The 55837-nt window shown below is 68.4% G+C and carries 49 protein-coding genes, 2 tRNA genes and 1 other RNA gene (2 of these 52 running past the window's edge); 28 read left to right on the plus strand and 24 right to left on the minus strand.

From position 1 onward, the window contains the following. Positions 1 to 30 carry the 3' end of an RluA family pseudouridine synthase gene (locus ACFCQI_RS15855; protein WP_395121382.1) on the plus strand. Its footprint begins 969 nt before the window's first position, so only the last 30 of its 999 coding nucleotides appear in the window; the start codon falls outside the window, past its left edge; it ends in the stop codon at positions 28 to 30. Positions 31 to 230: 200 nt separating this feature from the next. Here the strand turns inward: ACFCQI_RS15855 and ACFCQI_RS15860 are convergent, their stop codons facing one another. Then, positions 231 to 572, minus strand: a complete 342-nt coding sequence (locus ACFCQI_RS15860) for a 4a-hydroxytetrahydrobiopterin dehydratase (RefSeq protein ID WP_395118305.1) — start codon at positions 570 to 572, stop codon at positions 231 to 233. Between the two features lie 167 nt (positions 573 to 739). Here ACFCQI_RS15860 and ACFCQI_RS15865 point away from each other — a divergent pair, with 167 nt between their 5' ends. Next, complete coding sequence (locus ACFCQI_RS15865) at positions 740 to 1348, plus strand: NfuA family Fe-S biogenesis protein (RefSeq protein ID WP_395118307.1); 609 nt, start codon at positions 740 to 742, stop codon at positions 1346 to 1348. 73 nt (positions 1349 to 1421) lie between these two features. On the opposite strand, the gene ACFCQI_RS15870 is transcribed toward ACFCQI_RS15865, so the two are convergent. Continuing rightward, the gene (locus tag ACFCQI_RS15870; RefSeq protein WP_395118309.1) at positions 1422 to 1775 is read right to left on the minus strand and encodes a c-type cytochrome; all 354 of its coding nucleotides are present in this window, start codon (positions 1773 to 1775) and stop codon (positions 1422 to 1424) included. Between the two features lie 18 nt (positions 1776 to 1793). Next, positions 1794 to 2117, minus strand: a complete 324-nt coding sequence (locus ACFCQI_RS15875; RefSeq protein ID WP_395118311.1) for a c-type cytochrome — start codon at positions 2115 to 2117, stop codon at positions 1794 to 1796. A 267-nt stretch (positions 2118 to 2384) separates the two neighbouring features. Here ACFCQI_RS15875 and ssrA point away from each other — a divergent pair. Further along, positions 2385 to 2739: a transfer-messenger RNA gene (gene ssrA, locus ACFCQI_RS15880) on the plus strand. Positions 2740 to 3019: 280 nt separating this feature from the next. Then, positions 3020 to 3949: an alpha/beta hydrolase gene (locus ACFCQI_RS15885; protein WP_395118313.1), complete on the plus strand. Its 930-nt coding sequence runs from the start codon at positions 3020 to 3022 to the stop codon at positions 3947 to 3949. 15 nt (positions 3950 to 3964) lie between these two features. On the opposite strand, the gene ACFCQI_RS15890 is transcribed toward ACFCQI_RS15885, so the two are convergent. The 4 genes from ACFCQI_RS15890 to ACFCQI_RS15905 all read right to left on the minus strand — a co-directional run bounded on the left by ACFCQI_RS15890 (position 3965) and on the right by ACFCQI_RS15905 (position 9150). After that, entirely contained in the window at positions 3965 to 5404 is a 1440-nt protein-coding gene (locus ACFCQI_RS15890; RefSeq protein ID WP_395118315.1) for a hypothetical protein, read from the minus strand. A 155-nt stretch (positions 5405 to 5559) separates the two neighbouring features. Next, complete coding sequence (locus tag ACFCQI_RS15895) at positions 5560 to 8355, minus strand: protein kinase (protein ID WP_395118317.1); 2796 nt, start codon at positions 8353 to 8355, stop codon at positions 5560 to 5562. A 70-nt stretch (positions 8356 to 8425) separates the two neighbouring features. After that, positions 8426 to 8956, minus strand: a complete 531-nt coding sequence (locus ACFCQI_RS15900; protein WP_395118319.1) for an ECF-type sigma factor — start codon at positions 8954 to 8956, stop codon at positions 8426 to 8428. A 118-nt stretch (positions 8957 to 9074) separates the two neighbouring features. Further along, positions 9075 to 9150: transfer RNA gene (locus ACFCQI_RS15905), tRNA-Ala, on the minus strand. A 187-nt stretch (positions 9151 to 9337) separates the two neighbouring features. On the opposite strand from ACFCQI_RS15905, the gene hisS reads away from it, so the two are divergent. From hisS to ACFCQI_RS15920, 3 genes are read left to right on the plus strand one after another with little or no spacing between them, the layout of a single operon-like run. Then, positions 9338 to 10717 (plus strand): histidine--tRNA ligase, encoded by a 1380-nt coding sequence (gene hisS / locus ACFCQI_RS15910; protein WP_395118321.1) that lies wholly within the window; start codon positions 9338 to 9340, stop codon positions 10715 to 10717. Between the two features lie 43 nt (positions 10718 to 10760). Next, the gene (gene hutH / locus ACFCQI_RS15915; protein ID WP_395118323.1) at positions 10761 to 12680 is read left to right on the plus strand and encodes a histidine ammonia-lyase; all 1920 of its coding nucleotides are present in this window, start codon (positions 10761 to 10763) and stop codon (positions 12678 to 12680) included. 23 nt (positions 12681 to 12703) lie between these two features. Next, the gene (locus tag ACFCQI_RS15920) at positions 12704 to 13102 is read left to right on the plus strand and encodes a DUF6165 family protein (protein WP_395118325.1); all 399 of its coding nucleotides are present in this window, start codon (positions 12704 to 12706) and stop codon (positions 13100 to 13102) included. 72 nt (positions 13103 to 13174) lie between these two features. Here ACFCQI_RS15920 and pilH read toward each other — a convergent pair whose 3' ends face one another. The 9 genes from pilH to ACFCQI_RS15965 form a co-directional block, all read right to left on the minus strand. Beyond that, positions 13175 to 13540: a twitching motility response regulator PilH gene (gene pilH, locus ACFCQI_RS15925; RefSeq protein ID WP_136258582.1), complete on the minus strand. Its 366-nt coding sequence runs from the start codon at positions 13538 to 13540 to the stop codon at positions 13175 to 13177. A gap of 69 nt (positions 13541 to 13609) precedes the next feature. Beyond that, complete coding sequence (locus ACFCQI_RS15930) at positions 13610 to 14608, minus strand: YhdH/YhfP family quinone oxidoreductase (protein WP_395118326.1); 999 nt, start codon at positions 14606 to 14608, stop codon at positions 13610 to 13612. 17 nt (positions 14609 to 14625) lie between these two features. Continuing rightward, positions 14626 to 15222 (minus strand): TIGR00730 family Rossman fold protein, encoded by a 597-nt coding sequence (locus ACFCQI_RS15935; RefSeq protein WP_395118328.1) that lies wholly within the window; start codon positions 15220 to 15222, stop codon positions 14626 to 14628. 149 nt (positions 15223 to 15371) lie between these two features. Beyond that, positions 15372 to 16796: a dihydrolipoyl dehydrogenase gene (gene lpdA, locus ACFCQI_RS15940; RefSeq protein WP_395118330.1), complete on the minus strand. Its 1425-nt coding sequence runs from the start codon at positions 16794 to 16796 to the stop codon at positions 15372 to 15374. Between the two features lie 142 nt (positions 16797 to 16938). Next, positions 16939 to 18126 (minus strand): 2-oxoglutarate dehydrogenase complex dihydrolipoyllysine-residue succinyltransferase, encoded by a 1188-nt coding sequence (odhB, locus tag ACFCQI_RS15945; RefSeq protein WP_395118332.1) that lies wholly within the window; start codon positions 18124 to 18126, stop codon positions 16939 to 16941. Between the two features lie 81 nt (positions 18127 to 18207). Then, positions 18208 to 21048 (minus strand): 2-oxoglutarate dehydrogenase E1 component, encoded by a 2841-nt coding sequence (locus ACFCQI_RS15950; RefSeq protein ID WP_395118334.1) that lies wholly within the window; start codon positions 21046 to 21048, stop codon positions 18208 to 18210. 303 nt (positions 21049 to 21351) lie between these two features. Further along, positions 21352 to 22305 carry a GNAT family N-acetyltransferase gene (locus ACFCQI_RS15955; RefSeq protein ID WP_395118336.1) on the minus strand — a complete coding sequence of 318 codons (954 nt, stop codon included), beginning with the start codon at positions 22303 to 22305 and terminating at the stop codon, positions 21352 to 21354. Next, positions 22302 to 23498 (minus strand): JmjC domain-containing protein, encoded by a 1197-nt coding sequence (locus tag ACFCQI_RS15960; RefSeq protein ID WP_395118338.1) that lies wholly within the window; start codon positions 23496 to 23498, stop codon positions 22302 to 22304. The genes ACFCQI_RS15955 and ACFCQI_RS15960 overlap by 4 nt, the downstream gene beginning before the upstream one ends. A gap of 21 nt (positions 23499 to 23519) precedes the next feature. Further along, positions 23520 to 24260 (minus strand): sulfite exporter TauE/SafE family protein, encoded by a 741-nt coding sequence (locus ACFCQI_RS15965; protein ID WP_395118340.1) that lies wholly within the window; start codon positions 24258 to 24260, stop codon positions 23520 to 23522. A 158-nt stretch (positions 24261 to 24418) separates the two neighbouring features. Here ACFCQI_RS15965 and ACFCQI_RS15970 point away from each other — a divergent pair, with 158 nt between their 5' ends. From ACFCQI_RS15970 to ACFCQI_RS15980, 3 genes are all read left to right on the plus strand, one after another. Beyond that, positions 24419 to 26293: an assimilatory sulfite reductase (NADPH) flavoprotein subunit gene (locus tag ACFCQI_RS15970; protein WP_395118342.1), complete on the plus strand. Its 1875-nt coding sequence runs from the start codon at positions 24419 to 24421 to the stop codon at positions 26291 to 26293. Between the two features lie 83 nt (positions 26294 to 26376). Then, entirely contained in the window at positions 26377 to 28071 is a 1695-nt protein-coding gene (cysI, locus tag ACFCQI_RS15975; RefSeq protein WP_395118344.1) for an assimilatory sulfite reductase (NADPH) hemoprotein subunit, read from the plus strand. Between the two features lie 5 nt (positions 28072 to 28076). Further along, positions 28077 to 28787 carry a phosphoadenylyl-sulfate reductase gene (locus ACFCQI_RS15980; protein WP_395121383.1) on the plus strand — a complete coding sequence of 237 codons (711 nt, stop codon included), beginning with the start codon at positions 28077 to 28079 and terminating at the stop codon, positions 28785 to 28787. 82 nt (positions 28788 to 28869) lie between these two features. Here ACFCQI_RS15980 and ACFCQI_RS15985 read toward each other — a convergent pair whose 3' ends face one another. Further along, entirely contained in the window at positions 28870 to 29811 is a 942-nt protein-coding gene (locus ACFCQI_RS15985; protein WP_395118346.1) for a peptidylprolyl isomerase, read from the minus strand. 148 nt (positions 29812 to 29959) lie between these two features. On the opposite strand from ACFCQI_RS15985, the gene ACFCQI_RS15990 reads away from it, so the two are divergent. Genes ACFCQI_RS15990 through ACFCQI_RS16000 form a run of 3 tightly spaced genes read left to right on the plus strand, consistent with a single transcriptional unit; the run spans position 29960 to position 31694 of the window. Further along, positions 29960 to 30322 carry a PadR family transcriptional regulator gene (locus tag ACFCQI_RS15990; RefSeq protein ID WP_395118348.1) on the plus strand — a complete coding sequence of 121 codons (363 nt, stop codon included), beginning with the start codon at positions 29960 to 29962 and terminating at the stop codon, positions 30320 to 30322. Next, positions 30319 to 31251, plus strand: coding sequence for a sensor domain-containing protein (locus ACFCQI_RS15995; protein ID WP_395118350.1), 933 nt, complete (start codon positions 30319 to 30321; stop codon positions 31249 to 31251). The genes ACFCQI_RS15990 and ACFCQI_RS15995 overlap by 4 nt, the downstream gene beginning before the upstream one ends. Beyond that, positions 31251 to 31694 carry a DUF1579 family protein gene (locus ACFCQI_RS16000; RefSeq protein WP_395118352.1) on the plus strand — a complete coding sequence of 148 codons (444 nt, stop codon included), beginning with the start codon at positions 31251 to 31253 and terminating at the stop codon, positions 31692 to 31694. The genes ACFCQI_RS15995 and ACFCQI_RS16000 overlap by 1 nt, the downstream gene beginning before the upstream one ends. A gap of 37 nt (positions 31695 to 31731) precedes the next feature. On the opposite strand, the gene ACFCQI_RS16005 is transcribed toward ACFCQI_RS16000, so the two are convergent. Beyond that, positions 31732 to 32019 carry a hypothetical protein gene (locus tag ACFCQI_RS16005; RefSeq protein WP_395118354.1) on the minus strand — a complete coding sequence of 96 codons (288 nt, stop codon included), beginning with the start codon at positions 32017 to 32019 and terminating at the stop codon, positions 31732 to 31734. A gap of 127 nt (positions 32020 to 32146) precedes the next feature. On the opposite strand from ACFCQI_RS16005, the gene ACFCQI_RS16010 reads away from it, so the two are divergent. The 6 genes from ACFCQI_RS16010 (at position 32147) to ACFCQI_RS16035 (ending at position 40149) form a co-directional block, all read left to right on the plus strand. After that, complete coding sequence (locus tag ACFCQI_RS16010; RefSeq protein ID WP_395118356.1) at positions 32147 to 32755, plus strand: class I SAM-dependent DNA methyltransferase; 609 nt, start codon at positions 32147 to 32149, stop codon at positions 32753 to 32755. Between the two features lie 74 nt (positions 32756 to 32829). After that, a complete protein-coding gene (locus tag ACFCQI_RS16015) occupies positions 32830 to 34821 on the plus strand; it encodes an OPT family oligopeptide transporter (protein ID WP_395118358.1) in 1992 nt (663 codons plus the stop codon). Positions 34822 to 34981: 160 nt separating this feature from the next. After that, on the plus strand, positions 34982 to 37513 hold the full coding sequence (mprF, locus tag ACFCQI_RS16020; RefSeq protein ID WP_395118360.1) for a bifunctional lysylphosphatidylglycerol flippase/synthetase MprF: 2532 nt from the start codon (positions 34982 to 34984) through the stop codon (positions 37511 to 37513). Beyond that, a complete protein-coding gene (locus ACFCQI_RS16025) occupies positions 37510 to 38313 on the plus strand; it encodes an AcvB/VirJ family lysyl-phosphatidylglycerol hydrolase (protein ID WP_395118362.1) in 804 nt (267 codons plus the stop codon). Before mprF ends, ACFCQI_RS16025 begins: the two co-directional genes overlap by 4 nt. A gap of 79 nt (positions 38314 to 38392) precedes the next feature. Then, the gene (locus ACFCQI_RS16030) at positions 38393 to 39454 is read left to right on the plus strand and encodes a class I SAM-dependent methyltransferase (RefSeq protein ID WP_395118364.1); all 1062 of its coding nucleotides are present in this window, start codon (positions 38393 to 38395) and stop codon (positions 39452 to 39454) included. Continuing rightward, positions 39451 to 40149: a pseudouridine synthase gene (locus ACFCQI_RS16035; protein WP_395118366.1), complete on the plus strand. Its 699-nt coding sequence runs from the start codon at positions 39451 to 39453 to the stop codon at positions 40147 to 40149. Before ACFCQI_RS16030 ends, ACFCQI_RS16035 begins: the two co-directional genes overlap by 4 nt. Positions 40150 to 40192: 43 nt before the next feature. Here ACFCQI_RS16035 and ACFCQI_RS16040 read toward each other — a convergent pair whose 3' ends face one another. Beyond that, positions 40193 to 40537: a YkgJ family cysteine cluster protein gene (locus ACFCQI_RS16040; RefSeq protein ID WP_395118367.1), complete on the minus strand. Its 345-nt coding sequence runs from the start codon at positions 40535 to 40537 to the stop codon at positions 40193 to 40195. A 47-nt stretch (positions 40538 to 40584) separates the two neighbouring features. Continuing rightward, complete coding sequence (locus ACFCQI_RS16045; protein ID WP_395118370.1) at positions 40585 to 41172, minus strand: DUF1415 domain-containing protein; 588 nt, start codon at positions 41170 to 41172, stop codon at positions 40585 to 40587. Between the two features lie 183 nt (positions 41173 to 41355). Here ACFCQI_RS16045 and ACFCQI_RS16050 point away from each other — a divergent pair, with 183 nt between their 5' ends. After that, positions 41356 to 42915, plus strand: coding sequence for a YdiU family protein (locus ACFCQI_RS16050; RefSeq protein WP_395118372.1), 1560 nt, complete (start codon positions 41356 to 41358; stop codon positions 42913 to 42915). Positions 42916 to 42959: 44 nt separating this feature from the next. Here ACFCQI_RS16050 and ACFCQI_RS16055 read toward each other — a convergent pair. Beyond that, positions 42960 to 43036, minus strand: a tRNA-Arg gene (locus ACFCQI_RS16055). A 224-nt stretch (positions 43037 to 43260) separates the two neighbouring features. Here ACFCQI_RS16055 and ACFCQI_RS16060 point away from each other — a divergent pair. The 6 genes from ACFCQI_RS16060 (at position 43261) to ACFCQI_RS16085 (ending at position 48963) form a co-directional block, all read left to right on the plus strand. Then, entirely contained in the window at positions 43261 to 44796 is a 1536-nt protein-coding gene (locus ACFCQI_RS16060; protein WP_395118374.1) for an aldehyde dehydrogenase family protein, read from the plus strand. A 94-nt stretch (positions 44797 to 44890) separates the two neighbouring features. Next, positions 44891 to 45199 (plus strand): DUF4190 domain-containing protein, encoded by a 309-nt coding sequence (locus ACFCQI_RS16065; RefSeq protein ID WP_395118375.1) that lies wholly within the window; start codon positions 44891 to 44893, stop codon positions 45197 to 45199. Beyond that, positions 45193 to 45963: an SDR family NAD(P)-dependent oxidoreductase gene (locus ACFCQI_RS16070; protein ID WP_395118377.1), complete on the plus strand. Its 771-nt coding sequence runs from the start codon at positions 45193 to 45195 to the stop codon at positions 45961 to 45963. Before ACFCQI_RS16065 ends, ACFCQI_RS16070 begins: the two co-directional genes overlap by 7 nt. 77 nt (positions 45964 to 46040) lie before the next feature. After that, positions 46041 to 47087, plus strand: coding sequence for a quinone-dependent dihydroorotate dehydrogenase (locus ACFCQI_RS16075; protein WP_395118379.1), 1047 nt, complete (start codon positions 46041 to 46043; stop codon positions 47085 to 47087). A gap of 10 nt (positions 47088 to 47097) precedes the next feature. Continuing rightward, complete coding sequence (gene murB / locus ACFCQI_RS16080) at positions 47098 to 48126, plus strand: UDP-N-acetylmuramate dehydrogenase (protein WP_395121384.1); 1029 nt, start codon at positions 47098 to 47100, stop codon at positions 48124 to 48126. A 312-nt stretch (positions 48127 to 48438) separates the two neighbouring features. Beyond that, on the plus strand, positions 48439 to 48963 hold the full coding sequence (locus ACFCQI_RS16085) for an energy transducer TonB (protein ID WP_395118381.1): 525 nt from the start codon (positions 48439 to 48441) through the stop codon (positions 48961 to 48963). Between the two features lie 46 nt (positions 48964 to 49009). Here ACFCQI_RS16085 and ACFCQI_RS16090 read toward each other — a convergent pair whose 3' ends face one another. The 3 genes from ACFCQI_RS16090 to ACFCQI_RS16100 all read right to left on the minus strand — a co-directional run bounded on the left by ACFCQI_RS16090 (position 49010) and on the right by ACFCQI_RS16100 (position 53424). Further along, positions 49010 to 49882 carry a ribonuclease H-like domain-containing protein gene (locus ACFCQI_RS16090; RefSeq protein WP_395118383.1) on the minus strand — a complete coding sequence of 291 codons (873 nt, stop codon included), beginning with the start codon at positions 49880 to 49882 and terminating at the stop codon, positions 49010 to 49012. A gap of 2 nt (positions 49883 to 49884) precedes the next feature. Then, positions 49885 to 52308: a DEAD/DEAH box helicase gene (locus tag ACFCQI_RS16095; protein WP_395118385.1), complete on the minus strand. Its 2424-nt coding sequence runs from the start codon at positions 52306 to 52308 to the stop codon at positions 49885 to 49887. 120 nt (positions 52309 to 52428) lie between these two features. Then, complete coding sequence (locus ACFCQI_RS16100; protein ID WP_395118387.1) at positions 52429 to 53424, minus strand: LysR substrate-binding domain-containing protein; 996 nt, start codon at positions 53422 to 53424, stop codon at positions 52429 to 52431. Positions 53425 to 53715: 291 nt separating this feature from the next. Here ACFCQI_RS16100 and cysG point away from each other — a divergent pair, with 291 nt between their 5' ends. After that, on the plus strand, positions 53716 to 55182 hold the full coding sequence (gene cysG, locus ACFCQI_RS16105) for a siroheme synthase CysG (RefSeq protein ID WP_395121385.1): 1467 nt from the start codon (positions 53716 to 53718) through the stop codon (positions 55180 to 55182). A 76-nt stretch (positions 55183 to 55258) separates the two neighbouring features. Then, on the plus strand, positions 55259 to 55837 hold the 5' portion of the coding sequence (gene cysK / locus ACFCQI_RS16110; protein ID WP_395118389.1) for a cysteine synthase A. Its footprint extends 360 nt past the window's final position; only the first 579 of its 939 coding nucleotides appear in the window; the start codon lies at positions 55259 to 55261; its stop codon lies off the right edge, out of view.

Here is a 55837-nt window from a genome sequence, read left to right on the forward strand (position 1 = left end):
ACCCGCGAGAAGTCGCGTACCGACTTCTGATCAGCACTTGTGAAGACAACCACTTCCTGTGGTTTTCTTCTATCGCGAGCCCGGTACATGCCCGGACTCGCTCACGCGAATCAGACACTGGCGGGCCTGCTCCGCGTCCGGCGATCGGCCGACCGCTCCATGCGTTGCCTCAACTCGGGCATCCATGCCCTCGCCCTGGCCGGACTTCGAGGTTGAAAAGTCACAACCTTTCAGCGCGCCAGCAGGGCATCGACCCGCGCGGCGCAGATGAAGTCGTTCATCGACAGCCCGCCCACGTCGTGGGTCGACCACAACAGCTGGCAATGGCCGTAGCCTGCTTCGATGTCCGGGTGGTGATCCTCGTGGTTGGCCATGAAGCCCACGGCATTGATGAAGCCCAGGGTGCGGTGGAAATCCTCGAACTTGAAATCCTTGACGATGGCCTTGCCGTCCTCGCGCAGTTGCCAGCCCGGCAATGCGCGCAGGAGCTTGGCGGCTTCCTCGGCAGCGAGCGCGTGCTGCTTGCCCTTGCGCGGTTGGCAGTGCTGGTTCGACAGTTCGGTGGCGTTCATCGCAAGGCTCCATGCAGGTTTGAAGTGAGAAGGGAAGGGTCGAAGCTGGCACGCGAAAAGTCAAAGCGCATGGCGACGCCAGCCATTGGACTCGAAACTGGACTAAAATGGTGCTGATTCACCGGTGAGGGCTTGCCGCCCTCGGTCCATGAACAGCGGAGCCAGGCATGATCGACATTTCCCCGCGGGCGCAGCAGCACTTCCTGCGCCTGCTTGACCAGCAAGGCATCGAGGGGCTGGGCATTCGCCTGCGGGTCACGGCGCCGGGCACGCCGGCGGCCAACTGCGAGCTGGAGTTCTGCGAGCCTGCCGATCTGGCAGGTGGCGAATGGACGATCGAGTGCGCCGGTTTCGAGTTCCATGTCGATGGCGACAGCGCCAGCTGGCTGGACCAGGCCAGCATCGACTTCGAGCCCAACGCCACCGGCGGCCAACTCAACATCCGCGCGCCGAAGATCAAGGGGCACGTGCCCGGCGTGGATGCCGGCGTGATCGAGCGCGTGCGCTACGTGATCGAGGCGGAGATCAATCCGCGGCTGGCGTCGCATGGCGGGCGGGTGACCTTGCTGGAAGTCGATGCCGATGGCGCGGTGGTGCTGCAGTTCGGCGGCGGCTGCCATGGCTGCGGCATGGTCGATGTCACCTTGAAGCAAGGTGTGGAAAAGACCTTGCGCGAGCAGGTCCCCGAAGTCACCGCGGTGCGCGACGCCACCGATCACTCCGGCGGCGAGAAACCGTACTACAGCCGGCACGAGGGCAAGTCGGCGATGGCCTGAATCCGGGCCCGCCTATCCCGCAGTCAACAAAAAGGCCCGCATGGCGGGCCTCTTGTTGCCACGTCGGCGAGCTTCAGTTGTCGCCGCCGATATGACCTTTCAGCGTGTCCAGCTTGCCGGGCAGGCTGGAGAAGTAGGCCGAGATGTCTTCGATGTCCTGGTCGGACAGCGTGGCCACCATGCCCTTCATGATCGGATTGTCGCGCTGGCCGCTCTTGTACTCGTGCAGGACCTGCTGCAGATAAAGGTTGTACTGGCCGGCCAGCCGCGGGTATTGCGGATCGACCGAGTTGCCGTCCGTGCCGTGGCAGGCGAAACAGGTGGCGGCCTTCGTCTTGCCGTTGGCGGCATTGCCGTTGGCGAGCGCTGCGGTGGAAGCGAATGCCAGCACGGCGCCGAAGGAGATCAGGGTAAGCACACGGTTCATGCGGAAGATCCTTGGCGATTACTTGGCGAGGCTGGAAAGATAGGCGGCGATGTCCTGGATGTCCGTGTCGGACAGGCTCTGCGCCTGCGCATCCATGGTCGGATGCTTGCGGTCGCCACTCTGGTAGCCATGCAGCGCGTTGACGATGTATTGCTCGTTCTGGCCGGCGATCTTCGGCACCGGGTATTGCGGATAGGCATTGGTGTAGCCGGGCACGCCATGGCAGCCGGCGCAGGTATACACCAGCTTGCGACCGGCGGCCTTGTCGCCTTCGGCATGGGCGCTGGTTGCAGCGAAAAGAGCCGTGGCCGCAACGAGGCCAAGCATGTGCAATCGAGTCATCGAGTTCATTCCCACTGGTACGGCGACTTGGGTGATGCAACCGCGCAAGTATAGACGTTGCCCTCGCGCCTGAACAACACTCCGCCGAATCGGACCTGCCATGGGAGCGAGGTTCGCGCTTCGAAATGGCCCACGGCAAGGCGCTTGCCGATGCGTCCCCGTCAAGACCGCGCGGCCGGACATGAACGGATCGCGCGAACGGCGCCAGCCTCGATTGCGGTTGCCGGCGACGGACCCATATACTTCGCGCGAGTCACCATTTTCCCCGGGGGTGTTCTGGCTTCGACGGGGGCAGTGAGATGGCTTGGTGCATGCCGAGGGGGCAGCTTTCCTCGTTAATCCAGCAGCAAACTCATAGTTGCCAACGACGACAACTACGCTCTCGCCGCTTAAGGCGTAAGCCCCGAACCCACTTGTGCTCATGCTCGTCGGTGTAGGGTCATTATCATGAGATCGCTGAAGACTGTCGCCTGGCGGTCGTAGGCAAGATCAATCAGGCTGGTTTCGCGGTGCGCTTTGCCCGCCGTGCTTGTCGCGAAACGAGATCGAACGGTGAGCTAAGCATGTAGATCCGGGCATTGAACGCCTTCGGACGCGGGTTCGACTCCCGCCACCTCCACCAATGCAAACCCATCAGGCGAGTGATTCGCCTGATGGGTTTTTTGTATGCGGGCACTGGTCCTTGGCCCGCCCGCATCGGATGCCGATTGCAGCGACGGCCCCGTCTGCCCGGGAACGGGACTGAAGGGCCGTGCCGCGTGCGGCGAGTCAACCCGGGTGCTCGCGATCCGTTGAAGGCGGGCGACGTGCGCCGGCGTGGCGCGCGAGAGTTTTGGCTTCGTGGCTTCCGGGAGAGGATGATGGGTCGCAACTTTCGTTTGGCGTTCCAATCGTTCGCATGGATGAGCCTGGCGCTGTTGCCGTTGGTGGCGACGGCGCAATCCGGTGCGTTGCGCGAGCGGCTGTTGCAGCGGCATGGTGCAACGGCGCAGCACGAATCGCGCGGGCCGGTGAACTTGCCGCCGGGCGCACGGTTGGTGCAGGACGTGGCCTACGGCAGCGATCCGCGCCAGCGTTTCGATGTGTATCTGCCGGCGCATGCCAGCGCAGCACCGGTGATCTTCATGGTGCACGGTGGCGGTTGGCGGCGTGGCGACAAGGCGGCGCGTGGCGTGGCCCAGAACAAGGTCGATCGCTGGTTGCCGCGCGGCTTCGTGGTCATTTCGGCGAACTACCGGTTGCTGCCGGATGCAACGCCGCTGCAGCAGGCGCAGGATGTGGCCCGCGCGCTGGCACTGGCGCAACGCAAGGCACAGAGCTGGGGAGCCGATCCTCGCGCGTTCATCCTGATGGGGCATTCGGCCGGCGCGCATCTGGTGGCCCTGCTGAGTGCCGAACCGGCGCTGGCGCGCGAGCAGGGCGCGCAGCCCTGGCTGGGCACGGTCTCGCTGGACAGCGCCGCGCTGGATGTCGTGCAGATCATGCAGGGCCGGCACCCGCGCCTGTACGACGATGCCTTCGGTTCGCAGCCCGCCGATTGGCTGGCGGCATCGCCGTACCAGCAGATGCGTGGCCGCATGGCGCCGTTTCTGGCGGTGTGCTCCAGCGAGCGGCGGGAGTCCTGCCCGCGTGCGCACGATTTCGTGCGCAAGGCGAAGTCTTTCGATGGAGAGGCTCGCGTGCTGGAGGAAGGCCTCTCGCATGGGCAGATCAATGCCGAGCTCGGCTTGCCTACGGATTACACCGATGCCGTCGAACGCTTCATGCGCGGCCTCAGTCCCGCCGTCGAACAACGACTTGGCTCGGCGCAGCCCGCGACGTCGAGCCGCTGAGTTGCCGGCCGGCTCTCACAACGCCGAAAGGAATGCCACCAGATCGCTTTTCTGCCCGGCGCTCATGCCGATGTTGAAGCGGCTGTCGTAGAAATCGACCACGTCCATCAACGTCGCCGCCGAACCGTTGTGGAAGTAGGGCGCGCGGGCGGCCAGGCCGCGCAGGATCGGTCCCTTGAACTTGCCGATGTCGGCCCACTTGCCGGTCAGCATGGCCAGGCCCGGGTCGGTGGTGCGCACCACTTCGCCGGTGCTGTAGCGGGTCAGCGTGTACAGCGGCAGATCCGGCGTGCGCCGGCTGGCGTCGGCAATGCCGATATTTACCGGCAATGCCACCGAGTGGTTGCCGATGTTCGGCGCGTTGTGGCAACTGCTGCAGCTGCCGTGGATGACCGGCACGCCGGTGACGTCGTTGAGGCCGGCCACGCCGCTGATGTCGATCGGCATGTGGTTGAACAACTGCTCGCCGCGGGCGATCGCGGCGCGTGCGCGATCGCGCGGGTCGCGGCTCAGTGACGCGCGCGGATCGTTCCAGCTGTCGAACAGGCGCATGGCGCGCGGGTCGAACGGTTCGCCGGTGGGATCGTTGTCGAAAGTGTCGTTGATGCCGACCCAGAAGCGCTGTTGGCCCAGGATGCTGGCCCCGCCCATGCCGCCGTCGTCGTTGAGGCGCCCGGCCTGCCGGTCGATCGACTGCGCGGTGAACAGGTGCGATTCGAACTCGACGATCCGGTCGATGACGGCGGCATCCGGCACGCTGCCCGCCTGCTCGTGGCCGAGGATGGCATCGCGCGCCTGCGAGGCCAGGCTGGCGTCGATGTCGCCGATGTCGATGCCGGCATCCATCGGCGGCTTGAACGGGGCAAAGGTCTCGCGTCCGTCCCACATCACTGCGGTGTCCCAGATGAGATTGGTGGCTGGCAGCGGGCGGCGGAACAGCGACAACTCGCGCGCGCTGGCGTAGCCGTAGGGATCGTCCACGGCAGTGAGTCTGAACTCGGCGTGCGCCGGCATCGGCATGCCGATGCGCAGCACGCCGCGCTTGAGCAGCATGGCGTAGGCGATGCGCCGCGCGTAGACGCTGGAAACGTCCGCCAGCGGCGAAACTGCGCCGTCGACCAGGGCGAAGATCGGGTCGGTGCCGTTGCTCTGCCGGAAGCGTTCACGCACCTCGGCGGCGGAGATCGTCCAGCCCTCCGCCTGGCGATGGCAGGAGTCGCACGAGCGCCCGTTGCTGCCGAGGCTGGCGAAGAACGGGTTGTCGATGTCGATGCGGCCGCTGGGCGTGCTGGTCTGCAGCCAGCCGGACGGGTCGGCGGTGACGGCGTTGTCTGCTGATGCCGGCACCGGGCGGCCGTCCTGGGCCGACGCCATGCCGGCAAACGCGAGCAGCAAGAGTGCAGCCACGGCAGCCAGCTGCCGCGCGGCCGCATGGATCGCGTGATGATGAAACATGGTGGTCGACCTCCCTGGTAGCTCGTGCGCACGCGCGCCCCTTGCGCGGGTGGACACTGCGCAGAACACCGACGCGGCGGCAATTGCGACATGCGCCAGACCAGGCGCGTGAACCATGTGGACAGCGGGTTGCCGAGGAGGTGACGGGTTTCCCGTCAGTTCGGCAAGGCGACGCAGGTGGCGATGGGTTGACGCAGCATCGCCTGCGGGCCGGCGAGCCCGGGATGGGCGGCAAGCCGGTTCGCTTCGATGATCGTGCTGGCCGCTCGTGCCCTGGCCGATGCCGCGGCGCAATCGCCCGTGCGCGCCGTTGCAATGGCCAGCCACAGCTGCGCGGCAAGCTGGCGTGGATGGGCCGGTGGCAATTCGCGGGCGGCGTTGGCGATCGCGGTGGCCAGCTCGGTCCTGGCCAGCTCCGGTTCGCCGCGCAGCAGTTCGACCCGGGCGCGCAGCGTATGCACCCACAGCAGCTGCGGGTCGTGGCGCGAAGCGGCGGCAGCCACGTCGCGATCGACGCTGGCCTGGAGATCGTCGGGACACCCCGCGCCGGGAGCCTCGGTGCAGGCGAGCAGCAAGCGCGCCTCGGCGATCAGCGGAGGCATCGGCCAGGAACGCGTGCGCAGGCCGACGATCGCCGCCGGCAGCAGTGTGCGTGCCTGTTCGGGATGGCCCTCCAGCAGGTCGATGCCGGCCAGTTCGCTGTCGATGCGGCCGACCCGCATGCGATTGGCCGGGCTGTCGCCGTAGCGTTGGCGCGCGGCGGCAAACAATTCGCGCGCACCGGCCAGATCGCCGGCTTCCTCCAGGCCGAACGCGGTGGCTTCGAGCGAATCGCCATGCAGCGCACTGGTTTCTCCGAAACCGTCCGCCGACCATGCTTGCGCCTGGCGGCAACGCGCCTGCGCAGCGGCACGATCGGCGCGCAACCCTTCCAGCACGCACGCCTTCTGCGCCGCGTACACCTGGGTGAGTTGCGGCTGGCCGCCATGGCGCGTGTACAGCGCCAGCGCTTGCGTGAAATGCCGGTGCGCCTGCGCCCAGTCGCCGGCGCGATATTCGGACGAGGCCAGGCCGGCCAGCGCCAGCGTGGACTCGTTGCTGGACGGGCCGAAATGCGCGAGTTCGAACTGCAGGGTCTTGCGCCACATCGGGATCGCCTCGTCGTAGCGCGCCAGGCCTTCCAGCGCGGAGGCGACGTCGTTGTAGCCGATGCCGACGCGGGCGTCGTCCGGTCCCCAGGTGGCGATCCGCTCCGACAGCGCTTCGCGGGAGAGTTGCAGCGCGGCGTCGGCATGCCCTTCGCTGTTCTCGACCGCGGCCAGCGGGCCGAGCAGGCGGATCAGGTCCTCGCCATGGATGCCTTGCGCGCGCATGCGCCGGCGGGCCAGGCGCAGGTCGGCGCCGCCGGCCGCGAAATCCTCCGTGCGCACCTCGGCGTAACCGCGTGCGGTGAGCGCGCGGATCGCCTCGATGTCGGTGGGCGCCAGCGCTCGCGCGGACAGGGCAACGGCCCGGTCTGCGAGCCTGCGCGACTGCGCGGGTTCGCCGAGGTTCTCGTACAGGCGCGAGAACATCGCCAGCAGGTCCACGCGACCGGCGTCGTCCAGTTGCGGCGAGTGGTCGAGCTTTGCCACGCCGCGCGCCAGCAGCTCGCCGAGGCTGGGCTGTTTCGCGGGGGCAACGCCGTACTGGATCGGTGCGAACAGGTCCTCGACGAAGTCGCGCATCATGGTCGCGCGGATGGCTTGCTGGCGCGCAACGTACGCCTGCCACAGCGCGGTGGAGAGCGAGACGAGCACGGCGAGCACGAGCACCGTCATGATCGCCACGCCGCCGCGATGGCGGTCGATGAACTTGCCGGCCCGATACCAGGGCGAGGGCGGATGCGCCAGCACCGGCAGGTGATCGAGGTGGCGTTCGATGTCGTCCGCGAGCGTGCCGGCCGAGGCATAGCGGCGCTCTGCGTCGGTGGCGGTGGCCATCCGCACGATGTTGTCGAGGTCGCCACGCAACTGGCGCCGCCATGCTCGCGCGGTGCGCGAGTTGCTCCTGCGCGAGACGGCGTCCGAACGCGTGGACGGCGGGCCGGTCTCGCCGGCAGTCCGTCGCCGGCCCGACAGCAGTTCGTCGAGCAGGACGCCGAGCGCATAGACATCCGTGGCCGTGGTCACTGGCTCGCGGGAGAACTGCTCCGGCGCGGCATAGGCCGGCGTGAGCGCGCGGTGCTGGGTGCGGGTGGCGTCATCGGTGCGGTCGTCGAGCAGCTTGGCGATGCCGAAGTCGAGCAGCTTCACCTCGCCGTCGGTGGTGACCAGCACGTTGGAAGGCTTCAGGTCGCGATGCACGATCAGCGCGCGATGTGCTGCGGCCACCGCGCGGCACACCTTCAGGAACAGCAGCAGACGCGGGCGCAGTGGCAGGCGGCGATCGCGCGCGTAGTCGGTGATCGGCACGCCATCGACCAGTTCCAGCACGATATAGGCCAGCCCCTGTTCGGTGATGCCGCCCTCGATCAGCCGCGCGATGCCCGGATGGCGCAGCCGCGCCAGCGCCTCGCGCTCGCGCCGGAACTGGTCGCGCGCAGCCGGCGTGTAAAGGCCACGCGCCAGCAGCTTGAGGGCGACCTCCTGGCGCACGCCGGCTTCCTGGCGCGCGGCGCGGAATACGGTGGAGGAGCCGCCTTCACCCAGCACCTCGATCAGTTCGAACGCGTTGATCCGGCTGCCCGGCGGCATCGCCGCGGCGACACCGGCCTCGCCGATCACGCGCGCCGCGTCGACGGCGTCGCCGGGCAGCCAGTCGTCGTCGGCGGTGTCGGCGCTGAGCATGCGTTCGATCTCTTCACGCTGTTGCGGGTCGAGGCAGTGCGCGGCCAGCCAGTCCATGCGCGCGGCGCCGCTCAACTGCAGCGCCGTTTCGAACAACTCGCGCAATGTCGGTGTGGAGTCCACGTGGAGCGCCCTTGCCGAATGACCTGCCTGCGTTTAACCCCGCTGCGCGCCCGATTGCGACGTGACCGGCTCAGTCCATGTGCGCCTTGAGGAAGGCCCGGGCGAAGCGCCAGTCGCGGTCGATCGTGCGCCGCGCCAGGCCGAGGGTGTCGGCGATCTGCTGCAGGCCCAGCCCGGCGAAATAGTGCAGCTCCACCACTCGGGCGGCGCGCGCATCGGTCTGTTCCAGCGCGTTCAGCGCGGCATCCAGCGTCAGCGCCTGGGCGGCCGTATCCAGCGCGAGCCGGACATCGTCCTCGTCCAAGGTGACCTTCATCCATTGACCGCCGGCGCGCAGGCGCAGCCGGTCGCGGGCGCGGTTGGTCAGCAGGTGGCGCATGGCGCGCGCGGCGTAACTGAAGAACTGCGCCGGGTGTTCGAAGTGCAGTGCCTCGTTCTGGCCGATGCGCAGGTACAGCTCGTGCACCAGCTCGGTGGTGTCCAGCGTGGCGCCCTGGCGTCGATTCAGTTGCCGGGCGGCCATCGCCTTGAGGCGCGCGTAGACTTCGGCGAACAGGGCGTCCGTCGAACCTTCGGCAAAGGATGATCCGGTCCCCGTCATGCTCTTGCGTGCACCGCCCCGACGCGGAGCTGGTCGGGGCCGATGGTACGCCTGTGCGGGCCGGACAGGAAAAAGGCCGGCGCCCTCGGTTGCGGACGATCCGGCCTCTTGCATGACGTGGTGGAGCGGATGGGGATCGAACCCACGACCTTCGCATTGCGAACGCGACGCTCTCCCAGCTGAGCTACCGCCCCACGTGAGCGGCGCATCTTAGCAGCGTGCGAGGCGGTTCGCCAAGTGTTGGTTGCGGCGGGAAGGTGGCCCCGGCTGCGTCGTTACCGCCGCGTGCCCGCGGGGGAAATCGCCTCGTTCTGCTAATCTTGACGGCTGCCGTCGCTGTCGCTCGCACGGCGACCCGTCCCATCGTCAGCAGAGGATTCCATGGCGCTTACCCCGGCCCGCACCATGCCCGGCGTGCTCGAGCTGTTGCCGCTCGACCAGATCGCGTTCCAGCGCATGCTCGACGTGATCCGTCGCAATTACGAGCGTTTCGGCTTTCTCGCCATCGAGACGCCGGTGATCGAATACTCCGACGTGCTGCTGACCAAGAGCGGCGGGGAGACCGAGCGGCAGGTGTACTTCGTGCAGTCCACCGGCGCGCTGGGCAAGGCCGATGAGGGCATGCCCGAACTGGCGCTGCGCTTCGACCTCACCGTGCCGCTGGCGCGCTACGTGGCCGAGCACGAGCGCGACCTCAGCTTCCCGTTCCGCCGCTACCAGATGCAGAAGGTGTACCGCGGCGAACGCGCGCAGCGCGGGCGCTTCCGCGAGTTCTACCAGTGCGACATCGACGTGATCGGCAAGGACTCATTGTCGGTGCGCTACGACGCCGAGATCCCGGCGGTGATCTACAGCGTGTTCCGCGAACTGGCGATCGGCCCGTTCACCATCCAGCTCAACAACCGCAAGCTGATGCGCGGCTACTTCGAGAGCCTGGGCATCGTCGACGGCGAGCAGCAGATGCTGGTGCTGCGCGAGGTGGACAAGCTGGACAAGCGCGGCGCCGACTACGTGCGCGACACGCTGACCGGCGAAGCGTTCGGCTTGAGCACCGAGGTTGCCACCAGCATCCTCGCCTTCGTACAGGTGCGCTCGACCTCGCTGCAGGACGCGTTAGACAAGCTCGATGCGCTGGGCGCCGGCCCGGAAGCGATGGAGCAGGGCCGCAACGAGCTGAAGGAAGTGCTCGGTCTGATCCACGCGTTCGGCGTGCCGGAAACACATTACGCGCTGAACCTGTCGATCGCCCGCGGCCTCGACTACTACACCGGCACCGTCTACGAGACCACGCTGAACGACCACCCGCAGATCGGCTCGATCTGCTCCGGCGGCCGCTACGAGAACCTGGCCGGCCAGTACACCAAGTCGCACCTGCCCGGCGTCGGCATCTCGATCGGTCTGACCCGGCTCTACTGGCAGCTGCGCGACGCCGGCCTGATCGACACGGCGAAGAGCACCGTCGAGGTGCTGGTGACCCAGATGGACGAGGCGCAGCTGCCGGCCTATCTCGCGCTGGCCGGCGAGCTGCGCGGCGCCGGCATCGCCACCGAGGTGGTGCTGGAAGGCGGCAAGCTGGGCAAGCAGTTCAAGTACGCCGACCGCGCCGGCATCCGCTTCGTGGTGGTGCTGGGCGAGGACGAGCTCGCCCGCGGCGTGGTGACGGTGAAGGACCTGCGCCGCGAGGACCAGTTCGAGGTGGCGCGCGGCGAACTGGTCAAGACGCTGCGGGTGGAGCTGGAGCAGGCTGCGGCAATGGGGTGAGGGCGCTATTGCCTTTGACGCCGTCATTCCCGTGTTGGCGGGAATGACGGCAACAACGTGGAGCATTACTGCAGTGGGTGAAACGATTCTTCTCGATGGCAGCAGCCTGACGCGCACGCAACTGGTGGCGGTGGCGCGGCAGGGCGCATCGGTGGCGCTGGATCAGGCGCAGCTCAAGCGCGTGCAGCGCGCCGCCGATTTCCTGGCCGACAAGGTCAATTGCGGCGAGCCGACCTACGGCGTGACCACCGGCTTCGGCAGCAACGCCGACAAGCTGCTGGGCGCGCATCGCGTGCGCGACGAGCTGCCGGGGCATCAGTCCGCCGAAGGCACGCTGATGGAGGAGTTGCAGCACAACCTGATCATCACGCACGCCGTCTGCGTCGGCAAACCGTTTGCGGCGGAGGTGGTGCGCGCGATGCTGGTGATCCGCATCAACACCTTGATGCGCGGCCACTCGGGCATCCGCGTGAGCACGCTGGAAGCGCTCGCCGCGATGCTCAATGCCGGCGTGGTGCCGGTGGTGCCGGAGAAGGGCTCGGTCGGCGCCAGCGGCGACCTGGCACCGCTGTCGCATCTGGCGATCGTGCTGCTCGGCGGCGGCGAGGCATTCTACGAAGGCGAGCGCATGCCGGGCGCGCAGGCGCTGGAGCGTGCCGGCCTCAAGCCGATCCGGTTGTCGTTCAAGGAAGGGCTGGCGCTCAACAACGGCACCGCGCAGATGCTCGCCACCGGCGCGCTGGCGCTGGACGTGCTGGGCGATCTGCTGGACGTCGCCGATCTCGCCGCGGCGATGACACTGGACGCCTTCGCCGGCCGCAGTGGCGCCTTGCGACCGGAGGTGCATGCGCTGCGTCCTCATCCCGGGCAAGTCGAGACTGCGGCGCACGTGCGCGAATTGCTGGACGGTTCCACCTTGCTGGACATTCCGTATCACCTGGTGCCGCGCTTCAAGCCGTGGAGCGCCGATGCCTGGAGCGAGCCGGACGACCAGGCGCTGAGTTTCGACATCGGCTGGGACTGGGTGCCTGCCAACCAGCGCCACGGCCGCGAGGCGTTCTACCAGCGCTTCCTGCCGTTCAAGGGCGGCAAGAAGCACCAGCCGCAGGATGCCTACAGCCTGCGCTGCATGCCGCAAGTGCACGGTGCGGTACGCGATGCCTGGGCACAGGCTTGCCGCGTGTTCGACATCGAGCTCAACTCGGTCACCGACAACCCGCTGATCTTCCCGGACAACGCGGACGCGCAGTTCATCGAGGAGCAGGTGATCTCTGCCGGCCACTTCCACGGCATGCCGCTGGCGCTGGCGATGAGTTACGTGAAGGCGGCGATCCCGGTGCTGGCGTCGATTTCCGAGCGCCGTCTCAACAAGCTGGTCGACCCGGCCAACAACGACGGCCTGCCGGCCTTCCTCACCGGAAACGAGGACGGCACCGACTCCGGCTTCATGATCGTGCAGTACACCGCCGCGGCCCTGGTCAACGACCTCGCCACGCGCGCGCATCCGGCCAGTGTGTATTCGGTGCCGACCAGCGCGAACGCCGAGGATCACGTTTCGATGGGGGCGAACGAAGCCCGCCACGTGCTGGACATGGTGGAGGATCTGAGCCACGCGCTGGCGCTGGAGCTGTACACCGCGGCGCAGGCGCTCGACTACCGCCAGGAAATGCTCAACGCCGCGCGCCGGCTGGCCCGCCGCGGCGGCTGGCAGGCATTGGCGGCCAAGGTGGCCAATGCGCCGCGCGAGGGCCAGCCGCACTACGAGCAGTTCGTCGCCGAGGTGCAGCAGCTCGCCGATGCCCTGACCGGCGCCGGCGATTTCCACGCGGGCGCACGGGTGCGTCAGGCACACGCGATCCTGCGTCAGCGCATTGCCTTCATGCATCGCGATCGCGCGCTGGACGGCGACGTGGCCGCGGCCTGCGCGCTGGTGCAGCAGGGCGCCTTCCGCGCCACGGTTTGAAACACACTTCCACGGAGCCGAGCATGAGCCTGATCCAGACCCCCGTTTCCCACGGCGAACTGATCGACAAGATCACCATCCTCGAAATCAAGTCGCGACGGATGACCGACGACGCCAAGCTGGCCAACGTGCGCAACGAGCTGGACCTGCTCAACGCGATCTGGGCCAACGACGCGGCGTCGCGGATCGACATCGGCGAGGAGCGCGCCAGTCTGCTCGCGGTGAACGAGCTGCTGTGGGATATCGAGGACAAGATCCGGTTGAAGGAACGCGCGCAGGAGTTCGACCGGGACTTCATCGAGCTGGCCCGCTCGGTGTATTTCCGCAACGACGAGCGCGCCGCGTTCAAACGCGCGATCAACCTCAAGCTCGGTTCGCAGCTGGTCGAGGAAAAGTCGTACCAGGATTACCGCGCCGGCTGACCGACCTCCGGCCGGCCGCTTCACGAAAAACAGCGCCCGCGGGCGCCGTTTTTCGTGCAAATGGGAGACGGGTCAGTGGGGCAGGAATTCGTCCAGCGCCTTGACCAGTTCCTCTTCCTTGATGGGCTTGGTCACGTAGGCCTTGGCGCCCTGGCGCATGCCCCACACCTTGTCGGTTTCCTGGTCCTTGGTGGTGACCAGGATGATCGGGATGTGCGCGGTGTCGGCGTTCTTGCTGATCGTGCGGGTGGCCTGGAAGCCGTTGAGGTTGGGCATGACCACGTCCATCAGGATCAGGTCGGGCAGCTCCGCCTTGGCCACCTCGACGCCGGCGGCGCCGTCTTCGGCCGACAGCGTCTCATGCCCGAGTTTCTCGACGATCCGCTTGATGCCCAGCAACTGGGAGGGGGAGTCGTCGACGATCAGGATGCGTGCCATGGGTTGGGGGTTCCCTGCGGGTTTCGATGATTCTAAGGCGTGACGATGGTACTTCCAAGCACGTCGCTGTCAAACCGGATGGTCGATGTGCACGAGCGTGCGCCCGAAGGAATCACCGGCAAGCATGCGCTCGAACGCCTGCGGCAACTCTTCCAGTGCGATGTCGCGCGTGCCGATGCGCTCCAGGTGCCGCGGCTTCCACTCACTGGCCAGGCGCCGCCAGATGTCGTCGCGAATGTCCCGCGCGGTGCCGGCCGAAGCCACGCCCAACAGGCTCACGCCGCGGATGATGAAGGGCATCACCGTGCTGTCGAACGCGATGCCGCCGGCGTTGCCGCAGATTGCCACGTTGCCGTAGGGCGCGATGAGCGGCAGCAGGCCGGCGAGCATGCGGCCGCCGACGTTGTCCAGCGCGCCGCCGAAGCGGGCCGAGTCCATCGGCTTGCCGCTGAAGGCGAGCTGGTGGCGGTCGATGCAGTCCGTGGCGCCGAGGCTGCGCAGGAAGTCGAAGTGGTCCGGCTTGCCGCTGATCGCGTGCACTTCGTAACCGGCGCGGCTGAAGATGTCGATTGCCAGCATGCCGACGCCACCGCTGGCGCCGGTTACCGCGATCGGGCCGAGCGCCGGTGTTTGCCGGTTGTCCTGCATGCGCAGCAGGGCCAGTGCGGCGGTGAAGCCGGCGGTGCCGAGGATCATGCTCTCGCGCAGGCTCAAGGACGCCGGCAGCGGGATCGTCCAGCGCGCGTCGAGACGTGCGTACTCGCCATAGCCACCGTCGCGCGTCTCGGACAGGCCGCTGCCGGTGCACAGCACCGCGTCGCCTTCCCTGAACGCCGGATCGGTCGAGGCGACCACGTGGCCGGCCACGTCGATGCCGCCGTTGAGCGGATAGGTGCGCAGGATGCGGCCCTTGCCGGTGCCGGCCAGCGCGTCCTTGTAGTTGACCGAGGAATACGCGACCTTGACCAGCACCTCGCCGGGCGACAGCGCACCGGTGTCCATGGTCTCGATGCCGGCGCGGTAGCCGGCGTCGTCGTTGTGGATGCGGAACGCGCGGAAACGGGTCATTTCGACCTCCTGCGGAATCAGGCGTCAACGCTGCGGGAGGAAATCCACTTGGGCGTGTAGCTGCCTTCGTAGTCCCGCATCCAGTCGAACAATGCGGCGATGTCGTCGCCGAACCAGATGCTGTCGCGCTGCGCCGCCTTCACGAAGGATTCGTCGACCATGTGCTCCATCAGCGTGCGCAGGTCGCGGTAGTAGCCGCGCACGTCGAGGAAGGCGCAGGGGTAGCGGTGCAGGCCGAGCTGGGCCCAGGTCAGCATCTCGAACATCTCGTCCATCGTGCCGAAGCCGCCGGGCAGGGCGACGAAGGCGTCGGACAGCTCGTACATGCGCGTCTTGCGCTGGTGCATGGTCTCGACCACCACCAGTTCGCTCAGGCCCGGATGGGCCACTTCGAGCTCCACCAGTTGCCGAGGAATCACCCCGATGACCTTGCCGCCGCCGGCGAGCACCGCGTCGGCCACCACGCCCATCAGGCCGACCTTGCCGCCGCCGTAGACCAGCGCGATGCCGCGTCGGGCCATTTCCGTACCGAAGGCGCGTGCCTGCTCGGCGTACTCGGGATGCCTGCCGCTGCTGGAGCCGCAGTAGACGCAGATGGCGGTGGGTTGGGCCATGGGCTTACCTGGGTGGAGAGTGGAGAGGAGTGAGAAAAGAGTGTGCGCTTGCATGCTCTCTCTCGTTTCTCACTCCTCTCCACTCATTTCTGAAAAGGAGCGACCCGCCCATGTCGCCACGAGCGGGCCGCGTTGGCTCTGCGCGGGCTTCAGTTGCCCTTGTGGATGGCGCGTTTGTCGACCGACAAGGCGGCTTCGTGCACGGCCTCGGACAGGGTCGGATGGGCGTGGACGATGCGGGCGAGGTCCTCGGAGGACCCCTTGAACTCCATCGCCACCACGCATTCGGCGATCAGCTCGGAGACGCCTGGACCCACCATGTGCACGCCCAGGATGCGGTCGGTTTCGGCGTGCGCGATCATCTTCACCTGACCGACCGCCTCGTTCATCGCGACGGCACGGCCGATCGCGGCGAACGGGAAAGTGCCGACCTTGTACGGCACGCCCTCGTCCTTGAGCTGCTTCTCGGTCTTGCCGGCCCAGGCGATCTCCGGCTCGGTGTAGATCACCCACGGGATCGTGTCGTAGCTGACGTGGCCGGCCTTGCCGGCGATCCACTCGGCGACCGCCATGCCTTCCTCGAAACCCTTGTGCGCGAGCATCGGGCCGCGCACCGCGTCGCCGACCGCCCACACGCCGTCCACGCCGGTGTGGCAATGCTCGTCGACCACGATGCGGCCGCGCTCGTCCAGCTTCACGCCGGTGTCGTCGGCCAGCAGGCCGGCGGTATAGGCGCGGCGGCCCACTGCGACCAGCAGCTTGTCGACGACGAGCTTCTGCTCGCCGTCCTTGTCGGTGTAGACCAAGTGCACGCCGTCCTTCTTCACATCAGCCTTGTTGAGCTTGGCGTTGAGCTTGATGTCCAGGCCCTGTTTGGCGAATTCCCTGGCGGCGACCTTGGCGACGTCCGCGTCGGCGACGGCGAGGAATTCCGGCAGCGCCTCGATCACGGTGACTTCCGCGCCCAGGCGGCGCCACACGCTGCCCAGCTCCAGTCCGATCACGCCGGCGCCGATCACGCCCAGGCGCTTCGGCACGGCATCGAGTTCCAGCGCGCCGGCGTTGTCGATGATGTTCTTGCCGTCGAACTTCGCGAACGGCAACTCGATCGGCACCGAACCGGAAGCCAGGATCACGTTGGTGGCAGCGATGGTCTGCCTGGCGCCGTCGTTGCCGGTGACCTCGACCTGGTTGCCCTTCAGCAGCTTGCCGGTGCCGAAGAAGCTGGTGATCTTGTTGGCCTTGAACAGTTGCGCCACGCCGCCGGTGAACTGCTTGACGATCTTTTCCTTGCGGCCGATGAAGGTCTTGAGGTCGACCTTGGCATTCTCGACGGTGATTCCGTGCACGGGAAGATTGTGCGCGAGGTTGTAGAACTGCTTGGAGGAGTCGAGCAGCGCCTTCGACGGGATACAGCCCACGTTGAGGCAGGTGCCGCCGAGTGCCTGCTTGCCATCCTTGCCGACAAAGGCATCGACCACGGCGGTCTTCAGGCCCAGCTGCGCGGCGCGGATCGCGGCGTGGTAACCGGCCGGGCCCGCACCGATGACGATGACATCGAATTTGTCGCTCATGATTTTCCTCTTTGCTCTTTCCTTCTCCCGCCGGGAGAAGGTGGCGCGAAGCGCCGGATGAGGGTGCGGGCGGAGCGAGGCGTTGCGGTATCACCGAACCCTCGCCCCAACCCCTCTCCCGGCGGGAGAGGGGCTCAAGCGATCACAGACCCAACAGCATCCGCTGCGGATTCTCCAGCTGGTTCTTGATGTCGACCAGGAACAGCACCGCGTCCTTGCCGTCGATGATGCGGTGGTCGTAGCTGAGCGCGATGTACATCATCGGCGCGGCGATGATCTGGCCGTTCTCTACGATCGGGCGCTCCTTGATCGTGTGCATGCCGAGGATCGCGCTCTGCGGCGGGTTCACGATCGGCGTCGACAGCAGCGAGCCGAAGGTGCCGCCGTTGGTGATGGTGAAGGTGCCGCCCTGCAGGTCGTCCAGCGACAGCTTGTTCGCGCGCGCCTTGGTGGCGTAGTCGGCGATGCCCTTCTCGACGTCGGCGAAGCTCATGTCCTGCACGTCGCGCAGCACCGGCGTGACCAGGCCCTTGTCGGTGGACACGGCGATCGAGATGTCCTGGTAGCCGTGGTAGATCACGTCGTTGCCGTCGACCGACGCGTTGACGAACGGATAGCGCTTCAGCGCCTCGGCCGCCGCCTTGACGAAGAAGCTCATGAAGCCGAGCTTGATGCCGTGTTCCTTCTGGAACGCGTCGCCGAGGGCTTTGCGCATCTTCACCACTTCGGCCAGGTTCACCTCGTTGAACGAGGTCAGCATGGCGATCGAGTTCTTCGACTGCATCAGGCGCTCGGCGATGCGCGCGCGCATGCGGGTCATCGGCACGCGCTCTTCCGGGCGGACGCCCGGGGTCGGCTTCGCGGCCGGCGCGGCGGCGGGAGCTGCGGCAGGGCGCGAACCGGCGTTGACCACGTCTTCCTTGATGATGCGACCGTCGCGGCCGGTGCCGGCGATGGCGGAGGTGTCGACCTTGCTCTCGGTGGCCACGCGCTGCGCGGCGGGCGAAAGCTCGGCGGCGGCCTTCGACGCGGCGGGCGCCGCGGCCGCGGGCGCCGGAGCGGCGGCGGCCGGAGCCGGCGCAGCCGCCGTGGCGCCTTCCTCGATGATCGCGATGACCTGCTCGCTGTTCACCGTGTCGCCGACCTCGTGCCTGATCTCCTTCAACACGCCGTCAACCGGCGCGGGCACTTCCAGCACCACCTTGTCGGTTTCCAGATCCACCAGGTTCTCGTCGCGCTTCACCGCGTCACCGGCCTTCTTGTGCCAGCTGGCGATGGTGGCGTCGGAGACGGACTCGGGCAGCACGGGGACTTTCAGTTCGATGGACATAAGAGGCTCTTGGGTTTGTGCGACTGTCGATGGACACAAGGAGCAGGGGCGGCCAATCGCGACCGCCCCGTTCGAAACGGATTACTCGGCGGCGTGGTCGGTACCGACCGGCTCGACCAGGGCCTGTTCGACCAGCGCCGCCTGTTCGGCGACGTGCGTGTTGTGGTGGCCGGCGGCCGGCGCCGGCGAGCGCGCGCGACCGGCGTACGACAGGCTGTGCTTGCTGCCCGTGCAGGCTTGCAGGTGATGGCGGATCTGGAACCAGGCGCCCTGGTTCATCGGCTCCTCCTGGCACCAGATCACTTCCTTCGCCGACGGATACTTGTCCAGCTCGGCGCTGACCTCCACGCGGGGGAACGGATACAACTGCTCGACGCGCACGATCGCCACGTCGGTCAGGGCGCGCTTCTCGGCTTCCTCCAGCAGGTCGTAGTAGACCTTGCCCGAGCACAGCACCACGCGCTTGACCTTCTTCGCGGTCAGCTTGCGATGCTCGCCGATCACCAGCTGGAAGCTGCCGTTGGCCAGCTCGTCCAGGCTCGACACCGCCAGCTTGTGGCGCAGCAGCGATTTGGGCGTCATCACGATCAGCGGCTTGCGCGCGGCGCGCAGCATCTGCCGGCGGATCATGTGGAAATCCTGCGCCGGCGTGGTCGGCACGCAGACCTGCATGTTGTCCATCGCGCACAGCTGCAGGAAACGCTCCAGCCGGGCGGAGGAGTGCTCCGGCCCCTGGCCTTCGTAGCCGTGCGGCAGCAGCAGCACCAGGCCGCACAACCGGTTCCACTTCGATTCGCCCGAGCTGATGAACTGGTCGATCACCACCTGCGCGCCGTTGGCGAAGTCGCCGAACTGGGCCTCCCAGATGTTGAGGGTGTCCGGGTCGGTGGTGGAGTGGCCGTACTCGAACGCCATCACCGCCTCCTCGCTGAGCAGCGAGTCGATCACCTCGACGTCGGCGCCCGCGCGCACGGTGGCCAGCGGCATGTAGGTATGGCCGTCCTTCTGGTCGTGCAGCACGGCGTGGCGGTGGAAGAAGGTGCCGCGGCCGGAATCCTGGCCGACCAGGCGCATGTCGAAACCGCCGTCGACCAGGGTCGCGTAGGCCAGGTTCTCGGCGAAGCCCCAGTCGGCGGGCTGTTCGCCGGCGGCCATCTTGCGGCGGTCTTCGTAGATCTTGGCCACGCGGCCCTGCAGGGTGAGGTCGGCGGGCAGGGTGAGGATATTGCTGGCCAGTTCCTGCAGCTTGCGCATGGGCACCGTGGTGTCGGTGGGCAGCGACAGCTTGCCGCCGATGAAGCGCGCCCAGTCGACGTGGCCGTCGCGGACGGGGCTGGGGTCCAGGTCGGTCATCGGTGCGCCGGCTTCCAGGCGCTCGCGGTAGGCGTCGAACTGCTTCGCCGCCTCGCCCTCGGCCAGCACGCCGGCCTTCACCAGTTGCTGCTGGTAAAGGTCGCGCGCGGTCGGACGCTTGCGGATGATCTGGTACATCACCGGCTGCGTGGCGGCCGGCTCGTCGGCCTCGTTGTGGCCGTGGCGGCGGTAGCAGACCAGGTCGATCACCGCGTCGCGGCGGAACCGCTTGCGGAAGTCGTAGGCCAGCCGGGTCACCAGGATCACCGCTTCCGGGTCGTCGCCGTTCACGTGCAGCACCGGCGCGTTGACCATCTTGGCCAGGTCGGTGCAGTACATGGTGGAACGCGCGTCCTCCGGATTGGAGGTGGTGAAGCCGACCTGGTTGTTGACCACGATGTGCAGGCTGCCGCCGATCTTGAAGCCGCGTGCCTGCGACATGTTGAACAGTTCCATGTTCACGCCCTGGCCGGCAAACGCGGCGTCGCCGTGGATCAGCACGGCCATCGACTGCGTGTGCGCGGTATCGCGGCGGCGGGTCTGGCGCGCGTGCACCGAGCCGGTCACCACCGGGTTGACGATTTCCAGATGCGAGGGGTTGAACGCCAGCGCCACGTGCACGCCGCCCTTGGGCGTCTTGACGTCGGCGGAGAAGCCCATGTGGTACTTCACGTCGCCGGAGTGGGCCGGGTCGTCGGGATGGTCGAAACGGCCCTCGAACTCGTCGAACAGGGTCTTCGGCGGCTTGCCCAGGATGTTGACCAGCACGTTGAGGCGGCCGCGGTGGGCCATGCCGATCACCAGCTCCTTGATGCCGTTGTCGCCGGCCGCGCGCACCACGTCGTCGAGCATCGGGATCAGGCTGTCGCCGCCTTCCAGCGAGAAGCGCTTCTGGCCGACGTACTTGGTGTGCAGGTAGCGCTCCAAGCCCTCGGCGGCGGTGAGGCCGTCCAGCACGCGCTGCTTGCCGGCCTTGTCCAGGCCGCTCTGGCCGGCGGATTGTTCGAGCCGGCTGTAGATCCAGTTGCGCTGCTCGTGGTTGCTGATGTGCATGAACTCCGCGCCGATCGAGCTGGCGTAGGTCTTCTTCAGCCGGTCGAGCAGGTCGCGCAGTTTCAGCCGCTGGCCGCCGCCAGCGTAGTTGCCGGTGTCGAATTCGGTATCCAGGTCGGCGTCGGACAAGCCGTGGAAGGCCAGGCCGAGATCGGGGGCCGGCATCTTGTCGGCCAGGCCCAGCGGGTCGAGGTCGGCGGCAAGGTGGCCGCGAGAGCGGTAGGCGGTGAGCAGGCGCAGCACGCCGGCCTGCTTGCGTGCGTACTCGTCGCTCATCGGTACGGCGGCGGCGCCGTTGCGGCCCTGCTTCTGCGCCGCCTCGATCCGCGCAATGGCGGCGCCATGCGGGACATCGCCCGATTCGCGACCCTTGAACGTCTCGAAATAACCTGCCCATTCGGCGGGAACGGCCGTGGGGTCGGCCAGCCATGCGTCGTACAGCGATTCCACGTAATCGGCGTTGCCGCCAGCGAGTTGGGAGGATTCGTAGAACTCGCGGATCAGGTTTGTACTCACGTCACCACCGGCAGAAAAAGAGGCTTGCAGCCATCCATGTGAGCTGAACGTCGCGGCTTGCGACCGGTTTTCAAGTCCGACCGGTGGCTCGTGCGGATGACTGGTATCAATCTGCACGATTATACCCTTCGCCCGCCACGGCACGGCAACCCGTGAAATGGTCGCAGACGGCCTGCGGCGCGGCTCCGCGGCCACGATGCACGGCCGCAAACGCGCAAGGGGTGTGGCCTGGTCGCGTTGTGCATCGTCGCGGACGCGGATGGCCACGAGCCAGCTGCGGTTCAGTCCGCGCGGCCGTCTCGCTCAGATATCCAGCCGCTGCAGCGCCGTGGCGCGCTCGGAGCGCTCCCACACCTCGTCGAATTGCTGTTGCAGCGGCGCGGCGCCGGCGCGGTCGTCGCGCGCCGCGCGTCCAGGTGGACGCTCCGCCGCGGGCAGGAACAGGTAACCGCCGACGTCGTTGAGCAGGCAGGCCGAAGGCCAGGCCAGGTCGACGTCGTCCACCGGCACGCGGATCTGGAACGCGCTGGACAGGCGCTGGGCCAGGCCGATCAGTGGATGGTCGGCCTGCAGCGCGGCCTGCGGCTCGTGCAGCAGCACGCGGATCAGCGCACTGCGGCCGGAGGTGGCGATGCGTCGCAACTCGGCCAGTTGTTCCGCATCGGCGAAGGTGTCGGCAGTGAGCGCGGGCAGGCGCACGGCCAGCTGATGACGCGCATCACGCAGCAGTTGCAGCCGCGCCTGCACGCATTCCGCCGCCGTGCCGGTCGCCAGCCGTCCGGGATCGCGACCAAGCGGATGCTCGACCGTCGCGTCCCGCTCGAACACCAGCCGCATGGCGCGGTGTGCCAGCCCCGCGTCCTCGAATTCGTCCCCATATGCCACGAAACCGGCGCGGGTGTAGAAGCCGATCGCGCTGACCTGGGCGTCCAGTGCCACCTCGGGCCAGCCCCGCGCGCGCGCCAGGCCCAGCAGCTCGCGCAGCAGCGCCGCGCCCACGCCCTGGCCGCGCCAGTCCGGCAATACCGCCATGCGACCGATCTTGTGTTGCGGCGTGAGCCGGCCGCAGCCGATCGGGTGGCCGGTATCGTTGCGGGCCAGCACGTGCCAGCAGTCGACGTCCAGCCCGTCGCGCTCGCGCTGCTCGCTCACGCCCTGTTCGTGGATGAACACCGTGGCGCGCAGGTCGAGCAGGGCGGCGCGCTGGTCCTCGCGTGACCAGTCGGCGATCTCGACGTGGAAGTGCTGCAGCTTCATCGGCGGCGGCGCGCCGGGCGCAGCAGCAGGTGGCCGTCGTTGACCAGGGCGAGCAGGAGTTCGCGGTCGGCGGCGACAGGCGTGCGGTCGAAGGCCAGTTCGCGTTCGGCACACAGCCGTTGCGCCAGTTCCACCGAGGCGCCATAGGCCTGGCCACACACGTACAGCACGCCACCGGTCTTGCCGCCCGCCCAGGCCATGCGCGCCCAGGGGTGGCGCAGCAGTCGGGCACCGGCGGCGAGGCGCGCGGCGAACCGCTCCTCGCTCAGTGGATGCTCCGGCGCCACCGGCACCTGAGCGTTGCGGTAGCGGGTGATGAAGCGGCCGAACCAGTCACGCAGCAGGTCCTCGCGCAGGGCGGCGGCAAACGGCAGGGCCGCCTTGAGCCGCTCCAGCGCGGCGCGGTCGATCTCGCCGGCATGCCGGGCCGGGGCCAGGTCGGGGTCGGCGTAGCGCAGTTCGTCCGGCAACTGCTCGGCGATGTAGTCGGCCAGGTCGCCGGTCAGTTCGGCCTGCGAGGGCGCGCGCATGCCGACGGAGAACGTCATGCACGGGCCGCCGAAGGCGACGCCGTCGTGCGGCACGCCCGGCGGCAGGTAGAGCATGTCGCCCGGGTCGAGCAGCCATTCGTGGGTCGGCTCGAACTGCACCAGTTGCTTGAGCTCGATGTCGGGCCGGAACGCCTTCGGTGCCAGCGGATCGTCGCTGATCGCCCAGTGGCGCTGGCCCAGGCCCTGCAGCAGGAACACGTCGTACTGATCGATATGCGCGCCGACGCCGCCGCCGGGTTCGGCGTAGGACACCATCACGTCGTCCATGCGCCAGCTCGGCAGGAACCGGAAGTGTTGCAGCAGGCCGGCCACGTCGGCGTCCCACTTGTCCACGTCCTGCACCAGCAAGGTCCAGTTGCGTGGTGGCGTGGCGGCGAAATCGGCCTCCTCCAGCGGGCTCGACTTGACCCGCCAGCGGTCGCGCACCTCGTCGTGCACGATCAGCCGCGCCAGCGCGGTGGGTTCGCAGGCCAGGCCGGCGAGATCGTCCGGTTGCAGCGGCGGGCGGAAGCCGGGGAAGGCATTGCGGATCAGCAGCGGGCGCTTCTGCCAGTAGTCGCGCAGGAAACGGGCCGGGCTCATGCCCAGCGGGCGCGTGGCGCTGCCGCGCACTTCAATCGGAAAAGTCGGGGTGGCGTTCATCCGGCCATTGTAGTGGCCGGCTCAGGTGAACAGGCGCACCGTGTTGTTGAGGCCCAGCGCCAGCACTGCCAACCCGGCCAGCGCGGTGGCGACGCGCGCCGGCACGCGTCGCACGAACACGGCGCCGAACGGCGCGGCCAGGGCGCCGCCGATGATCAGCCCGACCACCGCGGCCGCATGGCTGACGCCGATGGTGAGCAGGAAACTGAAGCTGGCGGCCACGCTGACCACGCACTTGGCCAGGTGCACGCTGCCGATCACCGCTCGCGGCTGCAGGCCGCGCGCCAGCAGCGTGGTGACGGTGATTGCGCTCCAGCCGCCGCCGCCGATGGCGTCGACCAGGCCGGCAATGCCGCCGGTGATGCCGGTGCCGCGCGGGACGTCCATGCGTGCGCCGGCCGCTCGTCGGCAGCGCAGCAGCAGGAAGCCGCCCATGCCCAGCAGGTAGGGCGCCAGCAAGGCGCGCAGCCAGGAAGGCGGTACGTGCACGGCGATCCACACGCCGATCAGCGCCCCCAACACGCCGGGGATCACCAGTGCCAGGAACAGCGCGCGGCGCACGTTGCCGGCCAGCAGGTGGCTGAGGCCGGAAGCACCGCAGGTGAAGGCCTCCGCATAATGCACGCTGGCGCTGGCGGCCACCGGGGGCACGCCCAGCGCCAGCAGCAGGCCGGACGCGGTGACCCCGAAGGCCATGCCCAGCGCGCCGTCGACCAGCTGGGCGAGGGCGCCCACGACCATGAATGCAAGCAGTTCGCTCAAGCGCGTCGGCAACCACATCGGGTGGATGCGCAGTATACGGCGCGCCCGGCCGCGCGCAGGAAATGAGCAGCGGACATAACGACATGCCGACAGATGCTTTCCCCGAGTTCGAACCGAAACCTACCATTGTCATATGGACGTAAAGACGTCCAGAAGGAATGACCGTGAACGCTGCGCTGAAATCGCTTCCGCCTGCACCTACGCTCGATCCGGAGCGGCTGGCGCTGCTGGCCCGCTTGACCCACGGCCTGGCACCGGCCGACCTGTACTGGATCGCGGCGTACAGCGCCGCGGCTGCCGCTGGCGGCGCGGTTGCGGCCAGCTTGCCGGGCATGGGCGAGCAACCGGCGGACGCGGGCCGGCGGTTGACCATCGTCTATGGCAGCCAGACCGGCAACTCCCGCCGTGTGGCCGAGCAACTGGCGAACCGCGCCGAGGCCGCCGGCCTGCCGGTGCGCTTGCTGCGCGCCGGCGCCTACCCGCTGCGCGAGCTGGCCCAGGAGCGCTTCCTGAGCGTGGTGATCAGCAGCCAGGGTGACGGCGATCCGCCGGACGATGCGGTGGGTTTCGTCGAGTTCATCGCCGGCAAGCGCGCACCGAAGTTGCCGCAACTGAAGTTCGCCGTGCTGGGCCTGGGCGATTCGAGTTACCCGAAGTATTGCGCGGTCAGCCAGGCGCTGGATGCGCGGCTGGCCGAGCTGGGTGGACAGCGCTTTGCCGAGCTGGGCGAGGCCGACGTGGATTTCGAGGCGGCGGCGGCAGGCTGGTCCGAACGCGCCCTCGCCGCAGCCCGCGAGACGCTCGACGTGCCCGCGACGGCTCCGCGTCAGGGCGCGGCACTGCACGCGGTGCGCACGGTGGCGACATACTCGCGCGAGCAACCGTTCGCCGCCGCCGTGCTGGAGAACCAGCGCATCGTCTCGCGCGACAGCGAGCGCGACGTGCGGCATGTCGAACTGTCGCTGGAAGGTTCGGGCCTGCGTTACGAAGCCGGTGATGCGGTCGGCGTGTGGCCGCGCAATCCGCCGGCGCTGGTCGAGCAGTGGCTGACGACGTTGCGGCTGGATGGCGCTGCGGAAGTCGAACATGGCGGCAAGCACCTGCCGCTGGCGCGCTGGCTGGCCGAGGAGCGCGAAATCACCCGACTGACCCGTCCGTTGGTCGCGGCGCAGGCCGCAGCCACGAGGCATGCAGGTCTGCAGCGCCTGCTGGCTCCGGAGCAGCGCGCCGAGTTCGCCGCCTTGCTGGAAAGCCACCAGCCGATCGATCTCCTGCGCGAGTTTCCCGCCGCGTGGGACGCCGCCGAACTGGTCGCCGCACTGCGCCCGCTGACGCCACGGCTGTATTCGATTGCGTCCAGCCCGAAAGCCGTGGGGCCGGACGAGGTGCACCTGACCGTGGCGGTGGTGGAATACGCTGCGCATGGCAGCACGCATTACGGCGCGGCATCGAGCTTCCTTGCCGGCGCGGGCGATGACGCGACAGTGCCGGTATTCATCGAACCGAACGAACGCTTCCGCCTGCCGGCCGACGGCAGCCGCGACGTGATCATGATCGGCCCCGGTACCGGCGTCGCCCCGTTCCGCGCCTTCGTGCAGGAGCGCGAGGCGACTGCCGCCAGCGGCCGCAACTGGCTGTTCTTCGGCAACCGCCACTTCGCCCGCGACTTCCTCTACCAGCTCGAGTGGCAGGACGCCTTGCGCCGCGGCAGCCTGAGCCGCCTCGACCTGGCCTTCTCGCGCGACGGCGTGGCTCGTTCAGAGAGTGCGCCCAGAGATGTGCGGGGTGTTGCGAGGGACTCGCACAAGGTCTACGTGCAGCAGCGCCTGCGCGAGAACGGTCGTGAACTGTACGCATGGCTGCGCGAAGGCGCGCATCTGTATGTCTGCGGCGATTCCGCGCACATGGCCCGGGACGTGCACAAAGCCCTGCTGGAGATCGTCGCCACCCACGGCGGGTTGTCCGCCGAGGGCGCGCGGGCCTGGTTGGCCGATCTTCTGCAGCAGGGGCGTTACGCCCGCGATGTCTATTGATTGAACCGCGTCGTCATTCCCGCCTTCGCGGGAATGACGAACAAATAAGCATGCAACCCGAACGCGAACTGGCTTGAATCCCGATGCCTTCCCACCTGGAAAAGATCAAGATCGAAAGCCGCCTCTTGCGCGGCACCATCGCCGAGGGGCTGGCCGATGCCGTCACCGGCGCGATCGCCGAGAGCGACACCAAGCTGCTGAAGTTCCACGGCAGCTACATGCAGGACGATCGCGACATCCGTGACGAGCGCCGCCGCCAGAAGTTGGAACCGGCGTATGCCTTCATGGTGCGCGCGCGCCTGCCTGGCGGCGTGATGACCCCGGCGCAGTGGCTCGCCTTCGACCGGATCGCCGGCGACTACGCCTCCAGCGGACTGCGCATCACCACGCGGCAGACTTTCCAGTGGCACGGCATCATCAAGCGCGACCTGAAGCCCGCCATCGCCGCGATCAACGCGGCCATGGCCAGCACCATCGCCGCCTGCGGCGACGTCAACCGCAACGTGGTGTGCAACACCAACCCGGTCGAATCGCCCGCGCACGAGGCGGCGTACGCGTGGGCGGTGCGCCTGTCCGAGCACCTCAAGCCGAAGACGCGCGCCTACCACGAGTTCTGGCTCGATGGCGAAAAGCTGGTGGGCGAGGAAGCCGCCAACGAAAGCGAACCGCTGTACGGCGCCACCTACCTGCCGCGCAAGTTCAAGATCGGGCTGGCGATCCCGCCGCAGAACGACATCGACGTGTTCGCCCAGGACCTGGCCCTGATCGCCATTGTCGAACACGGCGAGTTGCTTGGATTCAACGTGGGCATCGGCGGCGGCATGGGCGCCACCCATGGCGACCCGGCCACCTATCCGCGGCTGGCCGACGTGATCGGCTTCGTGCGGCCGTCGCAACTCATCGCGCTGGCCGAAACCGTCATCGCCGTGCAGCGCGACTGGGGCGATCGCGAGGAGCGCAAGCATGCACGGCTGAAGTACACCATCGACACGCTTGGGCTCGGTGCGATCAAGGCCGAGATCGAGCGACGGTTGGGCTTCGCGCTGGAGCCGGCGCGCGCGTTCCGTTTCGACAATAACGGCGATCGCTACGGTTGGGTCGAAGGCCATGCCGGGCGCTGGCACCTGACCTTGCAGGTGGAGTCCGGCCGCCTGCTCGACCGCGGAGCGCACACCTGGCTCAGCGGCATGCGCGAACTGGCCGGCGTGCACACCGGCGACATCCGGCTCACCTGCAACCAGAACCTGATCATCGCCAACGTGGCGGCCGCCGATCGCGCCGCGATCGACGCCCTGGTGGCCCGCCACGGCATGGACGGCTACAAAAGGCACAGCGCGATCCGCCAGCACGCGATCGCCTGCGTGGCGCTGCCCACCTGCGGCCTGGCGATGGCCGAGAGCGAGCGCTACCTGCCGACGCTGCTGCCGAAACTGGAAGCCTTGCTGGACCGGCACGGCCTGCTCGACACGCCGATCCTGCTGCGCCTGTCCGGTTGCCCCAACGGCTGCTCGCGTCCGTACCTGGGCGAGATCGCCCTGGTCGGTCGCGGCCCGGGGCGTTATGACCTGCGCCTGGGCGCGGATTTCCGCGGCCAACGCCTGAACCAGGTCTGGCGCGAGAACGTCGACGAGGCCGCGATCCTCGCTGCGCTCGACCCGTTGTTCGCGCGCTATGCCGCCGAGCGCGAGGCGGGCGAGGGCTTCGGTGATTTCCTGCTGCGCGCGGCTGTTCTGCAGCCACCATCTGCGCGGCGCATCGCCGCCACGGTGCTCGCGTGAAACCGCTGCCGGTGGACACTGCCCCCGACGCGCAGGCGCTTGCGGGGATCAACGCCATGCTGGCCAAGCGCAGCGCTGCGCAGCGGGTGGCGTGGGCGCTGGAGCACCTGCCCGGAGAACACGTGCTGTCGTCCAGTTTCGGGGCGCAGGCCGCCGTGTCGCTGCATCTGGTCAGCCGCCAGCGTCCGGACATCCCGGTGATCCTGATCGATACCGGTTACCTGTTCCCCGAGACCTACCATTTCGTCGACCAACTGACGGCGCGGCTCGGGCTCAATCTCAAGGTCTACCAGTCGCCGCTCAGCCCCGCGCGGATGGAGGCACGGCACGGCCAGTTGTGGCGCCAGGGAGTGAGTGGCATCGACCAGTACAATCGCGTTCGCAAGATCGAGCCGATGCAGCGCGCGCTCGATGAACTGCATGCCGGCAGCTGGATCGCCGGACTGCGCCGGCAGCAATCGCGCAGCCGCGCCGCGATCGACTTTCTCGAACTCCGCCACGGCCGCTGGAAACTGCACCCGCTGGCCGACTGGAGCGACCGCGACGTCGGCCACTATCTCAGCCGCCATCGCCTGCCGTACCACCCGCTGTGGGAGCAGGGCTACGTCTCGATCGGCGACCACCACACCAGCCGTCGCTGGGAGCCCGGCATGGACCCGGAGGAAACACGCTTCTTCGGCCTCAAGCGCGAGTGCGGACTGCACGGCATCGCGTGACGGTGGGTCCCCGCAGGGCGGGCATTGCCCGCCGCTCCTGGTCTGGGTGCGTTGAAGAGCAGGCGGGCAGGGCTGCCCTGCGTCAATGCGCTGCTTTCGGCTCACGCACGGGGATCTCGACGCTGCACAGGCCGACCTTGCCGGACGACACCTTGTAGAAATCGTCATGCCGGTGGCGCTGGGCGTCGAGCAGGGCGGCGAAGGTGGCGCTGTCCGTGCGCAGCACCTGCACGGCCGGGCGCTGCGCCGGCGGCAGTTCGGAGGCCAGTCGCACGGATTCGATCGGCGTGCGTTGCGCGGGCTTGTCGTAGAAGCCCATCGGGCCGGTACCACGCGGCAGGGCGGACAGCAGCGGCATGCCTTCCAGCACGCGGCCGGCGATCGCCAGGTTGCGGTCGAGCCGGCGCGGGGACTGGCCGATCACCACGTACAGCTCGCTGCCGCTGCCGGTTTCCGGGCCGATGTCGCGTCCCACGCCGACCATGCCGTAGCAATGGGTCAGCCACTGCTCGCCGCTGGCCGGGTCGCGCGCGGCGGGGAAGCCTTCACTGAAACCGACCTCGGGTGCATAGACGTCGCCGTCGGGCAGCGGGGTCCATTCCAGCCTCGGGTCGATCGGCCGCGTGTATTCCGGCGGCAGCGTGGCGTGCGCCTTGCCAAGCGAGCGCGGCTTGCTGGCGGGATCGTTGTTGTCGCCCGCCGGGTCGCCCCATTGCGTGACGAAGTTGTCCTGCACCCGCACGATCGCCAGGCCGTCGTAATAGTGCTGGCGCGCCATGGTGCGGATGTTCGCCGCATGCAGCGGGGTGAAGTCCGGCGCCAGCTCGATCAGCACGCGCCCGGTCGGCAGCTGCATCACCAGCAGGTTGTGCGGGTCGGGCGTGCGCCATTCGGCCGCGGTGGACTTGGCCAACAGCTCGGCGCGGCTCGGCGTGGGCGCCTGGGTATCCGTGGCGGCAAGCGCCGGCACGGCGACCAGGCTGGCCAGCAGCGTCAGGGCCGCGAATTGACGACGTGCATGCATGGCTATCCCCTCAAGGTTTGCAACGGCGAGACCCGCAACTTAGCAGAGCGTCCGCGTCGCCGGCAGGCGCATGACTTCAGGCATATTCACTAGTCATAACTGCACACTAGAATGAATACCGTAACAGGTGACAGTGCGGGTGAGCGCGATGGATGACGGCAGTCAACTGAAGAAGTTCCAGAAGGAGCTGTCCACCGGCACGGTGGCGCTGGTCCTGCTGGCCGTGCTGGCGCAGTCGCGCCAGCCGATGTACGGCTACCAGATCGCCAAGCGGCTGGAGGCGGTGGGCGAGGGCGTGCTCGCCGGCAAGCAGAGCGCGCTGTATCCGGTGCTGCGCAATCTCGAGGCGTCGGGATTGCTGGCCAGCGAGGTCGAGCCTTCGATCAGCGGACCGCCGCGACGCTATTACCGCATCACCCGGCCCGGGCGCGACGCGCTGCGCGACTGGACCGCCGCGTGGATCGCCACCCGCGATTCGGTCGACAACGTCTTGCAAGGAGGGGTTTCATGAACGCGCCACGCACGATTGCCCAATATCTCGATCAGCTGCGCGCCGCGCTGCGCGGGGCCGACCCTGCGCTGATCCAGGATGCGCTCTACGACGCCGAGGAACACCTGCGCGCAGAGCTTTACGAACGCCCCGGACGCGACGAGGCGGCGATGCTCGAACAAGTGGTGCAGAGCTACGGCGCACCGGACGAGGTGGCCGAGATCTACCGCGACCAGGAGATCAAGGTGCAGCGGGCGATCCGCCCGCCGCCAGCACCGCCGCGTCGCTCGCTGGCCGGGCGCTTCTTCGGCGTGGCGACCGACCTGCATACCTGGGGTGCGCTGTTCTACATCCTACTGGGGTCGGCCACGGGCATCGCCTATTTCACGCTGGCCGTGGGTGGCATCGCGCTGTCGGCGGGCCTGTCCGTGCTGATCATCGGCCTGCCGTTCATAGTGCTGTTCATCGGCAGCATGCGGGGGCTCTCGCTGCTCGAAGGGCGCATCGTGGAAGCGCTGCTGGGCGTGCGCATGCCGCGGCGGCCACCGTACCCGCAACGCGGCGTGCCGCTGCTGGGGCGGATCGGCGCCATGTTTACCGACCCGCGCACCTGGACCACGCTGTTCTACATGGTGCTGATGTTGCCGCTGGGCATCGTGTACTTCATCCTCACCGCCGTCTTGCTGGCCGTCGCGCTGGGCCTGCTGGGACTGCCGGTGCTGATGCTGTTTGGCCACGACTGGTTGCAGGGCCTGTACGTGGATCACACGATCCTGCTGGACTGGGGTTCCGGCCCGCACGTACCTGGCTGGGCCGAGGTGCTGGCGATGTTCCTGTTCGGCGCCGGGTTGCTGTTCGCCACCCTGCACCTGGTACGCGGAATCGGCCGCTTGCACGGCGCCATGGCCAAGCACCTGCTGGTGCGCGGCACAACCCGGGGTGCATCGTGATGGACGACCTGCTGGCCCGTTTCGATGGTGCATGGGATGGCGAAGAAACCATCGCCACGACCCGCTGGGGCGAGGGCGGCCCGGCGCTCGCGCAGATCAGCGGGCGGTTGGCCCTCGGCGGCAGGGTGCTGCTGATGGATTACCGCGAAACGCGGGACGGCCAACCCGCGCTGCAGGCGCACGCGGTATTCGCCGACGGTGCCAGTCCCGGCGACTTCGCGCTGCACTGGTTCGACAGCTACGGCTTCACTCCCGCAGAACCTGCGCCCGGATATCGCGACGGCGATCGGCTGGTGTTCGTGCGCAGTTCGTCGCGCGGGCAGACACGACATGTGTACCACTGGCTGGGCAACGACGAGTTCACCCTGGTGCTGGAAAGCTCGTTCGACGGCGGTACAAGCTGGGAGAAGGTCATGCAGGGCAGCTACCGTCGCGTCCCGTAGCCCCGGCGCGCCGGGGTGACCGGCGTCGTCGCGGCTTTCAGAAATCATCCACGAACTCGATGCCGGCGCTGCATTCGCTGGCCAGTATCTCGGCGTTCATGCGCACGTCGTCGGCCAGGCTGTCGCTGGCCGCGCCCACTTCGATGAGATAGGCATGTGCGTCGCTGTCGCCGGCCGAACCCAGCGAGCTGGAGTCGTCGCGGATGCCCAGCGCGGGGTCGTCGATTTCCTCGATGTGCTCGACGCCGTCGATGCCGTGCAGGCCGATGATGAGGGTGTCGGCGTCGGCGCGACTGCCGATCAGGCGAAAACGGATCATGGGCATGGTGTTGGCTCCGGGCGGTCGGGGGCGGGGCGAGCATCGCAAGCGAAACGCATGCGAAAAGTGATGCCGTGCCGCGCGCTACCATGGGCGTTCATCCGCCAGCCACTCCGGCCCGCGCCGGGAAGCCATGCCCAAGACCTACGACCGCAGCTATTTCGACAAGTGGTATCGCGACCCGCGCCACGCGGTCGGCTCCCCGGCCGAGTTGCGGCGCAAGGTGGCGATGGCGGTGGCGCAAACCGAGTACTACCTGGGCCGCACGATCCGCAACGTGCTGGACGTGGGTTGCGGCGAAGCCACGTGGCGGGCGCCGCTGCGCGCGCTGCGACCAGGCGTGGAGTATCGCGGGCTGGATGCCAGCGAGTACGTGGTGGCGCGTTACGGCCGCAGCCGCCGGATCGGCCTGGCGCGCTTCGGCCAGCTCGAACAGCTGCGCTTCGACACCCGCTTCGACCTGATCGTGTGCAGCGACGTGCTGCACTACCTCAAGCCAGCCGAGATCCGTGCCGGGCTGCATGGCATCGGCGAGATGCTCGATGGCGTGGCCTTTCTGGAAGTGTTCACCAGCCGCGACGACGTGGCGGGCGACCGCCAGGGTTTCATCGCGCGCGCTCCCGCCTGGTACTTGCGCGAGTTCGGCCGCGTGGGCCTGTTGCCGTGCGGATCGCATTGCTATCTCGGGCCGCGACTGGAGCAGCATGTGGCCGCGCTGGAGCGCGCGCGGCTGCCTGGCTGACGAAGGCCGGCGTATCGCCGGGCGACGGTTCCGCGCTATCGTGCGCGGCAGTTTTCATCGGGGGAGAGCACGAAGTGACCCAGCCAGTCTTGTCCAGCCCATCGCGCCGCGAGCTCACCCTTCGTGGCGTCATCATCGGCATCGTGATCACCGTGGTGTTCACCGCTGCGAACGTGTTCTTCGGCCTCAAGGCCGGACTTACCTTCGCAACCTCGATCCCCGCCGCGGTGATTTCCATGGCGATCCTGCGCGCGTTGAAGAACTCCACCGTGCAGGAGAACAACATCGTGCAGACGGTGGCCTCGGCCGCCGGCACGCTGTCGGCGATCATCTTCGTCCTGCCGGGCCTGGTGATCCTGGGCTACTGGAACGGCTTCCCGTTCTGGATGAGCTTCGGCATCTGCGCCACCGGCGGCATCCTCGGCGTGATGTACACGATCCCGCTGCGCCGCGCGCTGGTCACCGATTCCGACTTGCCGTATCCGGAAGGCGTGGCCTGCGCCGAGGTGCTCAAGGTGGGCTCGGGCGATTCGCCGGAGGCCGCCGAGTCGGTGGAGTCCGGCGGTGCCGGGCTGAAGGCGGTGGTGGTGGGCTCGATCGTCTCGGCGGCGTTCTACGTGGTCGTGCAGACCAAGATCTTCGCCGCCGCGGTGTCCAGCTATTTCCGCATCGGTGATCGGGGTGCGGCTAGCGGTTTCGACTTCGGTCTCTCCTTCGCGCTGTTCGCGGTGGGACACCTGGTGGGCCTGTGGGTGGGCGTGGCGATGCTGCTGGGTGCGATCATCGGCTGGGGCTGGGCGGTGCCGCACTTCCTGCTGCTGCACCCGGAGGGCGGCGCGGCGGCGGAAGCGGCCCAGGCCACCTGGAGCCACTACGTGCGTTTCGTGGGCGCCGGCACCATCGGCGTGGCGGCGATCTGGACGCTGGCCAAGCTGGTCAAGCCGGTGATCGGCGGCCTGGCCGGCGCGATGCGCGCCTCCAGCGCGCGCAAGGCGGGCACGCTGCATTCGCTGCCGCGCACCGAACACGACATGCCGATCGGCCAGGTCGGCATCATCACCCTGCTGTGCCTGATCCCGGTGGCGTGGCTGCTGGGCCACTTCGCCAACATCAGCGGGCTGGGCGAGCACATGGCGCTGCTGGTGATCGGCGGCGTGGTGTTCGTGATCATCATGAGCTTCCTGGTTTCCGCGGTATGCGGCTACATGGCTGGCCTGATCGGCTCGTCCAACAGCCCGCTGTCGGGCGTGGGCATCCTGGTGGTGATCATCGCCGCGCTGCTGCTGGTGCTGGGGGTGAAGTCGCTGGTGCCGGAGGAGGCCGGCAAGGCGCTGGTGGCCTTCGCGCTGTTCATCACCTCGATCGTGTTCGCGGTGGCCTCCATCGCCAACAACAACCTGCAGGATCTCAAGACCGGGCAGTTGGTGGACGCCACGCCCTCGCTGCAGCAATGGGCGCTGGTGATCGGCGTGATCGCCGGCGCGCTGGTGATTCCGCCGGTGCTGGACCTGCTCAACCAGGCCTACGGTTTCCTCGGCGCGCCGGGCGTGGACCCCGCGCGCGCGTTGCCGGCGCCACAGGCCGGGCTGATCTCGGCGCTGGCGCAGGGCGTGATCACCGGCAACATCGACTGGAGCCTGATCGCCATCGGTGGCGGCATCGGCGCGGTGCTGATCGTGGTCGACGAGGTGCTGGGCAAGACCGGCAAGTCGATGCGCCTGCCGCCGCTGGCGGTGGGCCTGGGCATCTACCTGCCCACCTCGACCACGCTGATGGTGGTGGTCGGCGCGATGGTCGGCGCCTGGTTCGACAAGCGTGCCGAGCGCGGCCCCAAGGCGGAGCCGACCAAGCAGTTGGGCGTCCTGCTGGCGTCGGGCCTGATCGTGGGCGAGAGCCTGCTCGGCGTGATCGTGGCGGCAGCGGTGGCGCTGTCCGGCAACCAGTCGCCGCTGGCCGTGGTGGGCGAAAGTTTCGCGACCCCGGCGATCTGGATCGGCGGCCTCGCCTTCACCGCGACGATCGTGGTGATGTACCGCTGGATCGCGCGGATGGGGCAGGGCGGCTGAGGTCGCCTTGCCGCGTGGCTGCCGTTCAGCGGCTGCCACGCGACTGGCCCTAAACTGGCGGCCTTTCCGGGGGGATGCGAGCCGCGTGGTGCAGGAACAAGTCGAACGGGCGCCGCGTGCGGACGGGATTCCCGATGGCCCCAGTCAGAGGGTCGCGTGGTTGCGCCACATCGCCGGCCCGCTGTTCTCGGTGGGCATGCTGTGCCTGGCGCTGTTCGCCCTGCATCTGCTGGCGCGCGAGGTGAATTACCACCAGGTGCGCCAGTACGTGCAGGGCCTGTCGCACGAACGCCTGGGCCTGGCGGTGCTGTTTACCCTGGCCGGCTACGCGGTGATGACGATGTACGACCGCCTGGCGCTGGCCGCGATCGGACGCCGGCTGCCGTGGCGGCGGGTCGGCCTGATTTCCTTCATCAGCTACGCCTTCAGCAACGCCCTGGGCATGTCGCTGCTGGTGTCCGGTTCGATCCGCTATCGCTTCTACGTGCAGAACGGGCTGGGCAACGGCGAGATCGCCCGCGTGGTGCTGTTCTGCACCAGCAGCTTCTGGCTCGGCCTGCTGGCGCTCACCGGCACCACCTTGTTGTGGGTGCCGCTGCCGCCGGAGCTGCCGCTGGCCGGTCTGAGCCAGCCGTTGGGCGCGGTGCTGGTCGCACTGCCGCTGGCGTGGCTGGCTGGCGGATTGATCCATCGCCCGCTGCGCATCTGGCGCTGGCGCGTGACGCTGCCTTCGGTGGGCACCGCGTTGAAACAGATCCTGGTCGGCGCCTGCGACTGGGGCCTCGCTGCCGCGGTGCTTTACGTGCTGATGCCGGATGCGTTGAACAACGGCTTCGGGCACTTCCTGGCGATCTTCGTGATCGCCCAGATCGTCGGCCTGGTGAGCCACGTGCCCGGCGGGCTGGGCGTGTTCGAGGCGGTGATGCTGGCCGGCTTCGGCGCCACCGGCAACGCGCAGCTGACGGCACCGATCCTCGGTGCGCTGGCCGCGTACCGGGTGATCTATTACCTGCTGCCGCTGTGCGCCGCCGCCGTGCTGGTACTGCAGCGCGAGGCGCAGGGCTGGCGCCGCAAGGCCGTGCTGGCGCCATGGTTCACCGGCTTGCTGCCTTCGTTCTTCGCCGGCCTGACCCTGGTCTGCGGGGCGGTGCTGCTGTTCTCCGGCGCGACCCGCGCGCTGCCGGTGCGCATGGCGATCCTCGGCGAGCTGTTGCCGCTGTCGGTGCTGGAGGTTTCGCACCTGCTGGCCAGCGTGATCGGCATGCTGCTGCTGATCCTGGCGCGCGGCCTGCAACGGCGGCTGGATGCCGCCTACTGGCTGACCATGGTGTTGCTGCTGGCCGGCGCGGTGTTCTCGCTGCTCAAGGGCATCGACTACGAGGAGGCCGCGCTGATGACCTTGCTGGTGCTGGCGCTGGCGCCGGCCCACCGGTTGTTCCATCGGCGCGCGTCGCTGTTCAGCACCAGCTTCGGCGTGGGCTGGATCGTGGCGATCGTGGCGACGCTGGGCTGCGCGGCGTGGCTGGTGGTGTTCAGCTACAAGCACGTCGACTACAGCGCCGACCTGTGGTGGCAGTTCAGCCTGCAACACGGCGGCGCGCCGCGCGCGCTGCGCGCGCTGGTGGCCGCGGCCGTCACCGGCATGCTGTTCGCGGCGGCCAGCCTGATCCGTCCGCAGAAACTGCAGCGCGAACGACCCGGCGAGGCCGAGTTGGCGCAGGCGCTGCCGCTGATCAAGCAGTTTCCCTCGGCGCAGGCACACCTGGCCCTGATGGGCGACAAGACCTTGCTGTTCGACGACGAGCACAAGGCCTTCGTGATGTTCGACACGATCGGACGCAGTTGGGTCGCGATGGGCGATCCGGTGGGTACCGACGAGGCCGCACGGCGCGAGCTGGTGTGGACCTTCCTCGAACAGTGCGAGCGAGCGGGTGGCTGGCCGGTGTTCTACCAGGTCAGCCCGGCCAACCTGGACCTGTACCTGGAGGTGGGCCTGAACCTGCTGAAGATCGGCGAAGAGGCGCGGGTGCGACTGGATGCCTTCAACCTCGACGGCAAGTCGAAGAAGGTGCTGCGCAACACGGTCAACAGGCTGCAGCGCGACGGCCTGCGCCTGGAGATCGTGCCGGCCGACGCGGTGGCCGGCCTGCTGCCGAAGCTGCGGCCGGTGTCGGACGCCTGGCTGCGCGACAAGCACGTGCGCGAAAAGCGCTTCTCGCTCGGTGCCTTCGACCCGCACTACCTGGCGCGCACGCCGATGGCGCTGGTGTGGCAGGGCGATGAGCTGGTGGCATTCGCCAACCTGCTGCTCAGCGACACCCGTGAAGAGGCATCGGTCGATCTGATGCGCCATCGCCCGGACGCCCCGGCCGGCATCATGGACTACCTGTTCGTGGAGCTGATGCTGTGGGCGCGCGCCGAGGGCTACCGCTGGTTCAACCTCGGCATGGCGCCGCTGGCCGGGCTGCACAGCCGGCGGCATGCGCCATGGTGGAACCGGTTCGGCGCGATGGTGTTCGGCCGCGGCGAGCGCTTCTACAACTTCCGCGGCCTGCAACGCTACAAGCAGAAGTTCGACCCGCAGTGGGAGCCGCGCTACATGGCGGTGCCCCGCGGCATCGCCTTGCCGATGATCCTGGCCAACGTGGCCAGCCTGATCGCCGGCGGATTGGGAGGAGTCGTGCGCCGATGAGACGATGGAAGACCTGGCTGGCCGGTGTGCTGGTGCTTGGTGTGCTTGGCGCCTTGCTGGCGTGGCGGCCCTGGTCGTCGGTCAGCCTGGCCGATGCGGCCGTGGTCTGGCCGGTGGCCGCGCATGCCGTCGCACCGCCTGAGGGGAAGGACGACGTGATGGCGGTGATCGTCTCCGGCGACGGCGGCTGGGCCGACGTGGATCGGCGCCTGGGCATCGCCTTGATCGACCGCGGCGTGCCGGTGCTCGGCATCAACTCGTTCAAGTACTACTGGCGCGGGCACGACCCGCGGCAGACTGCGCGCGAACTGGATGCGTTGATGACGAAGCAGCTCGATGCGTGGGGCAAGCGGCGGATCTGGCTGATCGGCTTTTCGTTCGGCGCCGACGTGCTGCCCACCATCACCGACCAGCTCGGCGCCGAGAACCGTGCGCGGATCACCCAGATGGTGCTGCTCTCGCCCAGCCGCGACGTGACCTTCGAGATCGAGCTGCAGGGTTACATGATCGAACAGGGCTGGTTCAAGGAGCGCCTCAAGGACGCGTTGCAGTGGATCAACCCGATCGATCATCACGACCCGCTGCCGCCGCTGCGGGCGTTGCACGGCCAGCCGCCCGTGGTGTGCTACTACGGCCTGGACGACGCGGCCGACAGTCTGTGCGACCAGCCCGGTCTGCCGACGTGGGTCACCGTGCACGCCAAGCAGGGTGGCCATCATTTCGACGAAGGCTACGGCCCGTTGGCGCAACAGATGCTGGACGAATTGCCGGCGTCACCGGGTACCGCCGCACGGCCTTGAGCACCGTGCAGGCGACAGGCGCGCAAAGGCGCCGCGATACACTGCGCGCCTGTTTCCCGGGTCAGGACATCGAGTGAGCATGGCGGGAGTATTCGCGCCCCCCAGCGCAGCGCTGGCGGCGTTGTTCGTGCCGTTCGAGACGGCGCGGTTGAGTTTGCCCGCGGATGGCCGGGTGCTGTTCTTGCGTGCGCGCGCCAATGTGCGCCTGCGCGAGCTGGCGCAGCCGGGCTGGTTGTGCGAGCAGGGTTTCCTGCCGTTCGCGGAGGAGCTGGCGCGACAGGGCCTGCACGTCGGCGAACCGGCGGCCGACGAACGTTTCGCGCTGGTGCTGGTGCTGCCGCCGCGCCAGCGCGACGAGGCGCGCGCGCTGTTCGCCCGGGCGCTGCAGCACACTGCACCGGGCGGCACCGTGCTGGCGGCAATGGCCAATGCCGAGGGTGCGAAATCCGGTGAGGCGGATCTGCAGACGCTCGCCGGGCCCGTGCAGCAATTGTCCAAGCACAAATGCCGCGTGTTCTGGGCCACGCGGGACGACGCTGCCATCGACCAGGCGTTGCTGGAGCCATGGCTGGCACTGGATGCACCACGCGAGATTGCCGGCGGCTACGTCAGCCGGCCGGGGCTGTTCGCCTGGGACCGCGTCGACCGCGCCTCGGCGCTGCTGGCCGAACACCTGCCGGTGGACCTGCACGGTCGGGTGGCGGACCTCGGCGCCGGTTACGGTTACCTCGCCTGCCAGCTGATCGCGCGTTGCCCGCGGGTCTCGGCGATCGACCTGTACGAGGCCGAGGCGCGCGCGCTGGAGCCGGCGCGCGTCAACCTGGCGCGGGCACAACGCGATGCTGGTCGCGAGCTGGCGGTGAACGTGCACTGGCACGACGTGACCCGCGGCTTGCCCGAACGCTACGATGCCATCGTCAGCAATCCGCCGTTCCACCAGGGCCGCGCGGACCTGCCGGAGCTGGGCCGCGCCTTCATCACCAGTGCAGCGGATGCGCTGCGACCGGACGGCTGCCTGCTGCTGGTGGCGAATCGGCACCTGCCGTACGAGGCGCACCTGGGCCAGCGCTTCGAGACCGTGCGCACGCTGGCGACGCAGGAAGGATTCAAGGTGATCGAGGCCACCGGAGTACACGCATGAAACTGGTCAAGCTGATCGCCAACCTCGGCTACGGCAGTCGCAAGGACGTGACCCGGCTGTTCCGCAGCGGTCGCATCACCGACGCCGATGGCGAGGTGCTCTACGCCGACGACGTGGTGCCGCTGGAAACCGTCCGCGTCGACGACGAGCCGTTGGACCCGCCGCCTGGCCTGGTGCTGATGTTGAACAAGCCGCTCGGTGTCACCTGCTCGCGCAAGGACCCGGGCCGCATCGTCTACGACCTGCTGCCGCCGCGCTACAGCGTGCGTACGCCCGCGCTGTCCACCGTGGGGCGACTGGACCGCGACACCTCCGGTTTGCTGCTGTTCACCGACGACGGCCCGTTGCTGCACCGGATCATTTCGCCGAAGGCGCAGGTGGCCAAGGTGTACGAGGCCACCCTCGCACAGGATCTGCGCGGCGACGAGGGCGCGCTGTTCGCCAGCGGCACGCTGCTGCTGGAATCGGAGAAGGAACCGCTGGCACCGGCGACACTCGATGTGCTGGGGCCGCGGCATGCCCGCCTGACCGTCACTGAGGGCCGCTATCACCAGGTTCGCCGGATGTTCGCTGCGGCGGGCAACCACGTGGAAACGCTGCAGCGGATTTCAGTCGGTGGACTCGCCTTGGGGGATCTGCCGTCCGGCGAATGGCGCGCCCTCGATGCCACCGAGGTCGCGCTGATTTTCGCGTAGGCCCGCCGGCTGTTTTGCAATCCGATGGCGGGCGGCGTCCGCCCTACAGCACGTGCACCGCCGTGGGGATGACGTTGCCGAACCATTTGTGGCGCTCGTCGCGGCAGCTCGGGCTGCCCATGGCGTACTTGCGGCAAATCGCGGGGCGGTCCTCGTAGATGGTGCAGCGGGAGGTGTTCGGGTCCACCGCGGCACACCAGCCGTCTTCGCCCTTGGCCAGGATTTCCATGCCGTGTGCGTCGTGATCGACCAGCCAGGCGGGCACGTGGTCTTCGGGCATCAATACCACGGTGAGACGGCAGCACACGGCCTCGCAGGTCGTGCATTGCACGCCGGGGTCGATGCTTTCGCTGTAAGGGTCGCTATGAGGGTCGGGAATGTTATTCACGCGCCAGCATGGCACGGCGGGCATGAACGCCGTGTGGTGGCGCAAGTTCAGCCGGTTTCGCCGCGCCACAGCTCCTGCCAACCCTCGACACCCAGCCGCCGCAGTGTCTCGATGTTGCGCCGGTAGATCGCGTCGGTGTCGCTCATCTGTTCCATCGCGCGTTCCACGCTCGCTTCGCGCAGCAGGTGCAGGGTGGGAAAGGGCGAGCGGTTGCTGAAGTTCTCGATCGCGTCGTCGGCGCTGTCGGCGAACCGGTATTGCGGGTGGAAGCCGGCCACCTGCCATTCGCCTTCGAGCCCCAGCGTCTGCACCGCGGCATCGGCCACGTCGAGAAAATCGTTGTAGTCGAGGAAGTCATTGAGCACGAACGGATGGATCAGCAGGCCCGTCTCGCATTCGTCCGGCGTCAGGGCGTTCAACGATTGCAGTTCGCCGCACAGGTCGTCGAGCAACGCATCGGTATCGCGTGCGTGGCTTACCCGCAGCCGCAGCTTGCCCTGCGCGTGGGGCGCGCGGGCAAACGGGCACAGGTTCAGCCCGACCACTGCACGCTCGATCCAGCGCGTGGTGGCGGCGAGCCAGGGCGCGTCCTCGGGCAGGGCGTCGGCGTTGAGGTCGGCGGGTGTGTCGTTCATGCGCTTCTCGCAGGCTGGGCGCGCCGACTATAGCTGTCCGCGATGCCGACGCCGTAGCGCCATGCTTGCAGGGGCACACCCTGTGCGCGATGCTCTTCGTCACGTGACGCATAAAGTATCGCGCGCGACCAAAGAAAGTCCCTTGTGGACAGGCTGCTCACCTACAATCGGTCGGGTATGCCGATGTTCAAGCTTCGTTTCGACAACGCGTTCGTGCACGAGCTGCCCGGGGACCAGGAGGCAGGTGCGCGGCTGCGCCAGGTCGAGGGGGCGCTGTACTCGCGGGTCGATCCGACGCCGGTGGCCGCGCCGCGATTGCTGGCGCATTCGGTGGAGATGGCGGCGTCACTGGGTTTCAGCGAGGCGGATGTCGCCAGCGACGAATTCGCACGGGTGTTCGGCGGCAATGCCTTGCTCGGAGGCATGCAGCCGTGGGCGGCCAATTACGGTGGCCACCAGTTCGGCAACTGGGCCGGCCAGCTCGGCGATGGCCGTGCAATTTCGCTGGGCGAGGTGATCGGCGCCGCTGGCGAACGTTGGGAGTTGCAGTTGAAGGGAGCGGGCCAGACGCCGTACTCGCGCGGCGCCGACGGTCGCGCGGTGCTGCGTTCGTCTGTGCGCGAGTTCCTGTGCAGCGAGGCGATGCATCACCTCGGCGTGCCGACCACGCGCGCCCTGTGCCTGCTCGAAACCGGCGAGCCGGTGCTGCGCGACATGTTCTACGACGGCCACGCCGCGCCCGAGCCCGGCGCCATCGTCTGCCGTGCGGCGCCTTCGTTCATCCGCTTCGGCAATTTCGAGCTGCCGACCTCGCGCGGCGATGCCGCGCTGTTGCGGCAGTTGGTCGATTTCACCATCAGGCGCGACTTTCCGGAGCTGTCGGGGCAGGGCGAGGCGCTGCATGCCGAGTGGTTCGCCCAGGTCTGCGAACGCACGGCCACGATGATCGCGCACTGGATGCGGGTGGGCTTCGTGCATGGCGTGATGAACACCGACAACATGTCGATCCTCGGCCTCACCATCGACTACGGCCCCTACGGCTGGGTCGACAACTTCGACCCGGACTGGACGCCGAACACCACCGACGCGCAGCGCCGCCGCTACCGCTACGGCCAGCAGCCGAACGTGGCGTGGTGGAACCTGAGCCGGTTGGCCGCGGCATTGGCGCCGTTGTTCGACGACGTGGCGCCGTTGCAGGCCGGGCTCGACCGCTACGCCGAGGTCTACGCCGCCGCGGATCGCGTCAACATCGCGCGCAAGCTCGGGCTGGCCGAGTGCCGTGACGCGGATATGGCGCTGATGCAGGATCTTCATGCGCTGATGGCGTCGGCCGAAATCGACATGACGCTGTGGTTTCGCGCACTCGCCGACATCGATCCGGCGAGGCCAACCCTGCAGCCGATGGACGATGCCTTCTACGATGAGGCGAAACGGCGCGAAACCGAGCCGGCGCTTGCCGACTGGCTGGTGCGCTATGCCGCCCGGCTCATCGACGATCCGCTTTCGGCCGACGTGCGCCGCGCGCGCATGCGGGCGGCCAATCCACGCTACGTGCTGCGCAATTACCTCGCGCAACAGGTGATCGACCAGGCAAGCGCGGGCGATCCTTCCGGCATCCGCGAGCTGCTCGACGTGATGCGCCATCCGTACGATGACCAGCCCGGCCACGAGGCATTTGCGCAGAAGCGGCCGGACTGGGCGCGGCACAAGGCGGGTTGCTCGATGCTGTCGTGCAGTTCCTGAAACGCACAAGGGCCGACATGGCCGACCCTTGCGTTCGCTGCGATTGGTGCCCCCGAGACGATTCGAACGTCCGACCTGTCCCTTAGGAGGGGACCGCTCTATCCGACTGAGCTACGAGGGCGGGGTGGCGATTTTCGCATGGATCGCGCGGTTCTGCCCCTCCCTTCCGCTTGCAGAGGCAGATTGCGGGGGCGCGCGCAGGGTCGCTGCAAACCGGGGCCGAGAGCGACCCGCCCGACCCTCGCCAGCGCGCAGGGAAGAAGCCATTCCTGCCACCCTGCTAGAATGGCCAATTGCCTACTTCATCCACGGCGCCAGCGGGCGCCGCACGACCAGGAGCCACGTATGTCGCATGCCATCCTCAAGTCGCTCGGTATCGGTACCGAACATTCGGGTACCTATCTCGGCCAGGGCGAGTGGTCGAAGACCACCGACGCCGGCGCCCTGCAGCCGGTGAATCCGGCCACCGGCGAGGTGATTGCGACGGTGCATGCCTCCAGCGCTGCCGACTACGAGGTCATCATCAAGCGCGCGCAGGAAGCGTTCAAGGTGTGGCGCACCACGCCGGCGCCGCAGCGCGGCGAAGCCGTGCGGCTGTGCGGCGAGGCGCTGCGCAAGCACAAGGACGCACTGGGTTCGCTGGTCGCGCTGGAGATGGGCAAGATCAAGCCCGAGGGCGACGGCGAAGTGCAGGAGATGATCGACATCGCCGACTTCGCGGTCGGCCAGAGCCGCATGCTGTACGGCTACACCATGCACTCGGAGCGCGCCGGCCACCGCATGTACGAGCAGTACCACCCGCTGGGCATCGTCGGCATCATCAGCGCGTTCAACTTCCCGGTCGCGGTGTGGGCCTGGAACGCGATGCTGGCTGCCGCCTGCGGCGACATCTGCATCTGGAAGCCCTCGCCGAAAACGCCGTTGTCGGCGATCGCCGCGATCAGGATCTGCAACGAGGCGCTGAAAAACGGCGGCTACCCCGACCTGTTCTTCCTGTTCAACGACGCCGGCAGCGACCTGGCGCAGGCCTTCGTCGACGACAAGCGCATCCCGCTGATCAGCTTCACCGGCTCGACCAAGGTCGGCCGCATGGTCGGCGAGCGCGTGGCGCAGCGCATGGGCCGCTCGCTGCTGGAGCTGGGCGGCAACAACGCGATCATCCTGGACGAGTCGGCCGACCTGAAGCTGGCGATTCCGGGCATCGTATTCGGCGCGGTCGGCACCGCCGGCCAGCGCTGCACCAGCACGCGCCGCCTGTTCGTGCATGAATCCATCCACGACAGCGTGCTCGACACGCTGGTCAAGGCCTACAAGCAGGTCGAGGGCAAGATCGGCGATCCGACGCTGGCCACCACGCTGATGGGCCCGTTGAACAGCCAGGACGCGGTGCAGGGTTATCTCGCCGCGATCGAGAAGGCGAAGGCGGCTGGCGGCACGGTGGCCACCGGCGGCGCGGCGCTGACCGACCGCAAGGGCAACTTCGTGCTGCCGACCATCATCACCGGCCTGAAGAACGCCGATGAAGTCGTGCAGACCGAAACCTTCGCGCCGATCCTCTACGTGATGAAGTTCAAGCATCTCGACGAGGCGATCGAAGCGCAGAACGACGTGCCGCAGGGCCTGTCCTCGGCGATCTTCACGCAGAACCTGAAGTCGGCCGAGAAGTATTTGTCGGCGGCCGGTTCGGACTGCGGCATCGCCAACGTCAATATCGGCACCTCCGGCGCCGAAATCGGCGGCGCGTTCGGCGGCGAGAAGGAAACCGGCGGTGGCCGCGAGTCCGGCTCGGACGCGTGGAAGGTCTACATGCGCCGCCAGACCAACACCATCAACTACTCCGATTCGCTGCCGCTGGCGCAGGGCATCAAGTTCGACCTGTAGGTACCGGCAACAGGCTCGCGGCCGGTTCGCCGGCCGCGGGCGATCACGCTACGATGCTCTCGACGCCGACCCGGCGCATTCCGCGAGCAAGCCGATGAACGATCCCGTGTCCTATCGCGCCGCCGCCCCGACCAGCACGCTGGCAGTGGTGAGCCTGGTGTTCGGCATCCTGGCCTGGTGCGTGCTGCCGTTCTTCGGCGCGGTGGTGGCCATCGTCTGCGGTCACCTCGCGCGCAGCGAGATCCGCAACAGCCACCCGGAGCACCGCCCCGAAGGTGACGGCATGGCGGTTGCCGGGCTGGTGCTTGGCTACGTGCAACTGCTGCTGTCGGTGCTGTTCGTGTCCTTGGTGATCGCGGTGCTGTTCTTCGGTTTCGCGCTCGGCGGCTGGCACGGATGGTGAGTGCGCCGCCGCCGTTCGATTTTCATGGCTGGCGCGTGCTGGTGGCCGGCGGCAGCCGCGGCATCGGCCGCAGCATCGCGCTGGGTTTCGCCCAGGCCGGCGCCGCGGTGTCGATCTGCGCACGCGGCGCGGCGGCACTGGAGGAAACGCGCCTGCAGATCGCCGCCCACGACGTGACCGTGCACGCGCAATCCGTCGACCTGGCGCAAGCGACGGCCATCCAGGCCTGGGTCGACGACGCGGCGAGCGCGCTGGGTGGCATCGACGTGCTGGTCAACAACGCCAGCGGCTACGGCTTCCGCGACGAGGACGAGGACTGGCTGGCCAACTTCAACGTGGACCTGATGGCGGCCGTGCGCGCCTCGCGGGCCGCGCTGCCGCACCTGGCCGGGTCGGCGCATCCGTGCATCCTGCACACCAGTTCGATCTCCGCGCTGCGGCCGCGTCCGGGCGGCCCGTCGTACGCGGCGATGAAGGCTGCGCTGAGTCATTACACGACCTCCCAGGCGCAGGCCCTGGCGCCCCGGCGCATCCGCGTCAACGCGATTGCGCCCGGGTCGATCGAGTTTCCCGGTGGCCTGTGGGACCAATGCCGCAAGGATGATCCGACGCGCTACGCCGAGGTGCTGGCGAAGATCCCGTTCGGCCGCTACGGCACGCCGGCAGAGGTCGCGCACGCGGCCTTGTTCCTCGCCTCGCCATGGGCCGGCTGGATCACCGGCCAGACCCTGGTGGTGGACGGCGGCCAGCTGCTGGCCGGCTGAGCGTGACCCGGCCGCCTTCGGCGCGCTGTCCGGCACGCTAAACTGCGCGACATTCCACCACTGCCGGCGTTATCGACTTGGCCCTCTACGACATCCTGCGTCCGCTGCTGTTCTCGCTCGAGGCGGAGTCGGCCCACCGGCTGACCCTGTACGGGCTGGGCGTGGCCCAGCGCAGCGGTTTCGCCCATCGCCTCGCCACCGTGCCGGCCGACCTGCCGGTGCGTGCGTTCGGCCTCGAGTTTCCCAATCCGGTCGGCCTTGCCGCGGGGCTGGACAAGAACGCCGAGCATCTCGATGCGCTGAACACACTGGGTTTCGGCTTCATCGAGGTGGGAACGGTCACGCCGCTGCCGCAGCCTGGCAATGCGAAACCGCGCCTGTTCCGGCTGCCCGCACACGAGGCGATCATCAACCGCATGGGCTTCAACAACGGCGGTGTCGACGCGCTGGTGCGCAACGTGCAGCAGTCGAGCTACCACGGCGTGCTCGGCATCAACATCGGCAAGAACAAGGACACGCCGAACGACAGGGCGGTCAACGACTACCTGGCCTGCCTGACCAAGGTGCATGAGCTGGCCAGCTACGTCACGGTGAACATTTCCTCGCCCAACACCCAGGGCCTGCGCGACCTGCAGGAACAGGCCACGCTGTACAAGTTCATCTCGCTCCTGCGCGCCGCGCAGGAACGGCTGGGCTCGCAGCACGGTCGGCGCAAGCCGATGCTGCTGAAGATCGCGCCGGACCTCTCCGGGGTCGAGCTCGATGCGATGGCCGAGGTGCTGCTGCGTACCGGCATCGACGGCGTGATCTGCACCAACACCACGACCGACCGCGCCACGGTGGCGGACGACCCGCGCGGCGGCGAGGCAGGAGGGCTCTCCGGCAAGCCGCTGTTCGAGCGTTCCACCGCCGTGCTGGCCGGCATGCGCCAGCGCCTGGGTGAGCGCATCCCGCTGATCGGCGTTGGCGGCATCCTCGACGGCAGCGACGCGGTGGAAAAGCTCGACGCCGGCGCCTCGCTGGTGCAGCTCTATTCGGGCCTGATCTATCGCGGCCCGCACCTGGTGGCCGAATGCGTCAACGAGATCCGCCGCCAGCGCGAGGCGTCAGTCGATGGCGTCTGAGCGCGTGGACATGGGCGGCTACACGCTCACCGAGAACGCGTCGCTGGCGCGGCTCAACACCTTGCGCGTCGATGCCCGGGCGAACCTGCTCGCCGACATCCGCGATGCGGGAAAGTTGCCCGAACTGCTGGACTTCCCGGCGATCCGCCAGAGGCGGCTGCTGGTGCTCGGCGAGGGCAGCAACGTGCTGTTCACCGACGATTTCCACGGCACCGTGCTGCGGATGTCGACGCGCGGCGTGCAAGTTGAAAGTGACGGCGACAGCGCGCGCATCGCGGTGGCCGCGGGCGAGCGCTGGGACGATTTCGTGCGCTGGACGCTGGGACAGGGCTACGCGGGGCTGGAGAACCTGATCCTGATCCCCGGCACCGTCGGCGCCGCACCGATCCAGAACATCGGCGCCTACGGCTGCGAGGTGGCCGAGTTCATCGAAAGCGTCGAAGCCTGGGACCTGCGCGAGCATCGCGTGGTGACGCTGGACCACGCCACCTGCGCGTTCGCCTATCGCGACTCGCTGTTCAAGCACGAGCCCGGCCGCTACATCGTCACCGCGGTGCGCTTCGTGCTGCCGCGCAGCCGGCCGTTGCGCACCGACTACGCCGGCATCGACGAGGAACTGGCGCGGATGGGCGTGGACAAGCCTGCGCCGTTCCACGTCGCCGAGGCGGTGGTACGCCTGCGCACGCGCAAGCTGCCTGACCCCGCGGTGATCGGCAACGCCGGCAGCTTCTTCAAGAATCCGATCGTCGATGCTTCCGTGGCGGAAGCATTGCAGCGCGAGCACTCCGACCTGCCGGCCTGGCCGCAGCGTGACGGTCGCCGCAAGATTTCCGCCGCGTGGATGATCGAGGCCGCTGGCTTCAAGGGGCTACGCGAAGGCGACGCCGGCATCTCCAACCGCCACGCGCTGGTGCTGGTCAACCACGGCCACGCCAATGGCCCGCAGTTGTGGGCGCTGGCGCAACAGGTGATGGACGGCGTGCACGGGAAATTCGGCGTGCGGCTGGAGCCGGAACCGGTGGTGATCGGCGCGGGCTGAGTCCGTGCCATCCGGGCTCCGCCCGGCGCCTTGTGTCGTTTTGCCTGAGCGCAAGTGCGCAGGCCCGGGGGCCAAGGGTGGTGCATTGCGCGTGCACTTCGACGCCGCTTGCTGTCCCAAGTCGCGCTCAGTGCGAACGGGGGGTGTGGTGGCCCATGCCGTTCTCCCTGAGTGCAGGCCCGCGGGGCCGAAGTCGAAGGGTGGGGCGCCGGTATCTTCGATCCTTCCCGTATTGCACACGGGCAGGTGCCCTGTCATTTTGACGCGCGGGCGACGGGTCGCCCCAACCGCATTCTGATTCGATCATGGAGGTTGGACATGCAGGTGTCGTCGAGCTGGCCGGTGCTCGTGTTGTGGACCTTCGTTGCCACCGTGGTTTGCGGCTGCAGTACGCAAGAGGAACGCAAGCCGGTTGGGGAGCCCCGGACCAGTTACGCGGAGATGGCGGCGCCTGCGAGCGCACCGCATTACACCTTGCAACCCGGGGATACGGCGGTGAAGCCCGTGCTGGACAAGCAGGTCTCGCCGGTGTACCCGCCCACCCTGGTTCGCCCGGGCGCTGCGCCGGTCACTGTCGTGGTGCAGCTGGTGATGGACGAGAACGGCCGCGTCCAGACCGTGCACCCGCAGCCCGGCACTGCGGATGGTCCGGCGCATGCCTTGTTCGAGGCTGCAGTCGAGCAGGCGGCCATGCAATGGACGTTCACGCCGATGTGGGTGCGGCATCCGCGGGGCGATGGCACGTATGAGGTGACGCAGAAACCTTTCAGCCTCTGGTACGTATTCGATTTCAAGATGGCAGGCGGCAAGCCTGTCGTCGAATCGGGCAGGCGCTGACGACTGCTCGCCGCGCGACGCGGAATACCCCCGCGCCGCCCGCCGGTCATGGTGCCCGCAGGTTTGCCATGTGCAGCAGCACCCCGGCCAGGCTTTTCAGATCCTGCGCGTTGTGCGCGGCGACGCGGCGCAGGTTGCGGGCGGAGCCGCCGCGCAGGTAGGTGAGCCAGGCGGCGGGGGCCTCCGCGCCGGGCAGGTCGTCCTCGCGCACGACGCCGAGCAGTTGGCGCTCGGCGGTGGCGAGGCGACAGTTCGGCCACTGGTGTTTCCAGTGGCGGCGCACCGGATGCAGCAGGTCCAGGTGGCCGCGGCCGGCCAGCGGGTTCGGCAGGCGGGCGAGACGGTAGCGCGTTGCCAGCAGCGGCGCGTCGTAGCACTTGCCGTTATAGCTGACGAGCACGGTGTCCTCGTCCAGCCAGCCGGCGAAGGTGCGCAGCATGGCGGTCTCCGCCGCCATGGTGGTGATGGTGAGCTGGCGGATGCGCAGGCGGCCACCCTGCCAGTCGGCCGCGCCGATCATGAAGGCGCGGGTCCCGGTGCCGCCGGCCAGGCCGGTGGTCTCGGTGTCGAAGTGCAGCAGGCGATCGTGGTGCACGGGTTCCATGCGGGCGAAGCCGGCGTCGATGACCGGCGGCGGAACGAGCCAGTCGGCAAACGCCTCGGTGTAGCGCAGGCCGGGGGAAAGTTCGAAGCCGGGCACCTCGCGGTCGCGGGATGACGGCACCGCGGCGGTGCCGCGCTTGAGCCGGGCGTGGCGCTGGAGCAGCCGGCGCAGCTCGGGCGCCATCGCGGAAGGGGGCGGCGCGACGCGGGGGGTTCCCGGCGTCGCTGCATCCAGCGCATGGCGGGCAGGCACGGCGACATGGGCATGTCCCGCCTCGGTGCGCAGCTGGCGCAGCTTCGCGATGAGCGGGTTCACGCTCACAACGCCACCAGCAGCGCGAGCACGCGCAGGGCGAGGGCCTTGGGCGTGGCGACGGCCGGATCGTCGGCGGTCTGCTCGTCCGTCGCCAGTACCGGGCCGACACAGGCGGGGCAGCCGGCGCGGCAGTCGCAGCGTTCGATCAGGCTGACCGATTGCGCCAGCAAGTCCTCGCGACGCCGGAACAGCGGTTCGCTGTGGCCGATGCCGCCGGGGAACGCGTCGTACAGGTAGACGGTGGGCGTGAACGGCGCATCCGGCGCCAGCGCGGCGGGCTGGCCATCGCTGCCGCGCAGCTGGCCGCGACCGTGGAGGTCGGTGCTGGCGAACCAGGCGCCGTCGCCCGAGCCCACGGCTTTCTGCAGGTCGCGCGCCTCGGCCATCACCGCCACGGTGGCGACGATGTGCAGCGCGTAAGCCGCGCCGAGGAAACCGTCGAGCGCCTGCTGGCGTTGCTCGAACGCGGCTTCCAGCACCATCTGCGGCAGCTGCCACCACACCGCCGTGGTGTGCAGTTCCTGGTCGGGCAGGTTGACCGGGCCGTAGCCGATGTTCTCGTGCGAATAGAAGCGGATCTTCTTGTAGCCGGGCACCCGGCGCACCACGTGCACCTCGCCGTGATGGGCCTGACCGCAGCCGGCGTGCGCGCTGTCGAAACAGTCCAGCACCTTGAGCCGGGTGTAGTCGATGGCGTCGGTGTAGTAGTCGACGCTGGTGCGCGTGACGTAGGCCTTGCGGCCTTCCCAGTCCAGCTTCTCCACCTGGTAGGGCAGCGACTGGACCATGTGGATCGCGCCTTCGTACAAGGTGACCGCGGCGGCGGAGTAGTCGACTTCGGCGATGATGGTCTGGCGGCCGTCGGTGCGGTCGACCACCACGAAGTTGCCGTCGGCCACCGAGCGCAGCGACACCGCGATGGCCGGGTAGCTGTCGGCGATCCATTCCCAGCGATCGCCCTCGCGGTGCAGCACGCCTTCCTCGCGCAGCAGGTCGAGCCACGGCGTGGCGACCTCGGTGCCGAACATCTCGTCGCCGGTGAACGGCAGCTCGAACGCGGCGCAACGGATGTGGTCGAGCAGGATCAGCGGTTGATCGGGCTGGATGCGCGCGTGCTCCGGCGAAGCGCCCTGGAAGAACTCCGGGTGGCGCACCAGGTACTGGTCCAGCGGGTCGGAGCTGGCCACCAGCACGCCCAGCGCCGATTGCTGGCGGCGCCCGGCACGACCGAAACGCTGCCACGTCGCGGCGACGGAGCCCGGGTAGCCGTTCAGCACCACCGCGTCGAGGCTGCCGATGTCCACGCCCAGTTCCAGCGCCGAGGTGCTGACGATGCCGTCGATGCTGCCCTCGCGCATCGCGCGCTCGGCGGCGCGGCGCTCCTTCGGCAGGTAGCCGCCGCGATAGGCGCGGATGCGCGGGCGCTTGCGCGGATCGTGGTCGAACACGTCCTTGAGGTACTTGGTGAGCACCTCGACCATGCTGCGCGACTGGGCGAACACCAGCGTCTTCATGCCGCTCTTGATCGCCAGCCGCGCGATGCGGTTGGTCTGCGAGCGCGCCGAGGCGCGCAGACCAAGGTCGGGGTTCACCACCGGCGGGTTCCACAGCAGCACGTGCTGGTCGCCGGTGGGTGCACCGCTTTCGGTGATTGCGGTGACCGCATCCTCGATCAGCGCCTCGGCGTGTTCCCGCGGATTGCCGATGGTGGCCGAGCACAGGATGAACTGCGGGGTGACGCCGTAGAACGCGCAGACACGCTTGAGCCGGCGGATCACGTTGGCCACGTGCGAGCCGAACACGCCCCGATACGTGTGCACCTCATCGATCACCACGTAGCGCAGGTTCTCGAAGAACTGCGCCCACTTGGTGTGATGCGGCAGGATGCCCTGGTGCAGCATGTCCGGATTGCTGACCACGATGTCGCCATGCAGGCGGATCGCCTGTCGCGCATCGCCGGGCGTGTCGCCATCGAAGGTGAATGCCTTGACCCCCAGCGCGCCGGCCCGGTTCAGCTCCAGCAGCTCGGCCACCTGGTCCTGCGCCAGCGCCTTGGTGGGGAACAGGTACAGCGCCTTGGCGTGATCGGTCATGGCAGCGCTGATGACCGGCAGCGTGTAGCACAGCGACTTGCCCGAGGCGGTGGGCGTGACGATGGCCACGTGCGCGCCCGCCCGCGTGGCTTGCCATGCCTCGGCCTGATGGCTGTAGAGCTGCTCGATGCCGCGCGTGCGCAGCGCCCCGGCCAGCGCATCGGGGAGATCGTCGGGCAGCGGCGCGAACGTGCCCTCCCGACCGGGCACCACGAAGGCGCCGGTGATCCGCGCGGCATAGCGCTTCGACAGCCGCCGGGCCAGGCTGCGGCCGTCGCCCGGCCCGTCCAGCACGAGGTCGTCGCTGGCGTAGCGGTCGGGTAATGTGTTCATCGGCAGGCTCCGCGCGAAGGTCCGCGGATTAGGCCGCGTGCGCGTCTCACCGGGTGAGATGGCGCGTGGCCGTCAGGGCATCGTCAGCCGTCCTTGCGGGAGCGGGCCCGACCAGGAGCGTCAGGCGACTTGCGCGGCAGGCGACCGCTGACGTTCGCGCCAGTGCGGCACCTCGGCCCAGCCGTCGCGCGGTGGTTCGCCGGCCAGCGCGCGGCGCAGTTCGTGGCGACCGAGATGGGGTGCAAACTGGTGGATGAAGGCCAGCGTGTACTCACGCGGCACGCTGTCCCGGCGCAATACCACCCAGGTCGTGCACGGCGCGAACAACGCATCGGCGGGCAGCGCGAGCAGGTCGGCGTCGCCCGGCTGCATGGCCATTTCGGCGAGGATGCCCACACCCATGCCGGCGCGCACGTAGGTCTTGATCAGGTCGGCGTCACCGGCAGTCATCGCGATCTGCGGTGACAGCCCGGCCTCCTCGAACGCGCGGCGCAAGGACGACTCCGGCCGCAGCGAGGAGTCGTAGCTGACCAGCGGCAGGCCCGCCAGCTCGGTCAGCGTGGGCGCGGCGGCGCGCCGCGCCAGCGGATGGTCGCGCGGGGTGACGATCACCCGTTGCCAGCGATAGGCGGCAAACGCCATGCCGACGGCCGGCGCGCTGCCGGCGCTGCTGATAATGGCCAGATCGACCTGACCGGCTTCCAGCCGGGCCAGCACGTCGGCGTCGCGGGTCGGCTCCAGATGCACGCTGACCTGGGGGAAGCTGGCATTGAGCGCGGCGATTGCCGCGGGCAGGGCGAAGCGAGCCTGGGTATGCGTGGTGGCGATGCGCAGCTCGCCGTGGGCCTCGTTGCGCAGGTTCGCGGCGATCGCGCGGATGTTGGTTGCCTCGGCCAGGATGATCCGCGCCCGTTCGATCACCTGCTCGCCCGCGTGGGTCACCGCATCCAGGCTCTTGCCCTTGCGCACGAAGAGCTGAAAACCCAGCTCGTCCTCAAGCTGGCGCAGCTGCTTGCTGAGACCGGGCTGGGTGGCATGCACGCGCTCGGCCGCCAGGGTGATGTTGAGGCCGGAGTCGGCGATGGCGATGAGATGGCGCAGCTGGGTAAGCGTCATGGGCAGGAGTCCGTGGGCGATGGTCGGGGGACGGATGGGCGATGCAGCTGCGCATACATCGTGCAATCCCCCGGCCGCCGGCGTGACGAGCCCCTGGCCGGTCGTCACGGATACCCTTGTCGATGGAATGACATACTTTCATATTGGACGTCTATACGTCCATTCGTGTTGCATGTCAATCGGGCCTTCCGGTCATGCCGCGACGGCATAAGCACCAAGGCACAAATCATTTGTGGTGCCGGTGGCGGCTTCGTAGCGTAGGCGAACCCCTTGCTCCGGCCATTCCTGCGCATGAAGCTCTACCCGATCTTTGCCTCGTTGTCGCAGCGCGCCGTGCTGGTGGTCGGTGGCGGCGCGGTGGCCGAGCGCAAGGTGGCAGCACTGCTGCAGGCTCGGGCGCAGGTGACGGTGAACGCGCCCAGCCTCACGCCGCGCCTGCAGCGCTGGGTGCGGCAGGGCCGTATCGCCCATCGCACCGATCCGTTCCGCGAGAGCTGGCTGGAGCGCGTGTGGCTGGTGGTGGCGGCCACGCCCGATCGCGAGATCAACGCGCTGGTGGCCAGTGTGGGCGAGTTGCGCCGGATCTTCGTCAACGTGGTCGACGATGCGGCGCTGTCCAGCTTCCACGTGCCGGCGGTGATCGACCGCGCACCGCTGACCATCGCGATCTCCAGCGGCGGCGAGGCGCCGATGCTCTCGCGCCTGCTGCGCGAGCGGCTGGAAGCGCTGCTGGATGATTCGCTGGGCGCGCTGGCCCGGCTGATGGCCCGGCTGCGCCCGCGCATTCGTGCCCGTTTTCCCGCACTGGCGGCGCGACGCGCCTTCTACGACAGCCTGCTGGCCGGGCCGGTGGTGCAATTGTTGCGCCAGCAGCGAGATGGCGAGGCGCAGGCGGCGGCGGAACATGCTCTCGCCGACGCGCCGTCGCCGGCCACCGGTTCGGTGGTGCTGGTGGGCGCCGGCCCCGGCGATCCGGGCCTGTTGACCTTGCGTGCATTGCGCGCGCTCAACGAGGCCGACGTGATCCTGCACGACCGGCTGGTCGGTGCCGGCGTGCTGGCGCTGGCCCGGCGCGATGCCGAGCGGATCGAGGTCGGCAAGCAGGCCGGCCGGCACCACACCACGCAGGAGGCGATCCACGCCTTGCTGCTGGAGCATGCGCGTGCCGGCAAGCGGGTGGTGCGGCTGAAGGGCGGCGACCCGTTCGTGTTCGGTCGCGGCGGCGAGGAGCTGGAGTTTCTGCACGGCCACGCGATTCCTTTCGAAGTGGTGCCCGGCATCACCGCCGCCGTGGCCTGCGCGGCTTACTCGGGGGTGCCGCTGACTCATCGCGAGCGCGCCCAGTCAGTGCGCTTCGTCACCGCGCATTGCCGCGATTCGCACGACACCGTGGACTGGCCTGCGCTGGCGCAGGAGCGGCAGACGCTGGCGATCTACATGGGCGTGAACGAGCTGGCGACCCTGCAGGCGCGCCTGGTCGAACACGGCCGCGCTGCGTCCACGCCGTTCGCCCTGATCGAAAACGGCTCGCTGCCGAACCAGCGCGTAGTCTGCGGCGTGCTGGGCAACCTTGCCGAGCGAGCCGCAGCCCACGCCGTGAGCTCGCCGGCGCTGCTGATCCTGGGCGAGGTGGCCGCCTTGGCGCCGTCGCTGGCCTGGTTCGGCGCCGCCCCGCTGGGCGCGACCGTGCACGCCTTGCCCGCCGCCGCGGCGGCGCGCGATGGCGTGCTCGAGGCGATCCATCGCGCCGCCTGTTGACCGATCCCGAATCGGCGCATCATCTGCCTTCGTCCATGCGCCCGTTCCTCACGCCCGATTCCCCGAGGAGACACCCATGATCTACGACAACATCCTGGACACCATCGGCCGCACGCCGATCGTGAAGCTGCACCGCCTGGCGCCCGCACACGTGAGCATCTACGTGAAGATCGAGGCGTTCAACCCGGCCGGTTCGGTGAAGGACCGACTCGCCCTGGCGATCATCCTGGACGCCGAGCAGCGCGGCACGCTCAAACCCGGGCAGACCGTGGTGGAGGCCACGTCCGGCAATACCGGCGTGGCGCTGGCCGCGGTGTGCGCGGCGCGCGGCTATCCGTTCGTGGCGGTGATGTCCGACACGTTCTCGCTGGAGCGGCGCAAGCTGATCCGCGCCTATGGCGGCAAGGTGGTGCTCACCCCCGGTGCGGCACGCGGTACCGGCATGGTGGAAAAGGCCGCCGAACTGGCGAAACAGCATGGCTGGTTCCTCGCCGACCAGTTCGAGAACCCGGCCAACCCGGCCTACCACCGCCAGACCACGGCGGCCGAAGTGCTCGGCGACTTCGCCGGCCGGCGGCTGGACTACTTCGTCAGCGGCTGGGGCACCGGCGGCACGCTCACCGGCGTGGGGGAGGTGCTGAAAGTGGCTCGGCCG

Origin of the sequence: Rhodanobacter sp. FW102-FHT14D06 (genome assembly GCF_043950705.1) — a bacterium.
In the GTDB taxonomy this organism is placed as follows: domain Bacteria; phylum Pseudomonadota; class Gammaproteobacteria; order Xanthomonadales; family Rhodanobacteraceae; genus Rhodanobacter.

Excerpts from the sequence above, each read along its gene's own strand:
- ACFCQI_RS15860 (WP_395118305.1), bottom strand. The coding sequence starts at position 572 with ATGAACGCCACCGAACTGTCGAACCAGCACTGCCAACCGCGCAAGGGC.
- ACFCQI_RS15865 (WP_395118307.1), top strand. The coding sequence starts at position 740 with ATGATCGACATTTCCCCGCGGGCGCAGCAGCACTTCCTGCGCCTGCTT.
- ACFCQI_RS15870 (WP_395118309.1), bottom strand. The coding sequence starts at position 1,775 with ATGAACCGTGTGCTTACCCTGATCTCCTTCGGCGCCGTGCTGGCATTC.
- ACFCQI_RS15875 (WP_395118311.1), bottom strand. The coding sequence starts at position 2,117 with ATGACTCGATTGCACATGCTTGGCCTCGTTGCGGCCACGGCTCTTTTC.
- ACFCQI_RS15885 (WP_395118313.1), top strand. The coding sequence starts at position 3,020 with ATGAGCCTGGCGCTGTTGCCGTTGGTGGCGACGGCGCAATCCGGTGCG.
- ACFCQI_RS15890 (WP_395118315.1), bottom strand. The coding sequence starts at position 5,404 with ATGTTTCATCATCACGCGATCCATGCGGCCGCGCGGCAGCTGGCTGCC.
- ACFCQI_RS15900 (WP_395118319.1), bottom strand. The coding sequence starts at position 8,956 with ATGACGGGGACCGGATCATCCTTTGCCGAAGGTTCGACGGACGCCCTG.
- hisS (WP_395118321.1), top strand. The coding sequence starts at position 9,338 with ATGGCGCTTACCCCGGCCCGCACCATGCCCGGCGTGCTCGAGCTGTTG.
- hutH (WP_395118323.1), top strand. The coding sequence starts at position 10,761 with ATGACGGCAACAACGTGGAGCATTACTGCAGTGGGTGAAACGATTCTT.
- ACFCQI_RS15920 (WP_395118325.1), top strand. The coding sequence starts at position 12,704 with ATGAGCCTGATCCAGACCCCCGTTTCCCACGGCGAACTGATCGACAAG.
- pilH (WP_136258582.1), bottom strand. The coding sequence starts at position 13,540 with ATGGCACGCATCCTGATCGTCGACGACTCCCCCTCCCAGTTGCTGGGC.
- ACFCQI_RS15930 (WP_395118326.1), bottom strand. The coding sequence starts at position 14,608 with ATGACCCGTTTCCGCGCGTTCCGCATCCACAACGACGACGCCGGCTAC.
- ACFCQI_RS15935 (WP_395118328.1), bottom strand. The coding sequence starts at position 15,222 with ATGGCCCAACCCACCGCCATCTGCGTCTACTGCGGCTCCAGCAGCGGC.
- lpdA (WP_395118330.1), bottom strand. The coding sequence starts at position 16,796 with ATGAGCGACAAATTCGATGTCATCGTCATCGGTGCGGGCCCGGCCGGT.
- odhB (WP_395118332.1), bottom strand. The coding sequence starts at position 18,126 with ATGTCCATCGAACTGAAAGTCCCCGTGCTGCCCGAGTCCGTCTCCGAC.
- ACFCQI_RS15955 (WP_395118336.1), bottom strand. The coding sequence starts at position 22,305 with ATGAAGCTGCAGCACTTCCACGTCGAGATCGCCGACTGGTCACGCGAG.
- ACFCQI_RS15960 (WP_395118338.1), bottom strand. The coding sequence starts at position 23,498 with ATGAACGCCACCCCGACTTTTCCGATTGAAGTGCGCGGCAGCGCCACG.
- ACFCQI_RS15970 (WP_395118342.1), top strand. The coding sequence starts at position 24,419 with ATGACCGTGAACGCTGCGCTGAAATCGCTTCCGCCTGCACCTACGCTC.
- cysI (WP_395118344.1), top strand. The coding sequence starts at position 26,377 with ATGCCTTCCCACCTGGAAAAGATCAAGATCGAAAGCCGCCTCTTGCGC.
- ACFCQI_RS15985 (WP_395118346.1), bottom strand. The coding sequence starts at position 29,811 with ATGCATGCACGTCGTCAATTCGCGGCCCTGACGCTGCTGGCCAGCCTG.
- ACFCQI_RS15990 (WP_395118348.1), top strand. The coding sequence starts at position 29,960 with ATGGATGACGGCAGTCAACTGAAGAAGTTCCAGAAGGAGCTGTCCACC.
- ACFCQI_RS15995 (WP_395118350.1), top strand. The coding sequence starts at position 30,319 with ATGAACGCGCCACGCACGATTGCCCAATATCTCGATCAGCTGCGCGCC.
- ACFCQI_RS16000 (WP_395118352.1), top strand. The coding sequence starts at position 31,251 with ATGGACGACCTGCTGGCCCGTTTCGATGGTGCATGGGATGGCGAAGAA.
- ACFCQI_RS16005 (WP_395118354.1), bottom strand. The coding sequence starts at position 32,019 with ATGCCCATGATCCGTTTTCGCCTGATCGGCAGTCGCGCCGACGCCGAC.
- ACFCQI_RS16010 (WP_395118356.1), top strand. The coding sequence starts at position 32,147 with ATGCCCAAGACCTACGACCGCAGCTATTTCGACAAGTGGTATCGCGAC.
- ACFCQI_RS16025 (WP_395118362.1), top strand. The coding sequence starts at position 37,510 with ATGAGACGATGGAAGACCTGGCTGGCCGGTGTGCTGGTGCTTGGTGTG.
- ACFCQI_RS16030 (WP_395118364.1), top strand. The coding sequence starts at position 38,393 with ATGGCGGGAGTATTCGCGCCCCCCAGCGCAGCGCTGGCGGCGTTGTTC.
- ACFCQI_RS16035 (WP_395118366.1), top strand. The coding sequence starts at position 39,451 with ATGAAACTGGTCAAGCTGATCGCCAACCTCGGCTACGGCAGTCGCAAG.
- ACFCQI_RS16045 (WP_395118370.1), bottom strand. The coding sequence starts at position 41,172 with ATGAACGACACACCCGCCGACCTCAACGCCGACGCCCTGCCCGAGGAC.
- ACFCQI_RS16050 (WP_395118372.1), top strand. The coding sequence starts at position 41,356 with ATGTTCAAGCTTCGTTTCGACAACGCGTTCGTGCACGAGCTGCCCGGG.
- ACFCQI_RS16060 (WP_395118374.1), top strand. The coding sequence starts at position 43,261 with ATGTCGCATGCCATCCTCAAGTCGCTCGGTATCGGTACCGAACATTCG.
- ACFCQI_RS16065 (WP_395118375.1), top strand. The coding sequence starts at position 44,891 with ATGAACGATCCCGTGTCCTATCGCGCCGCCGCCCCGACCAGCACGCTG.
- ACFCQI_RS16070 (WP_395118377.1), top strand. The coding sequence starts at position 45,193 with ATGGTGAGTGCGCCGCCGCCGTTCGATTTTCATGGCTGGCGCGTGCTG.
- murB (WP_395121384.1), top strand. The coding sequence starts at position 47,098 with ATGGGCGGCTACACGCTCACCGAGAACGCGTCGCTGGCGCGGCTCAAC.
- ACFCQI_RS16095 (WP_395118385.1), bottom strand. The coding sequence starts at position 52,308 with ATGAACACATTACCCGACCGCTACGCCAGCGACGACCTCGTGCTGGAC.
- ACFCQI_RS16100 (WP_395118387.1), bottom strand. The coding sequence starts at position 53,424 with ATGACGCTTACCCAGCTGCGCCATCTCATCGCCATCGCCGACTCCGGC.
- cysG (WP_395121385.1), top strand. The coding sequence starts at position 53,716 with ATGAAGCTCTACCCGATCTTTGCCTCGTTGTCGCAGCGCGCCGTGCTG.